We start from the raw sequence: 57,671 nt of genomic DNA on the forward strand, positions 1-57,671 counted from the left end.
TATTTTTTGGACGATCCGAGGATGCAATCTAAAGTCTTCGTTAACATGATGATCTTTTTGAATTCGCCTGTGGCATTAATTATTTTTTGCAGGTCTTTAATTTCGTACATTGAAGATAATGTATCTCCGACAAAAAAATTCACTTCCTGATTATTTTTGCTACCCAGCAAGGCATTAACTGCCGTTTGCTCAGGGTATGATTTGATATTTTCGACTAATCTATTGTAATACTCTTCAACCGCCTCGATCCATAACACTGGCAGGTTATACTGAGCATATAATTTAGCCTCTTGACCAGTATGTGCACCAATGTGTATTACCCCTTTCGAAAAGCGTAAATAATCGAATGGATCACGCCTCAAGCCGGCAGCTCTCAAAAGGAATCCACCCAAAATGGTAAATCTCGTGGCAATGTAAACTATTAGATTCATTCTACAGCGTATTTTGCACGATGGTTATAACTGTTTGTAATTTCCACAAAAGTTTTCTTCAACCCCTTATATATCTTCCAGTGCGGATAATCATTGGTCAGTTTGTTTACGTTTGATATATAACAAATATGATCGCCGATTCTGGGCTGGTCGAGGTATTCGTATTGCATGGGTTTGCCGGAGATGGATTCGATGAGTTTGAAGGCTTCGAGGATGGAGATGCTGTTCTGGCGGCCGCCGCCGATGTTATAAACCTCCGCGCAGCGGGGGGCGGCAATAAAACACTTGATAAAGCTGACGACGTCGTAACTGTGGATGTTGTCGCGCACCTGCTTTCCCTTGTACCCGAAGATGCGATAGACTTTGCCTTCCAGGTTGCATTTGATCAGGTAACTGAGGAAGCCGTGGAGTTCGACTCCGCTGTGGTTGGGGCCGGTGAGGCAGCCGCCCCGGAGGCAACAGGTGGGCATGTTGAAGTAACGCCCGTATTCCTGCACCAGGATGTCGGCCGCCACCTTGGAGGCGCCGAAAAGGCTGTGCTTGCTCTGGTCAATGGGGAAATCTTCGGCGATGCCGTCGGCAAAAGCCGGGTCGTCATAATCCCAGCGGGTTTCCAATTCTTTGAGTTTAATGGTGTTGGGGCGGTCGCCATAAACCTTGTTGGTGCTCATGTGCACGAAGGGTGATTCGGCACAAAAGCGGCGCGCCGCTTCGAGGAGATTAAGGGTGCCGACGGCGTTAACGTCAAAGTCGTCAAATGGACGGGAAGCAGCCAAGTCATGGGAGGGCTGGGCCGCCGTGTGGACGATAGCATCGGGGCGCAGTTCCTGGACCAAGTCGAGCACTCCCTGGCGGTTGCGGATGTCCAGCTCATGGTGATGGAAATGGCGATGTTTGGCGCACAAGCGCTGCTGGTTCCAGCGGGTGTCGCCGGCCGGGCCGAAGAAGTCGGCGCGCATGTTGTTATCCACGCCATGCACCTCCCAGCCGTCGGTGCAGAATTGTTCGACCACTTCGGAACCGATCAGACCGGAGGAGCCAGTAACCAGTAATTTTTTCATTTCCCTTTTCTTTTTTGCCTGAGAGGAGCCGCCTTGGGAAATTGTTTATTTGGCTGCGGCGCATTCCCGCGGGTGAGAGGGATGTTCCTTCCGACGGGAGCCATGCCGGCGAAGGCGAGTGCCGGCGGTGCAAGCCGCCGCCCGGCCGGAGCGGTGCCGGCTAATACCGCCAGAGGTAGAGGGCATACTTAATCAGCTCATTTTGGAAGGCGATGATGCCTTCCTCCTTCTGCCACCAGTTGGTGCGCTGGTATTCCCGAGGTTCGATGCCGGTGACGATGACTTCAACATCCGTCCCGCGAAGGCTTCGCTCGAAAATGAACCTGGCGCGCCGGCTGTGGGCGATGTCGGTGGGTATCAACACCCGTCTGGCCTTGTGACGCAGGGCCCAATCGCGCAGGGCCAGGGTTTCCTCGACGGTGCTGGTCACGTTGGAGCCAATTTCCTGGATGGCGTTTTGCGGAACGTGTTTGGCCAGCAGGACTTTGCGCATTAGATCTTTCTCCTGGGTGGTCAGCCCCAGCTCGTCGGTGGGGCTGGGTTTGGCATGGCTGATCAGGATTTGGGGGGCCAAGCCGGCATGGTAGAAATCTGCGGCTACGAAGGGACGGTATTGCAGGCCGCCGCCGAGCACGAAAATGGCATCCGCCTTGACCGCCGGTTGATTAACGATCCAGAGGTCGGCATAAGCCAGGCAGAGCGGGGCACGGAAGACGTAGGCCAAGGCCAGGCAGCCGGCCAAAATTATCAGGGTAATCCCCCCCCATACCCAACATGAGCGGCGGCATTTGGCTTGATTGGACTGGTTCAGAGCCATGTCAAGGACGAGAAGGGCATTTTTTTTGAAGACAAGCTGCCGCCTTTGGATTCAGCGTCGTATGCTGAACCAATATTTCATCGGCCACCACACCCATGATTCACCATCTTCAGGCCCGGATTCAAACTGCGGGCATGGCTATGTCGGTTTTTATTTTATGGCGAAATGCGCCGGGGTTCAAGGGCGCGAGAGCATTCCGCTGCAGGGCGCGCTTCATCGCACCTCCACCCGGCTTTCCGATTCTTTTATATTGCCGCCATGTGCGGCATCCAAGGATACGCCTGAACTTGAGTGGGAAAGGGACGGCAAGGCGGTGCTGGGCGGCACGCTGCCATTGGTGCAGTTGTCCATCAAGGGCATTTGATTCAATTTTTCCATTCTGGCCCGAGCCAGTTGTTGGAGACAGGCAAAGGGGTTTTGACTGCCAGGCCCATGGAGGCGAGGGGAATTCTCCGGCTCGGGGTGTGAGGCGGTCCGGCGGCGGGCGGCGGAGGCCTCAGAGGGGGCAGCAGTATCGAGCAGGCGATCGGCCTCGGCCAGGACCTGTCGTACGTTGAGGGGAAAGTGCGACTGGCGCCTGGCTGCGGTCTCCAATGCGGAGGCGGCCTCCGGTAGGGCCCTGGCCACCGCCCTAAGGATGGTTTCTGCAGATTCGGGCCGCTGCTCGGCTGCCGCAATGGCCACGACGGGGAAAGCGTCAGGAAGGCTTCGGACACAATGGGTGATTAAAACCTCCATCTGTTCCGGTACGGCGGCGCTGACGGCCCGGACGCTGGCCACCGTTTGGGCTGGCTGGGCGGCGATGGCCTCCACCAGGAGCCAGGGGGCAAGCTCGGGAAAGTGCCGGCTAAGAGCCACCAGGAGGTATGGCATGACGGCGGGTTGCGTTTGGGCCAGCTCCTGCACCATTTGATTGGCCAAGGCAACCCGGCGGCCGGGGGAAACCCCCTGAAGCTGTCGGACGGCAGCGGTGGGGATTTCAGGGAGAGGCATGCCGACGAGCAAGGCGGCTTCGGCGCGCCCCTCAGTTGGCGGCTGGCGCACGGCGAGGATGCCGAGGCAACACAAGAAAATGAGCGCCATCAAAGCCCAGTATTTCAAATCGGGCGCATTCATGGCATCGGAAACATGGTCCGCACTGGCCGTGGGCGTTTGTAGGAATAAAATCCTACATATTTTTCGGACAAAGTCCTTCTAAACACATCAAAGTTTCCCGTCAACCAGTTATACGAATATATTTCGGCTATTTTGCAGGGGAGGACGTGGTTTCCTCCTCAGCTTGTTTGACTGAGGAAGCGGGCCCCTCGGAGGGCGTGTCAGGGGATCGGGCTTTTTTCTGCTCGTAGTAGTCCGAGTGATAGTAGTAGTAGCTATCGTAATAGTACCCACCCCCGCGCCGGATGGGCACCAGATTGAGCACCACCCCGCTGGGGTTGCCGCCGGCGTTGCGGATGAGTTGGATGGATCGCAAAACCGGCTTGCGGGGAGTTTTGGTGCTGTTGACCACCAAGATGGCGGTTTCGGCCAGATTGCAAATCAGCAGGGTGTCGCTGACGGCATGGATGGGCGCAGTGTCCAGTACGATGCGGTCGTAATGCTTCAGGGCCTGCTTGATCACCTCCTTGAAGGCGGGCTGCGCCAGCAGTTCGGCGGGGTTGGGTGCCGGTTTCCCGCCGGGCAGCCAATGCAGGTTTTTCACTTTCTCCATGCTTTGAATTACCTCGCTAAAATCCTTGTTGCCCACCAGGACATCAGTCAGCCCGGCCAGCTTGCCGCTCTGGCCGGTGATGTAATTTTCGACGCTGGGTTTGCGCAAATCGGCGTCAATGAGCAGCACCCGGAGGCCCTGTTGGGCGAGGGAAATGGCGAAATTGATGGAGTTGAAGGTTTTGCCCTCTCCGGGGAAGGCGCTGGTAAAGAGAAAGACTTTCCGGTCCTCCTGCCGCGCCAACATCAAAACGGAGGTGCGCAACGTGCGGAAGGCCTCCGCGCCGCGAGAATCCGCGCCTTCGATGGCGACAAAGCGGGTGTCACCAAGGCGCACCTCCTTGAGCTTGGGAATGGCGGTGAACACCGGCAGTTGGAGGTAAGCCTCGGCCTGCTCCACCGACTTGAAGGAGGTATCCAGGGCGTTGCTGCCGAAGGCGAGGGCCAGCCCGGCGGCCAGGCCAATCAGGAGGGCGAAGCTATAGGTGCGGCGCACATTGGGCAGAAAAGGCGTAGTAGGGGGAATGGCCGGTTGGATAAAGCGAAGTTTTTCCGGCTGCTGCTCCGCGGCCAGGCTGGTCTCTTTAAGACGATTCAGCACGGAGTCGAACAAGGCGCGGTCTGCCTCCAATTCCCGGCTGAGGAGGCTGTACTGGATGGCGTGCTGGCTCACCTTCAGGGCATCGGCTTCGAGCTGTTTCAACTCCTTTTCCAGTCCCTCCTGATTGATTTTGGCATCCTCGATGTCCACCTTGATGGATTCCAGCAGCCGGGCGAGGGCGTTGGTGGCGGCCAGGTGCAAATCCCGTTTCATGGCCTCGATTTGGACCGCGGCGTCGATGTATTTGGGATGCTTCTCCTTGTAGCGCAGGGAAAGGATTTTGAAGTCCTGCTCGCTTTTGCTGAGCGCCGAGCGCAGCGCCTGGACTTCGGGCACGGCGGCAATTTGGGGCAGCAGCAGCAAATCGCTGACATTGGAGGCCTGCGCCAGCAGGCGTTGGTATTGCCGCTGCAACCGGGCGGTATCGCTGCGCGCCTGGGCCACCTTGGCGGCCAGTTCGCGCAGTTGCGGCGCCAGCACGTCCTGGCTTTGCTGCAACGAGACAATGCCGGCCTCCTCGCGATACTTCTGGAGATTGCGCTCCGACTCCTCGAGTTTCTTTTTCAAGCGCTCGGTTTCATCGCGGAGATAGGAATACGCGCCCTTGGTGGTGGCGGAGACGGTTTGGATGTCGTACGCCATGTACTGTTCGGCCATGGCGTTGGCGATGTCGGCCGCGAGTTTGGGATCGGTGTGCACCGCCAGAATGTCAATCAGCCGGGTGCCGCGGCGCAGCTCGGCCCTGGTCAGGGCGCCGAGCCGGGCAACTACTTCATCGCGGGTCACCGAGCCGTCTTGCGGGACAAAGGCGGGGTTTTGGGCCAGCCGGTTGGTTTCGACGACGCGCTCCAACAAGGCGCGGCTTTTGAACTTCTGCACAATCGTATTTAATGTCTCCGAGCTGCGGAGGTCCTCGCGGACGATGGGGTCCACTTTGACCGCCTTTTTTTCCTCCTGCTCCACTTGCACGGTGGCGACGGCCTGATACAAGCGGGGGGAGTTTTTCAATTGATAGGCGGCCACCACCAGCGCAATGACGACGCACAAAATGATCAGCCACAATTTGTCCACGAGGATGCCGGCGATCGTCCGCAGCTCACTGGGACTTTCCGGGGCGGTGATGTCCGGCGGCGGCAGGTAGTGGAGGGGCTGGGAGGGTTGGCTGGGCGAAACCATACAAATCAGCTAAAAGATTTTCTCGCCGACGGTGATGATGTCGTCGGGTTTGATTTCAAACGGTTTGGAGCTGCGATCCCGCAACATTTTGTCGGCGTCGAGCTTGATGACGTTGGGCTTGCCGTCCTCAAGCCGCGTCACGGTGATTTTGCTGGGGTTGCCAAGGCGGGTGTAGCCGCCGGCGATGGCAATGGCCTGCAACAAATTGACGGTCTCACCCTCGCGCAGTTCATAGGTGCCCGGCTTGTTGACCTGCCCGAGGACGATGTAGTGATTGACCTGGTTGGTGATGGCACTTTCGGGCAGGCGGTTGGTTTCCACGATGTCCACCACCACATGGGGATTGACCAGAAAGTCTTTGGCGTACAAATCGCGGACCACCTGGTTGACATCGAGCAGGGTCATGCCCGCCACTTTGATGGGGCCGATCAACTGGAGGTTGATCATGCCGTCTGGATTGACCATGACCTGGGCGGACAAATCCTCCTCGCGGTACACTTTGACTGAGAGGATGTCGCCGATGCCCAGCCGGTACAGGTCATTGGTTCCCTGGGCGGCCTTGCCGCCGGGCGGCGCGTTGGTGCGGCTGCCGGTGGTGCCCTGCCCAAAAACCCAGAACATGGCCAAGCCCAATAAAATCAGGGCTGCCAACCCGTGCGGCCGCCAGGCACCTTTTGCGCTGAGTGAATTCGTCATGCGATTTTTCCGCCTAATACCGCCAGGTGAGGTTAAAGCCCGCGCGGTTGTTGCTGAAAGCATAGCTCGAAGCGTTGTCCGAAAGACTTTCGCGACGCTCATAATGCACGCCAAAAGACCAGTTGCGGGCGAGAGCCAGGCTGAAGCCAATCCGTCCAAAAATATAATCATCATCGCGATTGGTGCTCGTGCCTGGCGCGCTTCTGCCCGAGCTAACGTTACTATAGCCAATGCTGGCGCTGGCTCCAATGCGGTTGAAAAGCTGCTGACTCACCCCGAGACTGACGGAGGTACTGACATAATTTTCGCCCCCCACGATTGGCGAGGGGGTTTGGGAGCGGCTGGCGCTGAGGCTCAAGCCGGTGCGGTCAGTGGGCCGCCATGAGCCGGTGGCGTTGAACACCACCCCCATGGAGTTGGCGGTATTGCCTGAGTACTGGCGGAACTCCGGCCCCACGGCCAGGGTGGCACTGATTTTTTCGGTGACGCTGTAATCCACACTGGCCATGACCCGCTCATAGACGGAGTCGGTGCCGGAATGCTGCGCATTTTGCTGTCCCACCGAGACCCCCAGACTGAAGCCGGTTTTTTCCGAGTACCGATACCGTGCCCAATGATCCGTGCCCCAGTCCATGTAGCCAATCAGTCCTCCTGAGGGAATGCCGGCGGTGCCGTAATAATTTCCGTAGTCCTGAAAAGAAAAGCGCACATTGTGCGCGGAGCTGATTTTCTCACTCCAGGGGTAACTCGCCCCGGCGGTGAGGGACAAACTGCGGTTTTGCGCCATGCTGCCCACCACGACGTCGGCGCTCAGGGTGTCGCTGTAAGTGGCCCCGAAGTTGAGCGACAACTTGGACATGGGCCAGGCCAGACCAAGGGAGGCGCCATGATTCAGGCGCGTATAATCACTGTTGCGGGTGTAAAATTGGGCGCTGGGGGAGTAGGTCAACGTCAGCCGTTTGGCAGTCCCCGCCACCGCAGTGATGCTGGGTGAAAGGGACCAGACGAAATCACTGCTTCCCCCCGAGCGGAGGTAGGTGATGTTATCGTTGTACTCCCCCCCGGCCGAGACGCTGGGATACAAATCGAATTTCCAGAGGCGGATGCCGCCCTCGGGGCGCGATGGGTCAAGCAACTCCAACGGTAAATATTCGGCCCGCTGAGCCAACGCCGCTCCACCGCCAGCCAGCAAAGCCAAACCGGCCATGATCCCCCGCCAATGCAACGTCATAGCGTGATATTTCTGGTTCCCTGCGCTGCCATGGGCCGTTTCCCCGGCAAGCCTGCCACACACGCCGGCTGAGGAAGGCCCATTGGCAAAATGCTGCTTAATTAAAGCAAAATAGGCCCCGGCCCGCAATCTTATTATGCGGTTAATTCGGCCGTCGTTCTCACAACTGAAAGAGCAAATGCGATGCCAGCCGGGCCATAGCAAGTTTTCGGTCCCGCCAAACAACCGCCAACCCGCGCAGGGTGACGGGGTCCGATCCAGCGCCGGCTTGACACCGGCGAGCGATTCCTTTTCCCTCTCGCCGTGTGAGCGAATCTCAACACGCTGCGAAACCTCAAGCAGTGGCCGCCCGCCGGCCGCATATCATTCGGCGCCTCTATGACTGGACCATCGGTTGGGCGGAGCGTCCGCAGGGGCAGCTTGCATTGTTCCTGCTGGCCTTTGCGGAGTCGTCGTTTTTCCCGATTCCGCCGGATGTGCTGCTGATCGCCCTTTGCGTGGGGGCAGCCAGAAAGTCCTTTCGATTTGCGCTGATCTGCACGGTGGGATCGGTGCTGGGGGGGCTGGCGGGCTATGGGATTGGCCTGTGGGGTTACGACTTGATCGGGCAGCCGATCGTGAGGGCCTATCATGGGGAAGCCGTGATGGCGAAGATCAAGACGTGGTATGATGAATATGGCTTTTGGGGCAATCTCGCTGCGGCCATTACGCCCATTCCCTACAAGGTGTTTACCATTGCCTCCGGGGTGTTCAAATTCGATGTGATGCAATTCCTGCTGGCGTCGGTCATTGGGCGGGGGTTGCGCTTCTTTGCGGTGGGGGGACTGCTTTATTGGTTTGGGCCGCGGATGAAGGAATTCATTGAGAAATACTTTGACCGGCTGGCCATCGTGTTCATGGTGCTGCTGATCGGCGGATTTGTCCTGTTAAAATACCTAAAATAACCCGCCTACCATTGGCTGAGCGGCATCAGGGCCGGCATCACCAGGGGTTCGGGGGTGCCGCGGGAGGGAGTCAGCAACACGGCCAAACGCAAATCGGTGACTTCTTTGAGATGGATGGCCAGCTTGCGCACGCCGGTATTTTTTCGCTGGCCCTCGGGGTTGGGGGAGGTGGGAAGGGGCACGGCGTCCATGACGATGAATTGCGCGGCCGCTGGGGACAGCAGGGTGGCCCGCAGCTCGGCCTGGCCCTGGGTCAGGTGCGCCGTCCGGCCGTCTTTTTCGATGCGAATCTGAGCCGGGGTGGTCATAAACCACCAGACGACTGCCGGTTGGGCGGTTTTCACCTCGTCCTGAATGAGGACCCGCCGCCGCTCGAGCATGGCCAGGCCGCGCTGCACGCTTTGCGCGGCCTCGGCATAGGCCGGGGTTAAGTCAGCCACAGCCACGGCACGGTTGGGAGTGGACTGGAATTTGATGATTTTCGTGGCGGCGGTGGGTATTTGGTCCGGCCCTTCGCCCGGATTGATGACCAGGGTGTTGTGCGACTCCGCCCGCATCCGGTAGTAAGTCCAGCGCTGTTTGCCGAAGTAACCCGGCAAATTGTAGTTGTCCGCCCCCAAATCCACGGCCCAGCGGTAGCCCAGGGCCTCGAGCACGAAACTGCCCAAATCGAGATTGCTGTGATTGGCCTTGTTGTCGCCCGCTTTGAAGCCCACCCACAGGGCCTCGCGTCCCTCCCAGTCGCTGCGCAGGGTGACCACCTCGGCGTTGCGGAAGTACTTGTCGAGCGGAAGGCTCGCCGCAGTGGGCTTCTGACCCCGGCCATCGTACCACAATAAATCCTGGGCACTGCCGTAGGCCACCTGCCGCTGATGCCACGCGTACTCGGGGCGGTTGAACTTCCGGGCCAGCCAGAAGAGGGAAGGTGAACGGATGCCACCGTCGCCGGCATCGGCGTAATTGAAGGTGCGTCCCGTTGGCCCTGTGGCATAGATGGGGAAGGTGCCCGCCTCGGAAAAACCGGGGATTTTCGACAGGCCAAAATCTGTGCCCAAAGCCGTTTCCAGCGCGGCCAGAAACACCACGTTGTAGGAGGTGGCATAATTCCAATAGCCGGGCCCCTCGGCCCAGGCGCCGTCTGGACCGTATTCGGCCATGGGCAACTGAATGGATTTCAGGGCGGCCGCCAAAATCTCGCCCGCCTCGGCGGGGAGGACATCGGCCAGGGCCAAGGCCCCCATGCCGATGCCGCCGTTGCACACCTGATTCCAATTATGGCGCGCCCGCGTCCAGCCGGTGTTTTTGCGGTAGATTTCCAGGGCGGGCTTGAAACCCAGCTCGTTCACCGCTTTGACCAACACCTGGCGCCGTTCCGGCGTCCAGTAGTCGTAGAGCCAGTCGTAGCCGATGGCAAAGGCATGGGTCATTTCCGCCGTATCGAGAAAATGCCGCGGGTTCCAATCCTTGAAACCGGCGGCCGCCTCCAACTCCTGCCAGGCACGTTCGGCATAGGCTTTGTCCCCCTGGAGGCGATACATCATGGCCAGGGCGTACACCCGATTCATTACCCTGCGGCTGGTATCGAGCAAACGCAGTCCATCGGGGATGACATACTGCGAGGGCGGCTGAGACAACATGCCCCGGGCATCGTCCTGCACCCGGTTGAAATAACGCTGGAGGTCCGGGTTCTGCGGGATTTGCTGCTTGAGCCGCTCAAACCCGGCGGCATCGGTGAGGAGGCGAGGATGCCCCGCCTTGAGCCGGGCCAGGATTTCCTGGGCGGGAGGGGTGGGGACAGGCTCCGCCGCGCGGGCGGGCGATGCCGTGAGGAGACAAAACACGGCCGCTCCGGCGGCCAGGCCAGAAATGAACATTTGCATGGGGTTCATGGAAAGGCTGCGTCAGTTTTCTTGCCGGATTAAAACCGGTTCCTCGAATTGGACGTTGTCCAGAGCGGCGACATTCGGGACACCGGCCTTACGAAAGCCAATCAAGTATCGTTGACCTTCCAAGGTTACCCGCGCCCCCACCGCGGTGGGGGATTCCAGCCGCTCCGCTGTCCACGCCGGCATCTGGCCGGCGCGGTAGGGGATGATTACCGTCAACATTGCCAGCGCCGGCAAAGGTGACTGCGTGCCCGCCTCCACGTGCCATTGATTGGGGAAATTTTGGGAAGGCGGGGGATGGTAACCATCCCATTGGCGGAAAGCCAGGGGGGTGGGCGAGAGGTACTTCACCACCACCCCGGCCCGGGCACGATCCACCCGCAAGGTGTTTTGTGCTGCATCCACGTCGAACTGCCGGCCGGCATGCAGCATGAACTGATAGGTGGCAGGTTTGGGGGCCGCCAGGTCATCCCACAGGACGATGAGGCCCCGCTTCAAAAAGGCCACGTGCCGATGGGCGCGGGTCAACCTGCCGCCATAGGCCGGGGTGGCATCGCCCATGACATAATCCCATTGGGGTGTCAGTTTCTCCGCGGCGATGCGGCCATGGGGCGCCGGGGTGTGGGGAATCTGTCCCTCGCCATCCACCAGGACGCCATTGTGGGCGCGCGTGCTATGGACGTATTGATAATGGAAGCGGCTGCCATGCAGATCGCGGTACACGCAGGTCATCAGCAGCTCCTCGCCAAAGGCGTTAAGTTGAAAGGTATTATGGGGGTTGTGCCCGTGGCTTTGGGTGCCAAAGGGACTGGATTTGAACAAGAAATGAATGTCCTCGCGGCTGTCCAAGAGGGTGGTGTGCAGGCTGGCCACGCCAATGCCATGAAAGATTTTGGAGGTGGGCAGATTCGTGGGAGGCCGCGGCTCCGGCAGCGGCGGCAGATTGGCGCGGTAGAGAAAGCCCAGGATCCCTGCCTGCCGGCCCATCATGTGCTGTTCGGTCCACCAGCGCCAGTAAGCGGCATTCCGGCCTTCCGGCCGTGCCGCCTGGGCACGGATGAAATACTCCATCATGCCGCCCACCCCGCTGGAGGGGGGACGGTAGGCTAAATCGCCAAACCCGCTGTTGGGTGTGAAGGGGGGGGCGACATACAAGGCAAAATCGCCCACCTGATCGAAGAAGGGCTTCTGCAGGCCATCAATCTTCAGGGCGGATTGGGCCACTTGCAGCCACCAGACCGCCTTGTCCATGTAACCGCTCCAGTAACTCAGGCCCTCATGCCAGCCGCCGTCGTCGTCGGCCCACACCGGATAGCAGGCGAAGAATTTGTTGACCGCATAATCCAGCCACATTTCGGCCTCGGGCAGCTCGCCCAGCATGGCAATGGCACATTCGCCAATCTTGTGCCAGGTGCGGTTGCCGTGGCTGTTGAAGGGCCGGTTCAAGTGGCCGGTCCCCCGCCCCACTTCGCCGCTGTTCCAGGCATCCGTGACGCGTCGCAGCATGACTTTGCGCACGGTGTCCCGATCGGCCGGAGACAAGGCGTCATAGGCCCAGTCATAGGCGCGAGGGAGGCGATAGAGGAGGGGTTTGGCGGCTTCGCAATTGGTGCGGAAATTGGTTGGCCCATCAGGATTCCATGCGGCCAGGTGCAAAATCCAGCGCCGCGCCGCCTCGGCGTATTTCTTTTCCTGGGTCAGCAGGTAAACAAACGCGATGGTTTCCGCCTCCTGACAGGCACGCAAGGTTTGCTCGCGATTGGGCCACCAATACTTCACCAGTTCGGCGTTGTCCTTGTCCAGGATGGAGCCCATGCGCTCCGGCTCCGGGGTAGGCCCGGCCGCGATGAACTTGTCGGCCGTGGCGCGCAGGCGGGCGAATTCCTCGGCCTCCGGCGGCATCCGGCCCTGGGCATCCTTGCCGGCCAGCGCCAGTTGGCGGAGACGCGGCAGGTCTTCCGGGCGCAGGAACAAACGCGGGTGAGCCTGGGGCACGCGCTCCCGTTGCTGGGCGCGGGTGGGCATGGGAAAGGCCCGGGCTTCGGGAGAGATGGTTACGGTGCGCACGACACTCCAGGAGGAGGTCTGGCCGCTTTTGTCCACAAAGGCATAGCGCCAGTAATAGCGGCCGGGCGGCCAGGGGGTGTGATGGGTGTAGGTGTTCCAGATAAAACCGGCGACAGTCTCGGCGCGCTGGAAATCCTCCTGCAAGGACCATTGCACGAGATAGGTGGAGGCTGCCGGTTCGTGCAACCAGATCAGGGAGGGTGGATTGAGGCGCGCCACACTGCCGTTTTCCGGCCGATAGCCGATTTCCCCCGGAGCGGGTTCTCGATTGGCGACCTTTAATTCCGCGCCCCCAACGCAAGCCCCCCAGCAGCATGCAGCGACAACCAGACTGAGACTCAAGCGGGCGTATGGCATGCCCGCACTATGCCAACCGGCTCCCCCTTTGACAATGCCAACCGCCGGGAGAGTCCGTGCCTGCCCCCTGGCGACGGCCTGCCTTCAGCTCCGGGCTGGCCGCCATGGGCATAAATCAAGGGGAGGATTTGGTGGTGCGCCGGCTGCCGATAAAATCCGAACATGAGCAACTGGCAGGCAGAAAGCGTTGCTTACCGCAGTCCTGCCAGCTCCTTGACGGCGGCAAATTGTTCCAGGGCAAAGGTCAAATCCTCGCGCGTGTGCGCCGCCGAGACTTGGGTGCGGATGCGGGCTTTGCCCTGCGGCACCACGGGATAAGAGAATCCCACCACATACACGCGCCGCTCCAGCAGGGCCTCGGCCATTTGCACGGCGCGGCGGGCATCGCCCAGCATGATGGGGCAGATGGGGTGCGTGCCTGGAATGACCTCATAACCCAGCCGTTGCAGGCCCGCGCGGAAGAAGCGGGTGTTTTGTTCCAACCGGTCCCGCAGGTCGGTGGACTGGGACAACAAATCCAGCGCCTTCAAGGCGCCCGCCACCACCACCGGGGCCAGCGTGTTGGAGAACAGGTAAGGCCGTGAACGCTGGCGAAGATAGGCAATGATCTCCCGGCGGCCGCTGGTGTAACCGCCGCTGGCCCCGCCGAGCGCCTTGCCCAGCGTGCCGGTGAGGATGTCCACCCGTCCCATGACGCCGCAATGCTCCGGCGTGCCGCGTCCGTGGGCCCCGAGGCAACCCACCGCATGCGAATCGTCCACCATGACCAGTGCGCGGTAGCGGGCGGCCAGGTCGCAGATGGCCGGGAGGTTGGCGATGGTGCCGTCCATCGAGAAAACGCCGTCGGTGGCGATCCACCGGAAGCGGGCGTCTTGGGCCTCCTGCAGGCGGGCCTCCAGGTCGGCCATGTCATTATTTTTATAACGGTAGCGCCGGGCTTTGCAGAGGCGGATGCCGTCAATGATGCTGGCGTGGTTCAACTCATCGGAGATGACGGCATCCGCCTCGCCCAGCAGCGTCTCAAACAACCCCCCATTGGCGTCGAAACAGGACGAATAAAGGATGGTGTCCTCGGTGCCCAAAAAAGCGGAGAGTCGCTGCTCCAGCTCGCGATGGGGCGCCTGGGTGCCGCAGATGAAGCGGACGCTGGCCAGGCCGTAGCCCCAACGCTCCAATCCGGCCCGGGCCGCGGCGAGCACTTCGGGATGCTGGGCCAGCCCCAGGTAATTATTGGCGCACAGGTTGAGCACCGGCGGCCCGTCGTCCACCCGGATCCAGGTGCCCTGGGCGGTGGTGATGCGGCGCTCGCGTTTGGTCAGGCCGGCGGCATCCACCTGGGCCAGTTGCGCCTGCAAATAGGTTTGGAATGCGGTGTCCATGCTCAGTCCCTCCAGGACAAGACCACCTTGCCGGACTGGCCGGACATCATCACCTCAAAGCCGCGCTCGAATTCGGTGAAGTGGAAGCGATGGGTGATGACGGGCTTGATGTTCAGCCCGCTTTCCAGCATCACGGTCATCTTGTACCAGGTCTCGTACATTTCGCGTCCGTAGATGCCCTTGATGGTCAGCATGTTGAAGACCACCTTGTTCCAGTCAATGGCCATTTCGGCGGGGGGAATGCCCAGCATGGCGATTTTGCCGCCGTGGCACATGTTGTCAATCATCTCGCGGAAGGCGGCGGGGCTGCCCGACATCTCCAGGCCCACATCGAAGCCTTCTTTCATGCCCAGCCGGCGCTGGACGTCGGCCAGCCGCTCCTTTTGCGGGTTCACGGCCAGGGTGGCGCCCATCTGGCGGGCGAGGTTCAGGCGGTACTCATTCAAATCCGTGATTACCACATATCGCGCGCCTGCGTGGCGCACAACCGCCGCGGCCATGATGCCAATCGGTCCGGCGCCGGTGATGAGCACATCCTCCCCCAGGACATCGAAGGAGAGGGCGGTGTGCACGGCATTGCCGAAGGGATCGAAGATGGCCGCGACCTCCCGGTCCATGCCCGGGGTATGGTGCCACACGTTGGTCATGGGCACGGCGATGTACTCGGCGAAGGCGCCGGTGCGATTGACGCCGATGCCGCGGGTGTCCTTGCACAGGTGGCGGCGGCCGGCCAGGCAGTTGCGGCAGCGCCCGCAGACCACGTGGCCCTCGGCGCTGACGACATCGCCGGGGCGGAAGTCGGCCACGTTGGCCCCCACGGCGACCACCTCGCCCACGAATTCGTGGCCCACGACCATGGGCACCGGGATGGTGCGGCGGGCCCAGTCATCCCACTTGTAGATGTGGAGGTCCGTCCCGCAGATGCCGGTGCGGTCCACGCGGATGAGGACGTCATTCAATCCGACCTCCGGCTCGGGCACTTCGGTGAGCCAGAGGCCCGGCTGGTCAAATTGTTTTACCAAGGCTTTCATGGCATGAGGCACGGGTTGGGCGGGGCGGCAAAAAGCCTTGCCGCCGGCCGACGTTCAGGGCACAGTGTCCATTATGTCGGACATGGTGTACAATATATGGGATAATCATGTACACTATGCAAGAATAATTTCCACTATATTGAACATGGTCGGACTATGAAAAAAACCACCAGCCCGGCCGGGCGGCCGGCCGCCCCCGCCCCTGCCCCCTCCGCTCCGGAAGCGATTTCCGGCCATCTGGGCCGCCGGGTCCGGCAGTTGCGCGCCGCGCGCGGGTGGTCCCTTGACGCCCTGGCCGGGGCGAGCGGGGTGAGCCGCTCGATGCTCAGCCAGATTGAGCGGGAGCGGGCCAATCCCACGCTGGCGGTGACGTTGCGCATTGCACGCGCCTTTGGCATGTCGCTGGGGGATCTGCTGGAGACGCCGGAGGCCAGCTCGTCGGTTTCCGTCATCCGGGCCGAGGATCGCGCCTATCATTATCGCTCGGACAAGCTGTGCCGGCTGCGGACGCTCAGCCCCCTGAATCTGGAGAAGGACGTGGAGTTTTATGAGCTGGTATTGCAGCCGGGGGGCGCCCTGCGCAGCGCGCCGCATTTCGAGGGCACGCGGGAATTTTTAACCGTGGTGCGGGGCGAGGTGCGGGCCGAATCGGGCAAGGATGCCGAGGTGCTGCATCCCGGGGATTCGGCGAGCTACCGCGCCGATGTGCCCCACGCGATTGTCAACGTGGGCCGGAGTGAGGCGCAGATGTACCTGGTGGTGGTCTATCAATGAGGGTCAGGCGGAGGGGCGGTTTAGAAGCTCCTGCTTTACATCCTGGATGGCCTGCTCGAGGGGTAGGCGGGGACGAAAGCCGGTCAGCCGGACGAGCCGGCGGATGAGCGGGCGGCGCCGCTGCATGTCCTCAAAGCCGGGCGCATAGGCGGCCGCGTAGGGGACGCGCACCACGGGCGAGGGGGACTGGCAGATTTTTTTGACGAGGCGGGCGAGGTCGAGGATGCGGATTTCGCGGGTGTTGCCCACGTTGATTACCTGGCCATAAGCCGCGGGGGATTGGGCGAGCCGCCACAGGGCCTCGACGGTATCGCGCACATGGCAGAAGCAGCGGGTCTGGCGTCCGGTGCCATAGACCTGGAGGGGTTCGCCGGCGAGGGCGGCGCGGACCAGGCGCGGCAAAACCATGCCGTAGCGGCCGGTCTGGCGCGGCCCCACGGTGTTGAACAGGCGGGCGATGATGACTGGCAGGTGGTGTTGGCGCGCATGAGCCAGGGCCAGGAATTCGTCCATGAGCTTGGAGCAGGCGTAGGCCCAACGCCCCAGATGGGGCGGGCCGATGCAGAGATCATCCGTTTCGGCAAAGGCGGCCTTGCGGCTTTTGCCATAGACCTCGGAGGTGGAGGCCAGGAGCACGGGCGCGCCGCCGGGGCTGGCGGCGCGGAGGAGGGCCTCGGTTTCGTGGACATTGGTTTCGATGGTGCGCACCGGTTCACGCACCACCAACTCCACCCCCACCGCCGCGGCCAGATGAAAGATGAGGCGGGCCTCCCGCGCGAGTAGCGGGAGGGGGCGACAGGCGGAGACGCGGCGGGTGATGACCTCCAGGCGGGGCTCACGGCGGTGGGCGGCCAGATTATGGAGGCTGCCGGTGGAGAGATCGTCCACCACCACCACGCGGTGGCCCTCCGCCAGGAGACGGTCCACCAGATGGGAGCCGATGAATCCCGCCCCGCCGGTGACGACGATGTGCCGTCCCGTCCTCACGAACGTGCGGCGCCGCCGCGGACGGCGGCATCCCAGGTGCGATAGGAGCCGGTGAGATTGCGCACCTGAAAACCATTTTGGAGCAGCAGGCGGCAGGCGAAATAGGAGCGCTGGCCGCTCTGGCAGTGGACCAGGATCTCGCGGTCGCGGGGCAGCTCGCCCAGCCGGCGCCGCAACTGCGGCAGGGGAATGTTGACGGCTCCGGGGATCATGCCGCGGGCGCATTCCTCCGGGGAGCGCACGTCGAGGAGGAAAGAGCGGGCCGGGTCCAACTGAAGCGCGTCGGTCCACTGGGCAAGGTGCACCAGACCGCGCCGCACATTTTGGGCGGCCATGCCCGCCAGGTTCACGGGGTCCTTGGCGGAGCCGAAGGGGGGCGCGTAAGCAAGCTCCAGCTCGGCCAGGTCATCCACGGTCAGGCGGGCCTTGAGGGCGGTGGCCAGGACATCGAGGCGCTTGTCCACGCCGTCCGTGCCCACCACCTGGGCGCCCAGCAACCGGCCGGTGTGGGGATCAAACAGGAGTTTGATGGAGAGGGGCTGGGCGCCGGGGTAGTAACCGGCATGGGAGGCGGGATGCAGATGGACGGCCTGGCAGGCCATGCCCGCCTGGCGCAAGGTTTTTTCGTTGGCGCCGGTGCAACCCGCCACCAACCGGAACAAACGCAGGATGGCGGTGCCCAAGGTGCCTTCATAGCGGGCGGGCAGGCCGAAAATATGATCGGCGGCGACACGCCCCTGCCGGTTGGCCGGGCCGGCCAGGGGGATCAGGGCCGGGGCGCCCGTGATCCAATCGCGGACTTCGATGGCATCGCCGACGGCGTAAATGGCGGGATCGTTGGTCTGCAAATGTTCGTTGACGCGGATGCCGCCCCGCGGGCCGATTTCCAGGCCGGCGGCACGGGCGAGGGCCGTTTCTGGTTTGACGCCCAGCCCCAGGATCACCACATCGGCCGGGAGCCGGGCCCCGCTTTTCAAGACCACCACCGAGGCGCGGGCAGTTTCGCCTGCGCGGGGCGGCTCGAAGGCCGCGACGGGATCATGGAGGCGGAGCTCGACGCCGTTGGCCTGAAGCTCGAGGTGGAGCCAGGCGGCCATTTCGGGGTCGAGCGGGGCCATCACCTGGGGGAGCGCCTCCACGACGGTGACGTGCAACTGCCGCCGGCGCAATTGTTCGGCCATTTCCAGGCCGATGTAGCCGCCGCCGACGACAACGGCGCGCTCGGCCACGCCCGGCCGCAGCCAGGCCTGGATGGCGTCCACGTCGGGGAGGTTGCGCACCACGAAATGGCCGGGGCGGTCAATGCCCGGGATGGGGGGGCGCAACGGGGCGGCGCCGGGGGATAAAATCAGGGCGTCGTAAGGCTCCTCGTATTCGCGGCCATCGCTCAAATCGCGCACTTGGATCTTGCGGGCAACGCGGTCAATGGCCAACACCTCCGACTGGACGCGCACGTCGAGGTTGAAGCGGGCCTTGAGGCTGGCGGGGGTTTGCAGGAGCAAATCATCGCGCGCGGGGATTTCTCCGCCGACGTGATACGGCAGGCCGCAGTTGGCAAAGGAGACGTAAGGCCCGCGTTCGAAGACAATGATTTCAGCCTTTTCCGACAACCGCCGGGCGCGGGTGGCGGCGCTGGCGCCGCCGGCCACGCCACCGACAATCAGCAAACGTTGGATTGCCATAAAAGCACTTTCACGGCCGTTCCGGCCCGGACAGGGATGAAAGGGAGGGCCTGCGGCACCTCCACCGCGCCGCGGGCCGGATTACTCCGGCACCTCGCCGTCGTCGCTGCCCGTCATCATGTTGGGGCCTCTGGCCTCTTCCTTTTGCTGCTCCCAGTTGAAATAAAGCTGATGAAAGGCGGTGGTTTTGAAACGGGCCTCGCCGAAGTTGGAGCTTTTGGCGGCCAGTTGCAGGCCATCCCAGCGTTCGACGGTGAAGGTGACCACGCCGCGCTCGGCGAAGACCGCCCGCACCTCGGCGGGGTTTTTGGGGGGCCGTTCGAGTTTTTCGGAGGCAAACTCCACGTAGTTGACCCGGTCCATGGGGATGTCCATTTTGGCAAAGGCGGTCTCAAAGGTGGCGACGCCGTCCTTGAGGGAGAGGAGGGTGCCGGAGATTTTGTCCTTGTTGGAAAGCTCGAGGGCATCGCGCTGGGTTTTGGCGGGGGTGGTGCTTTGCTCCTGGATGGTGCCGTCCCATTCGGTGACCCGGATGTTGCTGATGCGGATGGTGCCGATGTTTTGATTGGCGAAGATGACCCCGGTGCCACTGCCGCCCCAGTCCAGGTTGTCCTTCCATTGCTTGACGAGGGCGCCGTCCAGCAGGAGAGCGATGGTGCGGGCCTCCTTGTTGACGAGGATTTCGACGCGGACTTTGGATTTTTGATGGAGGCCGGGGTACTCCGCCTGCCCCATGTGGCTGCTGCCGCCGTTGCGGCGCATGCGCTGGAGGTAAATGTAGCCGGGTTGCATTTGCAGGAGGTAGGCATTGCTGGCGTATTCCTCGGTGGAGTCGGTGTAGAGGCCGATGAGGAATTGCAACTGTCCGCGCCAGGCGAGGTCAAACTCCAGGCGGGCCATGGGGGGCAGCTTGATGTCGCGGCCGATGGAGCCGTTGCCGGAGGCGATGAGGCTGTTGTCCTGGAAGCGCCAGTTATTGCGGGTGTTGCGCGAGCGCCAGCCTTCCATGCCGGTGGGGCCCTCGAAAATGGCTCCGGTGGACCCTTTGAGCATGCGGAAAGCGGCCACGCGGTTGCGGGGGAAGGTGAGCAGGCCGGCGTAATCGGTCTGCAACTGCAGCCGCTCGGAGTCCACCATGACGAGGCCGCCGAGGAGCTCGTCCCCGTTGCTGAGGGAGACCACGCATTGGTTGCTGGAGACGGCGGAGGGCGCATTTTTGCGGGGGAGCACGATGCGGGCGACGCGCTCGGGTTTGAAGGCAATCTCGCCCTGGGCATCGGGCGTGCGCCAGCGCACGCCGCGCTGGGGGTCAATGCTGAGGAGGTTGCCGTGGAGGGTGTCGCCGTTCATCAGGCGGATGACATCGGAGTAGGCCGGGTCGCCGCCTGGTTTTTCCTCGGCTTCATTGGCCGGCTTGGGGGTCACCGGGCGGACGCCGGTGGCCGATTCGATTTGCTGGGCGGCCTTGATGCCTTCCAACACAATGGCCGCCTGGGTCGCTGCCGCCAGCGCGCATCCCAACGCCGCCACTGACCACCATCGCACGAACTTTCTCATAAATCCTTTCCCCGTCCGCCGTCGCGGACAGGCTCAACGCTCGTAAATTGGCAAGAAACGGTAATTGAGGGCCAGGGACAACAAACTGGCCGCCGTGGTGAAACTGGCCCCGAAACTTCCCTCCCAGTTGCCGTCGGGCGACTGGGTTTGGGAGAGCAGTTTGATGTTGATGACATTCCACTCGCGCCAGGCCTTGGGGGAGGTGTGAAAATAGGCCTGCGCCGCATAATAGAGGTAATAGTGAAAGTAATGCTGCTCGGCGGGGGCGGAGGCGAGGAAGCGGCTGGCGGCCAGGAAGGCCTTGGAGTTCTTCTGTTTGGCCAGCGCCAGCACGAGGGCGAAAATGGCGGTGCGCGGCGCATTGCCGGCATCCGGCCCGGTGTAGCCGACGCCGCCATCGGCGCCCTGGCAGAGGAGGAAGAAGCGGATGCCCTTGTTGATGGCCTCCTCCGGGACGCCCAGGCCGGCGTTGCGGGCCGCAAAAAGGGCCACCATTTGGGCGCCGCTGACGGTGGTATCGGCGTCGCTGGTTTCGGGCGAGTAGCGCCAGCCGCCGTAGGCATTGCGGGACTGGGCGGTGAGGATCAAATCCACGGCCTTTTGCAGGGCGGGGCCGAGGCGGGCATCATGCACATGGCCGTAGCTTTCGGCCAGGGCGAGGGTGGCAAAACCGTGGTTGTACATGGAGTTGCCGATGTAGCCGTTGCGGTCGTTTTGCTGGCTGAGGATGAAATTCAACCCGCGCTTGATGTTGACGGCGTAAGGCCCGACATTGGGATCATCGCCGTGGGCGAGCATGGCGGTAATCGCCAGCCCCACCACCGCCGGTTGCTGGCCGTAGGAATCCTTCCAGGTGCCCTGCTCTGTCTGGGTCCGCGCCAGCCAGTCCAGGCCGCGTTTGTACATGCGCTCCAGTTGCGGGGGCACGGCTTCGAGGAATTCCTCGCCCTGCGCGCAAAGCGATGAGGGCAGCCCGGCCAGCGAGGCCATCAGGAGGGCCAGCCAGGCTCCGCGCCGCCGAAGGATGAAGGTTCTGCTGATCATGGATTGGCCTGCTCCACTGCGTTAAAGTAATGCTGCAACGCCTCGCGAAACTCGGCGGGCATCTGGCGGGTGCTGCTGCCGGCCACCCGTTCCACGGTGCGCGACGGCCCCACCCGTCCCCGCACATCCCCGACAAAGGGCGCATTGGGGCGGTCGGAGGGCCCGCCAAAGTTGTTGCCGCCCGGCTGCTGGCCGCCCTGGTTTTCGCCCTGCTGGGGCTGCATGAGGCCCATGGCCATCATTTGCATCATCTGCATCATGGCCATCTGCCCCTGGCTCTGGCCCTGGCCGGATTGCTGGCTGGGCATGAGGGAGCGGATGGCTTCGTCGAGCAGGTTCATGGCGTCCGTCTGCGCATTATAAGTTGGCTCGTCGGTGCGGGGCCGCTTCAAATGCGCCTCGGCATCGTCCATGGCCTCGTTGGCATGGTCCATCATGGGGCGGGCTTTCTGGAAAATCCGGTCTTTTTTGAGCTGGCCCAATTCGCGGCTCAATTCGCGTTGTTTGCCGGACAGTTTCTGGGTGTCCTCCGGATAGGACTCGGTGCCCTTGCGGAAACGGTCCACCAGGCGGGTGTGTTCGCGAAGATTCTCCTGGGTCTCCCGGATGCGGAGCAGGGCCAGCATTTTTTCGAGGTCCTCCTCCGACATCTGCTGTCCGCCGCCGCCGCCACCGCCGCCGCCGCCGGAGTCGGCCGTTTTATCCCCCTCGAGCTTTTTGGCCCAATCGAAGAACTTTTCGGCGATTTCCTGGCTTTGGGCCATGGCCATGGAGCTGACATTTTCGCGGATCAACTCCCCGATCTGGGCGACGGTCTCCGCGGCCTTGGCTTCGTTCATTTGCTGATCCACCTCTTCATGCCGCTCGGAGCCGGTGCGCTGGGCGAAGCGCTGGATTTCCTCGCGCAATTTGATCACCTGTTTGCTCGTCCGGGCCTGCTCGTCGTGCATGCGGAGGAAATCCCGGCGAATTTCCGGCGGCAACTGGTCGCGGGACAAGCCGATGGTTTTGGGCAGGGATTTTTTAAGCTCCTCGGCGGTGGTTTTCTCGTACTGGCCGATGGCCCGCAGACGGTCGGCCAGGCTTTTGGCCTGCATTTTGTCCTGGGTGGCGGCCATTTTTTTCTGGAGATCCTGGAGGTTCTCCAGGGCCTGCTGCTCCTGCTGCTCGCCCTGCTGGACCTGCTGGCTGCGCTGCGGCTGGCTCTGGCTCTGCTGGGCCTGGGCGAGGCTCTGGCTGGCCGGGGACATATTTTGCCGGCTGATTTGCTGCATGATTTCGGTGTTTTCCAGCATTTCCTTGATGCTCTCCTCGCTGATGGATTTGTTGCGCATCGCCTCGCGGGCGGTCTTGAGGTTCTCCTGGGCCAGGCGCTCCAGTTGGCGGGCGTATTCCGCCTGCTCGGCCGCCTGCTCGGCCAGTTGTTTGGCGGTTTCCTCGCGCATCATTTGCTCGGGCTTCATGTCCTTGACGAGGCGGGTGTCGGAGAGGAGGTTTTCCTGGCGCCGGGTTAATTCCTCGATGGCGGCGCGCAGTTTTTCAAGCTCTTCGAGGATCAGTTTGGCATGCTCCTCCTTGCTCATTACAAAGATGCGGTGTTGCACGCTCTCGGCGGGGGCGCGGCCGGGGTAATAATCCAGGGAGGTGGCCTTGAGGGCGATCATGGAGCCGGCGGGGGCGCGGAGCAATTCGGGCGCCAACTGGTAGGTGCCTTCGAGGCGCTTTTCCTGGTGGCCGCCGGTGCGCACCTCGGCCTTCCTGGCCTGGGGCGCCTCCGGCTTTTGGGGGAGGGTAATTTCCATGGAAACGCCGACATTTTTGACGCCGTAATCGTCCGTGCTGCTGATGCGCACCGCGAGGATTTCATCCTCCAGCACGGCCACCGCCCGGCCCAGCTCGGGCATTTCCACCACCGGGGGGTTGTCGCGCACGGCGCCCAGGCTGACGGTGGCGGGCACGCGGTTGGACAGGCCATGCTGGTCTTCCCAGACGAAAACCAGCTTGTTTTCGCCGGTCACCGTGAGCGGCTCGGTGATGAAATCCTCGCCCTGGACTTTGAGCGGGCGCCATTGGCCGGCGAATTGATGGGCTTTGGCAATGGCGCGGCTGGTCTTGCCGGTTAGGACGACGAGACTGCCCTCGACGGCGGTGAGCCGTCCGTTGCGGACCTCCTGGACGAGATCGGGGTATTGGAGATAGTCGGGCCGCTTGACGAGGGCGGTCATTTGCTTGAGCGCCGGGCGGTGGGTTGGCTCCACCCATACGATGCGGGTTTCGTCGCCGACCCGCAGGCGCAAGCGGCCGGGTTGCGTTTGGGCGGGGACGTTGAAGGTGACTTTGCGGTCCACCACCGGGGCCTGCACGACGGGCTGGCGGTCATATTGGAAGCTGGCCGTGGTGGGGGTGACCAGATCGGAACGGACCCGAATTCCGCAGCGGATGGAGAAAGGCTCGCCATGGGGAACGACGAGTTTTTCGGGCACATCCTCCAACGCGATGAAGGTGAAACGCTCGGCCGGGGCCAACGGCAGGAGCCAGCGCAGAAAGGCATTGGCGCTGGCCTCGGGCACCAGGAGGCAGGGGGCGGCGACCAGCAGGAAGAGCACCACCGCGAGCAAGGAGTAGATGCGCGGTTTGCGGGTGGCGACGGCCTGGCGGAACTCGTAATTCATGGCCTCGGCGGAGACCTGTTGGATGGCGGCCTGACACAGGGCCGGGGAGAAATTAGCGGGGCGCTTGTCCTGATCGGCCAGCTCGACGATGCCCAGGAGGCGGTCGCCCAGGCGGCGGTAGCGTTGCTGGACGATTTTGGCCAAGGCCCGCGTGTCGCGCCGCTGCCAGACCCACAACCGCAGCCAGCCAAAAGTGAAATACACCAGCACGGCCACGCCCAGGGCGGTGAACAACAAGCGGAGCCAGACGGGGGTATCCCAGAACCGGTCGGAGATGAAGAGCAGCGTGTAGGAAACGAGCAGCCCGCTGAGGGCGCCGGTCACGGCCAGCAGGGTGTCCAGCCGCCAGAGGCGGCGCTCCAGCTCATCAAACTTGCTGCGCAACTGCGGGGGCAGTTGCACCAGATGATCGGCCTGGTATTGCATGAAAAGTTTTAATTTAACGCGGTCCGCACGGGGCCCACAACCCCTGCTCCGGCCGCCAGACCGGAAGTTCGGCCCTACGGCCCCGCGAGGGCTGCGCCATTCGCGTTTGTCTGCTCACTGCTTCAACCATCTGTCAGTTAGACGGTTTCCGATATTTTATGCCCGCCCCGGTTGCCCTGCCCGCCCCGGCCTGCCCTTCCCCCCATTAACTCATATCATACCGGCGATTTTGCGTCCCGTCCAATAGATTCCCAGGAGCAGGATTATGCCGCCCGCCCACCAGGGATTGGACCACAAGCGGATGCGCAGGGGGGCGGGTTTGACCTCGGGGAGGGCGTTGATTTGGGCCACCAATTCTTCGAATTGATGCACGCTGCCCGCGCGGCCGCCGGTCAAATCTGCCAGTTCGCGGAGGATGCCCATGTTGATTGGCTGGCCCACCACCTCGCGGCGCACGCGGGCCACGTTGATTTCGGTTTCCAGGCCGCGGGCGGCGCGCTCGCTGGTGATGGCAATTTTGTAACGCCCGCCCTGGCGGGCCACGAAACTGCCTTTGAACACCCCCCAGCCGCCGCCCAGCGGGGCCAGCTCGAGGCGTTCGGTCTGGCCGTTGGGTGCCACCACCGTCGCAAACACTGTCCCGCGCTCCAAGGGGAAGCCGCTGGCGTCCAGGACGGTGGCGTTGAGATAAACGACATCGCCGGCGTGGGGGTTTTCGGGGCTGTACACCAGCCGCACCCCCTTGCCCGCCGCCAGATGGCGTTTGTGGGACATCCAGCGCACGACCTGCCCCCAGAAGCGGTAGTGGTACAGGTCTTCGACTCCCTTGCGCCAGCGCCAGGCGCCATCGGTGCCCATGAAGAGCGTTTCGCCGCCACCGAAGGGGCGGGTGACGAGCAAGGGCAGGCTGCCGCTGGCGTTGCGCAGGGAGGGATGGACGGCCAGGACCTCGGAGCCGGGCCGGCTCTTGAGCACGCCCGCACACCAGAAAAAGCCGGGCAGGCCGCGCCAGACTTCTTCATTGGCCAGCTCGTCATTGGCCAGCATGGTGAGGAAATGCCGCCGTCCGTTGAGGGTGAGCTTGAGCGGGGATTCATTGGGCAGCGTTGTGCCGTTGGGCTTGCTTTCGTCAAAGACAACGGGCAGCAAATCGCCCACGGGACTGTTGACGAGGGTCAACTGGCGTCCGCGCGGGCCGGGCAGGAAGACCAGGCCACTGCCCTGGTATTCGACCAGGCCGCGGATGAGGGCGAGTTGATTGGTGGTCAATTCATTGTCGCCGACGCCGATGTCGCCCAAAAAGACCACGTCATACTGGCTGATTTGTTCGCGGCTTTCCGGGAAGCTCTTCAAGTAATTGGTGCCGTCTCCCATGGCCATGCCGGGGTGATACAGCAGGGTGTGCACCTCGACGCCGGGGTCGCGGAAGAGGGCGTTGCGCAAATAGCGGTACTCCCAGCGGGGCAGGCTTTCGATGACCAGCACCTTGAGTTTCTCGGCGCGCACGCCGATGCGAAACTCGAAGGCGTTGTTGTCGTCCAGTGTCTCGCCCTCGACGACGGGAAAGGCCAGGCGGAGGGTGCGCTCGCCGAGCTCGCGCGGGGACCAGATCATGGTGTCTTGATAGAGGCCGAAGGCCGGGATGGTGATCTCGCGCCGGGCCTCCTCGCCTTCGGCGCCGCTCAGCACCACGGTAGTTTTGACCTCGCGGGGCAGATGGCTCTGGATTTTGAAGGGAATGGAAACCTGCTCGCCCAGCAAGCCATAGGCGGGGGCCTGCACCTGCACCAGATTCAGGTCGGGCAGATAGGTTTCTGAACCGACGCCCACCGCGTAAATGGGCACGCCCCGGGCCCGGTAGCGGGTGGCCGCGCTGACGGGTGACACCCCGAGGTTCCAGTCGCCATCGCTCAGGAGCAAGACACCCTTGAGGCGTTTGTAGCGCTGCAGCACGGCGTCCAGGGCCGCGTTCAAATCCGTGCCTTCCTCCACGCCCGCGGCGAGATTGGTTTCGGCCGGTGGGGCGGCGAACTCCTCCAACACCACTTTGGCGGTGGCCTGCCAGGGTTTGTAGAACTGGTTGGTGCGCTGATGATGCACCCATTGGTGGCGGGTCCAGACGGTCCGCTCATCCAGCGCCACGTCGCGGGTGCTCATGCTGCCGGAGGCATCCAGCAGGACGGCCACTTCCGGCGGCTCCGTCTCGATGATTTCTTTGACAAACTCCGGTTTGAGCAGGGTGAAGCCAATGAGGGTGAGCACCACGAAACGCAGCCCCTCGAGCCATCCCACGCCGCGGGCGGTGCCACGGCGCCGCCAGTTTTGCCAGCACAACCAGCCGGCGCCCACCCACAAGACCAGCGCCAGGAGGACCACCGGCCAGGGCCGCTCCAATTCCAGATGGATCATGGGGTGCCTCCTTTCATCTGGAACTTGACGGCCGGCGCCGTTTCAGGGCGGGGCGGGAGGATGAGGAGGGCCTCACCCAGCAGGAAAATCAACATGGCAAAGAGAAACAGGCGCCACAATTCGGCCTGGAGGCGTCCTTCACCCTGCTTGCGCTCGCCGAGCATGTGCACGGAAACCGGCCCGAAGAGGGCGCGGGCCTTGGCCGGCTCCAGGGTTTCCACCTCGCCCTCGGCGGGGGGTCGGTTCACGGCGACCATGCGCAAACCCGAGCGATAGACTCCGGCATGGAGGCGGATGTCCTTGGGCCCTTCGAGGCTGGACCAGACTTCGCCGGCGCCGGTGGGCACGATTTGGCCGCAACTGACCATGCCGGCCTGGGTAAAGCGCCGCCCGCCGGCCTGCAGCAGGCGTTGCACTGCGGGGACCAAGACCCAGCCTTCGCGCAAGTTGCTCCATTCGGGCCACAATCCCACACTGCAGGCCACCAGTTCGCCGCGGCCCACGACCCGGCGCGCCAGGAAGGGCACGCGGTCTTCAAAGCTGGCCAGGGCGATGGCATTGCCGCCCAGCGGTTGGCGGCGGCGCACCTCCAAATCGTTCAGAGGCAACACCAGGTTTTCCTCGGTGTTGGCGAGGAGTCCCTCCTGGCGCTGCCATTGGGTAATTGGCCAGCTTTTGCCCTCCTCGGCCTCCTGGGGTTCACCCCACGTCAGGCCCTCGAATTGCCCGGGCTGGCCGTGGGCAAACAGCCAGAGCGCTCCGCCCTGCTCCAGGTACTGACGCAGTTGGGCCGCCACGGGGCCGGCGGGCGGGGCGGCGTGCCACAAGACCAGCGCATAATCATTCCACACCACGCCGGCGGTGCGGTCGGGGTGGATGGTTTCAGCGACGATATTGGTGTCCTGGGCAAAGGGCGCCGCCGCCAGTTGCAGGATGCGGCCCACCGCCGGGTCATCGGTGACCACCAAGGCGCGCAACGCCACCGGGGGGCCATAGACGAAGTAAGCGACGTTGTCGCGGGGATTGTCATCGGCGGGCAGCTCCACCTTGCCCCAGCCGCTGGCGGTGGCGCTTTCCACGGGCAGTTTGTGGCGGTAACGGTAGCTTGGCCCGCTGATCTCCAGATCCACCTGCGCCCGCGTGCCTTCGCCCCCCAGGCTGAGGGGCAGGACGGCCGGGGCGGGGTTGTTGCGCTCAATCAACATGACCACCTCGACTTCCGGAGGCTCGACGCGGGGGCGGCGGAGGACTTCGGTGATTTGCACGGACCAGGACTCTGCCACCGGCGGTTGATCGAATGCCAGGAGGCGCACCCGGACGGTCTGCGGAAGGGCGGCGATTTGGGCCGTCAGGATTTTCCATTGCTCGCTGTCGGGCTGCCAGTTGCTGGCCTGCAGATCGCTGGCCAGCCAGATTTCGAAGTGACCCACCTTGTTGCGCTGGGCCCACTCCACCACGGCTTCGAGGGTGGCGGGGATGTCGGCGGCGGTGTCGGTGGGGCCGGCGGTGGAAAGCTGGGGCAGGGCCTGGGGATCTCCCACCTCGGTGGGGGCGCGGAGGGCGGTGTCAAACAACACAAAGCGGCTGGTCTCCTTGTAGCTCTGCGCGGCTTCGGCCAGCACGCGGGCGGCCTCGGCGCGCTTGCTGACATTGCCGCCGGGCATGCGGGCCTCCATGCTGGCGGAGCGATCGAGGACGATGACGATGACGTCCGGGGCGGCTTGAAACATCCAGCCCAGCCAGCCGCCGGCCAGGGGCCGCGCGACGGCGAGGATCAAGCCAACCAGGGCCAGGACGCGGAGCAGCAGGATGAGCCATTGGCGGAGCCGCGCATAGCGGGTGGACTTGCGGGTGGCGGAGAGCAGAAACATCATGGCGCCCCAGTCCATGGAGCGGTGGCGCAGCCGGTTGAAGAGGTGAATGATCACCGGCAGCAGCGCCAGCGGCAGGCCCCACAACAGTAATGGCTCCAGGAAGGTCATCGAATCTTCAACGCCCGTCCCCGCAGGAAAGCGCGCAACACCGTTTCATAATCCTGGTCGGTGGCCACGGACTGCAGCTCGATGGAGAACCGGTTGCAGCCCTCGCGCAAGGCTTCCAGGTGTGCGCGGACGGCCTTCAAGTATTGGTCCCGGATGACCGCCGGCTCGGACAGGAGCGTCTCCGGCGATTCCAGGTCCACAAAGCGCATGGGGCGGTCAAAGGGAAACTCCAATTCCAGGCGGTCCATGAGATGAAAGGCCACCACGTCATGCTTTTGAAAGCGCAAGTGTTGGAAACACTCGAGCAGCGGCTCCACCGGACAAAAGAAATCACTGAAGACCATGACCAGGGCCCGCTGCCGCACTTTTTCGGCCACCTCGTGCAGGCAGCGAATGAGGGCGGTCTCTCCCCGGGCCTCCACCTCCTCCAAAACATCAAACACGGCCTGGAGATGGCGCGGATTGCGTTTGGGCGGGATGTCCCAGAGCATGCGGTCGCTCAAACAGACCAGGCCGGCGGCATCCCCCTGATGAATGAGGAGATAGGCGAGGGTGGCGATGAGGCGGCGGGCATAATCGAGTTTGGATTCGGTGCGCTCGCCGCGGAAGGCCATCGAGCCGCTGCAGTCCAGGACCAGGTAACAGCGCAGGTTGGTGTCGGCCTCGAATTCCTTGACGTAGAAGCGATCGGTGCGGGCGTACACGCGCCAGTCCACCCGGCGGATGTCGTCGCCGGGGGCGTATTTGCGGTATTCGGCGAACTCGACGCTGGAGCCGCGATGGGGGCTGCGGTGGAGGCCCGCGACGGAGCCGATCATGGGCAGACGGGTGCCCATGGGCTGCTGCACCAGGCGCGCGACAACCTTGGGGTCGAGAAACTTTCTGCTGCCGCGCTCAGCCACGCTGCTCAGCTCCTTGCACTTCGGCCCAGAGACGGTTGATGATTTCCTCGCTGGTGACCCCTTCCGACTGGGCCTGGAAATTGGTCAGAATGCGGTGGGTCAGAACCGGCTGCAAGACGGCCTCCACATCCTCCATGCGCACCAGGTAGCTGCCATTGAGGACGGCGCGGGCCTTGGCCCCCTTGACGAGGTATTGCACCGCCCGCGGTCCGGCGCCCCAGGTCACGTATTTTTTAATCCACTCCGGGGCGTTTGGTTCGGTGGGCCGGGACATGCGCACCACGTCCACCACGGTGTCGTAGATGTGGTCCGGGACAGGGACGCGCTGCACCAGCTCCTGGTAGGCCATGACCTGCTCGCCGTTGACCAGTTTGTTGAGGTTCACGGTCATGCTGCCGGTGGTCTCGCGCGCGATGCGCCGCTCCTCCTCCAGGGTGGGATATTTTACGGTGATGAAAAACATGAAGCGGTCCAACTGGGCCTCCGGCAGCGGATAGGTGCCTTCCTGCTCAATGGGGTTTTGCGTGGCCAGCACAAAGAAGGGCAGCGGCAGTTTGAAGTTCTGCCCGGCCGCCGTGACCTTGTACTCCTGCATGGCCTCCAGCAGGGCCGACTGGGTCTTGGGCGGGGTGCGGTTGATTTCGTCGGCCAGGATGATGTTGGCGAAGATGGGGCCTTTGACGAACTCGAAGGCGCGGCGGCCCGGCTGATCGGTTTCCTGCAAAATGTCCGTCCCGGTGATGTCGGAGGGCATCAAGTCGGGGGTGAATTGGATGCGGCTGAATTGCAGGGACATTACATTGGCGATGGAATGCACCATGAGCGTCTTGGCCAGGCCGGGCACGCCCATTAAGAGGCCGTGGCCGCGGGACAGGATGCAGATCAGCAATTTCTCAATGACGGCATCCTGACCGATGATCACCTTGGCAATTTCAGCCCGGATTTTCTGATACAACTCCCGCATTTGATCCACCGCCGCGACATCGTTGTCCGACAACGGCTGCAACACGGACGGCGGGGCAGCGGGTTTCAGCGCTGTGGCATTTGAATCATCCATAAACGTCGTATAGGGCAATTTAACTTGTGCGCAAGCTATCCCCTGCGGCCAGCTCACGCAAGCGGAAACCCAGTAAAAGGGGGTGTGTGCTGTTGATACTTCGACTCGCCAAGGCGGAGTGGGTTTTGCATGATGGCCGCATGCAACACGTCTTGCATTTTGCGGTCTTGAGCCTGACGGGCGCCTGGTTGGGCGGTGTCTTGCCGGGCAGGGCGGCAGCGCCGGTGGAAATTACGCTATTCCCCACCAACAGTCCCCCGCTGGCTTTTGCGGCGGGCGAGATTCAGCGGGCCGTGCTGGCCCAACCGCAAACCCAGCTCAAGCGGATCACTCTTAAAGTGACTGGACAGGGGGCCGCCCAGAGTTTTCAGCTCCAACGGGCCGGCCCCGAAGCGGTGGAAGTCACGGGGGCGGATCCTGCCGGGGCGATGTATGGGGGGCTGGAGATTGCCGAGGCAATCCGGCTCGGTCTGGTGGCGCAGTTGCGGCCGGGCGAGCATCGGCCGTACATCGAGCAACGGGGCATCAAGTTCAACGTGCCGCTGGATGTGCGCACGCCCAGTTATTCCGACAACAGTGACGCGGCCCAGCTTAATCTGCCGGAGATGTGGAGCATGGATTTCTGGCGCACGATGCTCGATGAGATGGCGCGGCATCGTTACAATGTTTTGACCCTGTGGAATCTGCATCCCTTCCCATCCATCGTCAAAGTGCCGGAGTACCCGGAGGTGGCGCTGAATGATGTGCTGCGCGCCCGGCGGGAGCATTTCGATGAAAAGTTCAGTCATCTGGGGGTGGACATGTTCCGGCCCGCGATGTTGAAGGAGGCGGAAGTGGTCAAGAGGATGAGCATGGAGGAGAAGATTGCCTTCTGGCGCGGGGTGATGCAGCACGCGCAGGACCGGGGCATTGCGGTGTATTGGTTCACCTGGAATACGTTTCTTTTTGGGGCGGAGGGCAAGCACGGCCTGAGCCGGGAAAAACTTGACGATAACCTGATCCGCTATTTTCGGGCCAGTGTGCGCGAGACGGTGCGCACTTATCCGCTGCTGGCGGGTTTGGGCATTACAGCCGGCGAACACATGAGCAATGACATGGGGGGCCGCGATAAGGAAAGCTGGCTGTGGGAGACGTATGGCGAGGGCATACGAGACGCGCTGAAAGATGAGCCGCAGCGGAGCTTTCGTTTAATTCACCGCCTGCACATGACGCGCCCGGAGGCCATCTTCAAGCGGTGGCAGGATTACCCCGGGCCCTTTGAGCTGAGTTACAAGTATGCGGTGGCCCACATGTACTCGATCACCAACCCGCCCTTTATTGGGGAGGTGCTCAACAGCCTGGGCAACGGCCGCCGCACCTGGTTGACCGTCCGCAATGATGACATTTACAGCTTTCGCTGGGGGGATCCTGAGTTTGCCCGGCACTTTATTCTGGCCATGCCGCCGGCCGACAAGCTGGCCGGCTTTTACATGGGGCCGGATGGTTATATCTGGGGCCGGGACTTTTTGAGCCGGCTGCCGGAGGGCGCCCCCCGCCCCACGGTGATCGAGAAACAATGGTATTCTTTCATGCTGTGGGGGCGGCTGGCTTATGATCCCACGCTGCCGGACGATTTTTTCCGGCGGGTGCTGGCGGCGCGTTTTGGCGGGATGGACGCGGACAAACTCGACACCGCCTGGCGGGCCGCCTCGCGCATTTTTCCGCAGATCACCCGCCTGGTGTGGGGCAGCATTGACGTGCGGTGGTTTCCGGAGGCGTGCCTGAGCCATCCCAGTTATCGGGGATTTTACACCGTGCGCGAGTTTATGGAGCGGGATCCGATGCCGGGCAGCGGGGTGGTGGGCATCAAAGCGTGGCGCAAAGCCGTGCTGGCAGGCCAGCCTCCGCAGGGCATCACCCCGCTGCAAATTGCCGATGCGCTGGCGGCCGATGCCCGCACGGTGCATCAGTTGCTGCCCGAATTGCGCGCCCGGCAGGGGTTTAATCTTGAGGCCCGGGCCACGCTGAATGATTTGGAAATGTTTGCGCTGCTGGGCGATTATTACGCCGCGAAAATCCGGGCCGCCTGCGCATTGGCCCTGTTTGATCGCACGCAGGAGGAAGCGCGGCGCGAGGAGGCGGTGCGCCAGTTGCAATCCGCCGTGGTCTATTGGCACGCCTACGCGCAAAATTATGCGCGTCAATACACCAATCGGGTGCTTTACAACCGGGTGGGATGGGTGGACCGGCTGGCGCTGCTGGAAAAAGTGCGCGAGGAGGTAAAGATGGCCCAGGAATGGAAGCCGGGCACGGTGCCTTCGGACGAGCCGGCCCAACGGGCCAATGCGCGCGCAGATTAAATTGCAGGGCGGGCCGGGTTTAGAGGCGGTGATCGGGAAAACTCAGCGGGCTCTGGCTGAGCTGCTTAACGCCATCCCGAATATATTGCACACCGGAGATGCCGGTAAGGATGGCGGTCAGGAGGGACAAATGCCACACCACCGGCTGCCATTGGAGCAGGACGAGGACCACCAAAATGAACTGCAGGGCGGTGGCCACCTTGCCGGTCAGCCGCGGGACGATCTTGACCCGCCCGCAGGTGTAATAGACGACGGCCATGCCGACGAGCAGGATGGCGTCCTTGCTCAACACCACGGCCGTGACCCAGGTGGGGATCCACGCCGGCATGCGGTCGCTCCAATCCGCCTTGATGAGGCTTAACAAGCAGATGCCCGAAAGCAGCAGCATTTTGTCGGCCAGGGGGTCGAGCACGGTTCCCAACTGGCTTTTTTGGTTGTACCGGCGCGCGATGTAGCCGTCCACGCCGTCCAGGATTGCCGCGACGGCGAAAAAGATCAGAGCCAAAATGCGATCCCGCGGGTTGCCGCTTTCGTAGTAGTACAACAGTTGCACGACAAACGCCGGCACCAGCAGGATGCGAAAGATGGTGACTTTGTTGGCTGTGGTCATCGCATCAACACCGGCCGCAGTTTGAAGCCGCCCGCCGTCCGGCGTCAATGCTTTGTTGGCCGTTTCTCCTCACGCCTGGTGACAGGCCGAGGCGCCGGGGTTGCCGGCGCCGGGAGAGGGGTTTGCCATCAGCCGTTTGCGGCGGGGCAGTGGCTCACTCCAGCCCCAGATGTTGTTTTATGGGGGGCGGAGGGTTCAATTCACGGAGGGGTGTTTTTTCCGGGGCGCCGGTGGCAATCCACCATTCCAGCAGCGCCAGGTCGGCGGGTTTGGGCTGGGGTTTGCCCGGGGGCGGCATGTGGTCTTCGTCCTTCAAGGGCAGGAGGAGCCGCTTGAGCAATTCGCTTTCCCGCGGTTGGCCGGCTTTTACGGCTTCCATGGTTTCAGCATAAGTTTCCAGACGCAGGCCGCCCTTGGCCTTTTGTTCGTTGTGACATTCCACGCAGTATTGGCGGAGGACTGGCGCGATGACGGCCGGATAGATGGGCTGGCCGGACAAGTCCGCGCGCGGGGCTGGCGGACTCGGGGGAGGCTGGCCGGCCAGCGGGCGCAGCCAGGCGGGGGCCGCTTCCCATAAATACTTCTCGCCGTGGGTGAGGATACCTCCCCAATGCCCCGCCAGAATCACCAATGCGTTGGTGATGAGCAGGGAGGCCACCATGGCGCGGTATCTTAGCGCAGACTCCGGCCGGTTCGCCCAGGCTTGGGCCAGCGCCCAGGCCACCAGCGCGGCCGCGGCGCAAGCGAGGCCCGCATAGAGATGGCGTTGCACCGCCGGCCCGGCGTAATCGCCGCTGTGGGCCAGCAGCCAGCCCAGCACCGCCGCCAGCCAGGCGCTCAAGGCCCCTGCGCCGCCAAGCCAGGTCACCACCGGCGGGGGCGTGGCCGGCAAAAGCTGCGCCAGAGGCCGCCAATGGCCCAGACTCAACATGGCCGCGACGGTGAGCAGGCCGATGGGAAAGTGCAGCACCAGGACGTGGAAGCGTCCAGCGAAGCGGGCTAGTTCAGGGAGCGCGTCGGGGCGGGGCTGGTAAGCGAGCAAGAAACCCAGGCTGGCCAGCAGGAGCAGCACCATGAATGGCCCCAGCCGGCAGGCGCAACAAGGTCCGTTGGCCGTCGTGCCTGTCTTGGCATGGGTGTTGGAATTGGCGGTCACGTTGCATAACATAGCCTTGGTGGGCGGGAGCGTCCAAGTCGTTGTTGGGAGGGCGCGGGGTTTGTCGGGGTCAGGCGGTTGTTGGCGCTGGCAGCCCGTGTCTGCGTCGGGCCGGGGCTAACGCGCACTTGTGGGGAGCGGGCATCAATGTTAGGTTGGGCCATAAATGTTGCCTTCGCAGCAAGGTTCGTTCAAATTGTTTCGACTGGCGGGCATTCAGGTGTACCTCCATTGGACGTGGTTTCTGGTGGCGGCTTACATGATTTATTCCCGCCTGGGAGAATACTCATCGCCCCTCTTCAACGTGCTGGAGTACGTCTCGCTGTTTGGCATCGTGCTGATGCATGAGTTTGGCCATGCTTTGGCCTGCCGGCAGACGGGGGGGTATGCGGAGCAAATCGTGTTGTGGCCCCTGGGCGGGGTGGCGTTTGTGGATCCTCCCCGGAGGCCGGGGGCGACGTTGTGGAGCATAGCGGCCGGGCCGCTGGTCAACGTGGTTTTATTTCCCCTATTGGGCGGATTGGTATGGCTGGCGAAAGCCGCCGGTTACGACTATGAGACCTCCGATGTGGGGCGTTATCTGCTGGTGCTGTTTGTGATCAACGGCATCATGCTTGGGTTCAACCTGCTGCCGGTTTATCCCTTGGACGGCGGGCAGATTGTGTGGTCGTTGCTCTGGTTCATCATTGGCCGGGCCAAGGCGCTGCTGGTGGCCAGCACCATCGGGATCATCGGGGTGATTGGGCTGTTTATCGTGGCGCTGCTGCAAGGTTCCGCCATGTTGTTCATCATGAGCATCTTTATCCTCATGAACTGCTGGCGCGCCCTGCTGCATGCCCGGCATCTGGCGAGGCTTGAGGACGCCGCCCGCCACCATGAGTTTATCTGTCCTGATTGCGGGGCGGTGCCGCCGGCCGGCCCGTATTGGATTTGCGCGCGATGTGGCCGCCCGTTTGACACCTTTGCCACGGGAGGGACCTGTCCGTATTGCCTGTCGGCCTATGACTCGGCCACCTGCCCCAACTGCCACCATTTGCTGCCGATTTCACTTTGGCGGCAGCCGCCGCCCCTGATCCCTCCGCGCATCTCATAACATCCCTTGTTACGGGGGGTGGTTTTGTTGCACACTGGGGGCATGCAAACCACCCGACGCCATTTTATTCAGCTCCTTGGTGTGGGCGCCACCAGCGCACTGGCTTGGCGCAGTTGGGCCGCGCCGCCAAGGGATAATCCGCTGGCCGCATTGAATCTGGCTTGGACGGCCAAACTGCCGTGGGATCGTGTGCTGGACATCACCACCCTTCCCGGGGAGGGGGAGTTTTGGGATGCCCGCCTTGAAGCGGCGCAGGCGCGGCTGGCTCCGCAAGGGGGCGGGGTGATTTTCTTCCCCGCCGGCGAGTATCGGTTTGCGTCAGATATCCGCCTCCGCAGTGGCATCGTTTTGCGCGGCGCGCCGCCGGAGGGCGCCACGCGCGCGCACGAGGAGAAATTTGCGCCGCCCGCCCGGCTGGAGTTTCCGCGGTATCAGCCGGTATTTACCGGCTCCGGCACGCCGATTGCCACGGCCTTCAAGGGGATTGTGTTGGAGGATCCCGCCACGGCGGCCAACTGCGGGGTGGTTCACCTCAGCATCAACCGGGGTTATATCAATCTGGCGGAGGCTGAAAACCATCGCTGTGGCGGTCAGCGGTTGGTGTTCGGCTGCCTGATCCGCAATGCCGCCGGCGTGGAGCCGGGGATACCTGTGGCCGATGGTTCGCAGCCGGGCTGGCTGCGGTACACGGCCAAATTCCGCTCTGCGATCCGCGTGCATGCCGCGGAGAATGCGCTGGTGGCCAACAACCGCATTCCCAAGAGCGGAGACGATAATTTTTTGATGGAGGAATATCCCCTGCTGGACCGCCAGAAAAAAGTGGTGAGGTTTGCGGTGCTGTTTGATTACGACAACCGCCCCGGGATTTATGTGAACCATCATTGCATCGGCGGGGCGGGTGGGTCGGGCAATGATGGCACGCCGGAGAGCCATCCGTGGGGCTTCCGCCAAGGCAGTGTCATTTGTGATAATTATGTTTATAACACCGGGCGCTGCGCCATTGGCTTCAGCGGGGATGGCGTGCTGTGCGCGCGGAATGTCATCCGATTTGCGCGGGATGAGTTTCGGCCCACGGTGACGGGGATTCATGCCAGTTACGGCTCGGCCACCAATGACAATCGCGCGCTGGAGATGCGGGGGTGGCGCTGGGTGGTGGAGGGCAACGATTACGAGGTGTACAGCAACTGGTGTTCCGATAAGAAATATCGCATCAATGACGGGGAGGGGTTGATGCACGAGGATCATTGCAACTCCATCATCCGCGACAGCCGGCTGGTCAACAACCGGGGCAACAGTTATCTGTCGCTGTTCCATGTGGGCGCCGTGGAGGGCCTGCATATTGAGGGGAATGACATCTCCACCCCCGGCAACATTGCGGACATTTACGTCACGGCGCCGCGCCACAAGCAGGCGGGGGAATTTCCCGCGCGGCGGGTGGTCATCGTCAACAACATCACGCGCGCCAACGGCATCCGGCTCATGGGGGCGCCGGCCGCGGAGAATGTCATCAAAGGCAACCGGCATTTGGGGCCCAAACCTGGGGTCATCCTGAATCAGGCCAATGCCGTGGTGGAGGGCAACGAGAATTACGAGGTGAAAAGCCAGGCCGGGGCCGCCGGCTGATTCGGTCAATGACCGGCGGCCACGGGGCCTTTCAGTTCGGGGTGGTGGCCGTTGTTTTCCATGGCCAGCGGGGCGAGGATCACTTCCACGCCGCGGGCACGGATGGCGTCCACCATATCGGGGGGCGCGGCGGCATCGGTGACCACCGTATCAATCTCCTCCAAGCCACAGAGGAAGGACATGGAGCGGCGGCCGAATTTGGTATGGTCGAGGCAGAAGATGACGCGCTGGGCCGCCTTGATCATGGCAAGCTGGATTTCAATGAGCAGGGCATGGGAGTTGGTGATGCCCTCCAGCGTCAGGCCGCCGGCGCCCATGATGGCCACGTCCACATGCAAATCGCTGAAGGTTTTGACCGCCAGCGGCCCCACCAAAACCCCCATGCGCGGGTATAGCACGCCGCCGGAAAGCATGACCTCCACCTGATTGGAGCTCATGAAGAGCTGCGCCACGGGCAGGGAGTTGGTCACGATTTGGGGGGTTTTGCTCTCCAGGTGCCGCGCCACGTGAAACACCGTGGTGCCGGCGTCCATGATGAGACTTTGATTGGGCCGGATGAGTTCCGCGCAGGCGCGGCCGATGGCCTCCTTTTCCGCCAGCTCGTGGGTATCCCGCTGCGAAAAGACAAATTCATCCGAGCGGGGATTGATGATGCGCCCGCCGCCGTGGGTGCGGCGGACGGTGCCCTGGGCCTGCAGGGCGGTCAGATCCCGCCGGACGGTGGAAATGGAAACGCCCACCTGCTGCGCCAGCTCGTCCAGGGAGGCAAACTCGACCCGTGCGAGGTATTCTTCGATGCGGCGCTGACGTTCTTCTGGCGGCAAATGAGCCATAGTTTTGGCAGATTTTGATAGATATTGATAGAACTCGATTTTATTTGCAAGATTTTATTTGACATTTTTGCCAGTTTTTGGTTTTTTCGACTCAAACATTTGTTTTTATGGCTGTTACCGCACCCGGAGTTCATCGGGCCGAAGTCGAACATTTGGTTCGGCAGGCGGTGTATCAACGCTTGGGGTTGCCCCTGCCCAAGGCGGCGCGGGCGCCCAATCCGCTGGTGGTGAATGTGAGTGCGCGGCATTGTCATTTGACGCAGGAGGCGGTGGAGGCGTTGTTTGGGAAAGGCCACAAGCTGCAGGTGTACAAGTGGCTGTATCAGGAGGGACAATTTGCGGCGAAGGAGACGGTGACGTTGATTGGGCCGCGGAGCCGGGTGATATCCAACCTGCGGATCCTGGGGCCGTGCCGGAATTTGAATCAGGTGGAGCTGGCGTACACGGACGGGATTGCGCTGGGGTTTGATCTGCCCTTGCGGCTGTCGGGGGACATCAAAGGCACGCCGGGGGCGATGCTGATGGGGCCGGCCGGATTTTTTGAGATGAAGGAGGGGGTAATCCGGGCCTTGCGGCATGTGCACATGCATCCGGATGACGCGGCGTTTTATGGGGTGAAACAGGGCGACTGGATGAAGTTGCGGATAGGGGGGCCGTGCGCGGTGACGCTGGAGAAGCTGCTGTGCCGGGTGGATCCGAGCTTCAAACTGGAGGTGCACATTGACACCGATGAAGGCAACGCCTGCGATTTGCAGGCGGACACCCCGTGCGAGCTCATCAAATGATTGGCAACGAGGCGCGGGACAGGATTTTTAACCCAATTCAAAAGCAACCCAAAGGAAACCTATGAGTGAAGCACTCGGCATGATCGAAACCAAGGGCTACGTGGGCGCGGTGGAGGCCAGCGATGCGATGGTCAAGGCCGCCAATGTGACCCTGGTCAAAACCATCCCCATCGGCGGCGGCATGATCACGGTGTTGTGCCGCGGCGATGTGGGCAGTGTCAAAGCCGCCGTGGACGCCGGCGCGAAGGCCGCGGGGAAGGTGGGGGAGCTGATCAGCTCCCACATTCTGGCGCGGCCGCACGAGGATTTGGTGAAAACCTTCATTGGCGAACCGGCCAAAGGCGGCAAATAACCCTGAAGCGAGAACCTTTTTTACCTGAATTGAGTTATGGCACAACAAGCGATTGGCATGATTGAAACCAAGGGGCTGTGCGCCCTGTTGGAAGCCTGCGACGCCGGCCTGAAGGCCGCCAACGTGCAGTTGGTGGGCTGGGAAAAGATCGGCAGCGGATATGTGACCGGCTTTTTCCGCGGGGATGTGGCGGCGGTGAAAGCGGCCACGGATGCCGGCGCGGCGGCGGCGGCCCAGGTGGGCCAGGTGATTGCCGTGCAGGTGATTCCGCGTCCGCACGAGGGGCTGTCCGGGCTGGGCAAATGGCTCCAGTAAAGTAATTGCGTGGTGCAGGCGCCCCTGCCCTGCCGGGCCGGGGTGCGTGGAGAGGCCATGAAAATCCTGGTTGCCAATATCGGCTCCACGTCGCTCAAGTGGCGGTTGTATTACTTTGCCGGGGAGCAGGAGCAGATGTTGCACAAGGGCGGGCTGGAGCGGGTGACGGATTATCCGCAGGCCATCCGCACGTGTTTGGAGCAGCTCCGGGAGGCCGGGCACATTCAGCAGGCATCGGACCTGGCGGCGGTGGGGTTCAAGACGGTGATGGCGCGGGGCATTACCGGCTGCGTGCGGCTGGAGGAGCGGGTGCTGGCGGCGATGGAGGCGTTCAACGGCCTTGCGCCGGCGCATAATCCGCCCTACATCACGGGCATCCGGCTGTTTGCGCAGGAAATGCCCGGGGTGCCGCTGGTGGGGCTGTTTGAGACGGCGTTCTACCAATGGGCGTCGCCGGCCGCGCAGCGGTATGCGGTGCCGGAATCGTGGTATGAGCTGGGGGTGCGGCGCTACGGTTTTCATGGGGCGAGCCACAAATACATTGCGGAGCGGTCGGCGGAATTGTTGGGACGGGAGGACGTGGCGCGGCGGGTGCGGCAGCTTTATGTGGATGGCGGCACGACGCCGGTGCGGGCGCCGGCGCTGCGGGTGATTTCGTGTCATTTGGGCGGCAGCTCCTCCATTACGGGCCTGCGGGACGGGGTGGCGGTGGGCAACAGCCTGGGGATGAGTCCGCAGTCGGGTCTGCCGCACAACAACCGGGTGGGGGATTTGGACGCCTTTGCGCTGCCGTATGTGCTGCGGCAGACGGGGATGACGCTAGAGGAGGCGGAGCGCCAGCTTTGCAAGGAATCCGGGCTGAAGGCCCTGTCCGGAGGTTACAATGACATGCGGGACATCACGGCGCGGGCGCAGCAGGGGGAGGCGCGGGCGCAGTTGGCGCTGGATCATTTTGTGCATGCGATCCGGCACTGGATAGGGGCGTTTCTGGTGGAGCTGAACGGGGCCGAGGCGCTGGTGTTCACCGCCGGGATTGGGGAGAACGACTTTGGGTTGCGGGCGGCGGTGTGCCGGGGGCTGGAGGGTTTGGGGTTGGAGCTGGATGCGGCGCTGAACCGGGAGACGCGGGGGCGGGAGGCGGTGATCAGCACGGCGTCTTCGCGGGTGAAGGTGATGGTGATTCCCACGAATGAGGAGCTGGTGGTGGCGCGGGAAACGCGGCGGCTGCTGGAGGCGGAGAAGATTTGAACCACGAATAGACACGAAGAAACACGAATCAACCCCATCATTGATCAACATGAACGCCCCTGCCATCGCACTGAAAGAAGAAGTCTTCCACATTGTGGGAGCGGCGATGGAGGTGTTGAATTCACTGGGACATGGTTTTGCCGAGAAACTTTACGAGAATGCTCTGGTGGTGGAATTCCAGCTCCGTGGGATTCCGCATCAACAACAACCGCGGTTTGAACTGTTTCACAAGGGCGTTTTGATTGGTCAGTTCATTCCCGATTTAGTTGCCTACTCGCAGATTGTGGTGGAAATCAAAGTGGTGGATCAAATCACCGATCACGAGCGTGGCCAGTTGCTCAACTACCTCAAAATCACCCGGTGCAAAGTGGGCGTGCTGCTCAATTTCAAGCGCGCCAAACTGGAATGGGAAAGGCTGGTCCTGTGAACCCAAGACATCTTCCCCATGCAAGCTTTCGTGTTCATTGGTGTGCATTCGTGGTTAACCTAAAAACTCATTAAATCTATGCCTCAAGCGATTGGAATGATTGAGACGCGCGGCCTGGTCGCCCTGGTGGAAGGGACCGACGCCATGCTGAAGGCCGCCAACGTGGAACTCGCCGGCCCGATGACCCAGGTGGGCAACGCGCTGGTGACCGCCGTGGTGGTGGGCGATGTGGCCGCCGTCAAGGCGGCAACCGACGCCGGCGCGCAGGCCATCAAGGCGATCAAGGGCGAGCTGGTGAGCGTGCATGTGATCGCCCGGCCGCATCCGGATGTGGAGGCGGTGCTGCCCAAGAAGGCCAAGTAACCCGCGCCGGGCCGGGCCGTGCGGGCGTCTCCGGGGACGGAGCACGCCGGGTGCGGTTTTGGCCCGCCGCCAGCCCGGAGGTCAACCATGTTTCTGGCACGGGTGGAAGGTGCGGTGGTGTCCACCAAAAAGGATCCCAGCATGAGCGGGCGGAAGCTGCTGCTGCTGCGGCCGCAGTTGGTGGACGAGAAGGATCCCACCAAATTCCGCAACGGCGCCAACACCATTGTGGCGGTGGACAGCGTGGGGGCGGGCGAGGGTGAGCTGGTGCTGTTCTGCCAGGGGAGCTCGGCCCGGCTGGCGCCCAACCTGAAGGATGCGCCGGTGGATGCGGTGGTGATTGGGATTGTGGACACGGTGGATGTCTTCGGCAAACAGATCTACAACGCGCGCAACGCGGGCAGCTAAGGAGGGACGAGTCGGCCCCTCCCCTGCCCGGCTGCACAACCTAACGAAGCCTTATGAGTGCGCCAGTGAATGAAGCCTTGATTCGCGAGGTGGTGGCCGAAGTGCTCGGCCGTCTGAATCGGACCGCAACGCCGGCGCCGCCGGCACCGGCCGCGCCGGCGGGCGCGTCCGCAGCAGCCGCGCCATCCGCCAGCAGCGCCGGGGCGGTCAATCTGGTCATCAAGACGGCGGAGCGGACCCCTTTGCGGGGGACGTTTGGCGTGTTTCAGGATGCCCGGCAGGCCTGCGAGGCGGCCCACGAGGCCTATCTGCAGCTCAGCGCCAAGGGGGTGGCGGGCCGGCAGAAGGTGGTGCAACTGGTCAAGGATATATGCAATCAGAACGCGGCCGAGTGGGGGTTTATCGAGCTGCAGGAGACGAAGATTGGGCGGCTGGATCACAAGATCGAGAAGCTCAAGGGGCTGCGCGCCGTGCCGGGGGTGGAGTTTCTCGCGCCGCTGGGTTTCAGCGGGGATCACGGCATTTCGTTGGAGGAATACGCGCCGTTTGGCGTGATTGGGGCGGTGACGCCGTCCACGCACAGCATTCCCACGATGGCCTGCAACGTCATCAGCATGGCGGCGGCGGGCAATGCGGCGGTGTTTAACGCGCATCCCAGCGCGGTCAAATGCGCGGTGATGGCGGCGCGGGTGTTGAACGAGGCGATTTATCGCGAGCTGGGCATAGAAAACCTGGCGTGCATCGTGGAGAAGCCCACGCTGGAGTCCTTCCAGGCCATTGCGTCGCATGAGCTGGTGAAGCTGTTGTGTGTCACCGGCGGGCCGGGCGTGGTCAAAGCGGCGATGCAGACGGGCAAACGGGCGATTTGCGCCGGGCCGGGCAATCCGCCGGTGCTGGTGGACGGGACGTCCTGTCTGGAGCGGGCCGCGCAGCATGTGGTCTATGGGGCCGCGTATGACAACAATCTGCTGTGCATCGGGGAGAAGGAGGTATTCGTGCTGGCGCCGTTCTTTGACCGGTTCATGGCGGCGCTGGAGAAGGCCGGGGCGGTGCGTTTGAATGAGGCGCAGGTGGAGCGGCTGACGAAGGCGGCGTTCACCCTTCCCGGACAGGGGGCGGGCTGCGGGCATCCGGTGTTGAGCCGCGAGCTGGTGGGCAAGGATCCCGAGGTGCTGGCGCAGGTGGCCGGGGTGAGCATTCCCAAGGGCACGCAACTTTTGTTTGCCGAGACGGCGCCGGATCATCTGTTTGTGATAGAGGAGCAGATGATGCCGTTTCTGCCGGTGGTGCGGGTCAACACGGTGGAGGAAGGGATCGAGCTATCCAAGAAAGCGGAGCGGGGTTACAAGCACTCGGCGATGATTCATTCGCATGATGTGGCGCACATGACGGCCATGGCGCGGGCGCTGGAGACGACGTTGTTTGTGAAGAACGGCTCCTGTCTGGCCGGGTTGGGGGCGGGCGGCGAGGGTTATCCCAACTTCAGCATTGCCACCACCACCGGGGAGGGCATCTGCAATCCGCGCACCTTCACGCGGGTGCGGCGATGCGTGATGGTGGACAAGCTGCGGATTTTCTGAAGAACCATGCCCAGAAAGCCCATGAGCGAGACACCCCCAAAATATGCCAACCGGCGCGGCCCCGTCCCGGCGGGCGGCGCCGGCCGCGCGGGCGGGGTGGGAGCGGGGGCCGGCCCGGTTTGGGGAATTGTGCCATGCTGCTAGCCCGCATTGAAGGCAGTGTGATTGCCGTGCGCAAGCACCCCAGTTTTGAGGGGTGGCGGCTGCTGATTTGCCAGCCGATCAATGAGCGGGGGGAGCCGGAGGGGGTGCCGCAAATTGCGCTGGATCCGTGGGGGGCGGGCATGCACCAGCGCGTGATCATCTCCTCCGATGGCGCCGCCGCCCGGGTGGCGGTGGGGGACGAGAACAGCCCCGCCCGCTGGATGATTGTGGGCATTGTGGATGAGCCGGAAAGGACGGGCCACGCATGAGACTGGGACGAGTCATTGGACGGGTCACGTTGAGCCAGGCGGTGCCCAGCCTCACCGGTGCGCGCTGGCTGATTGTAAGTCCGCTGGGGCGCGAGCAGTACCGGCAGGGCCTCGAAGGGGAGGCGACATTGAGCCGGGAGCCCAGCCTGGTGGCGTATGATGCGCTGGGGGGCGGCGTGGGACAGGTCATCGGGTTTGTGGAGGGCCGGGAGGCGGCAGTGCCTTTTGAGCAACCCACGCCCATTGACGCGATCTGCACCGCGCTGGTGGATCAGATGTTTTATCACCCGGCCGAAACGCCGGCCCAACCCAAAGCCTGATGCAAAGGCAGGATTTTATGAAAAATGTAATCAGCGTCCGTGATTTGGAAGAGATGCTGCGGCGCGGGCAGGATGTCACCCAACTGCCCGCCGACGCCATTTTGACGCCTTCGGCGCGGGATTTTCTGCGCGATTTGGAGGACAACGGCGGCCTGCGGAAGGCGGCCGCCAGCAGCAGCGGCGGCAGCGCGCGGGCGGCGGCCCCGGCCAAACCGCCCACGTCCAAAAGCCCCAAGGCCGAGCTGGAGGCCTTTTTCAACTCGCCCGCCATTCACGAGTTGAAGGAGAAAATCTGTGACATTGGCCGGCGCATGTGGCAGCGGAATTACGTAGATGGCAACGGGGGCAACATTGCCATCCGCGTGGGCGAGGACATTGTGCTGTGCACGCCCACCCTTGTTTCCAAGGGGTTTATGAAGCCCGCGGACATTTGTCTGGTGGATTTGGAGGGCCATCAACTGCTGGGGGAGAAGAAGCGGACGAGCGAGATTTTGATGCACCTGCAAATCATGAAACGGCAGCCGCGGGCGGTGGCCACGGTGCATTGCCATCCGCCCGCCGCCACGGCATTTGCCGTGGCCAACCTGTCGCCGCCCACGTGCATGATTCCGGAAATCGAGGTGATGATCGGGACGGTGCCGGTGGCGGAATACCGCACGCCGGGCACGCCGGAGATGGGCAAGCTGGTGGCGGATCTGGTGGAGCAGCACAACACCATATTGATGGGCAACCATGGGGCGGTATCCTGGAGCCATGTGGATGTGGAGGACGCGTATTTCAAGATGGAAATCCTGGAGGCCTATTGCAACACCATCGTGATTGGCACGCATCTGGGGGTGCCGCTGAAGACGTTTGAGCCGAAGTACCTGCAGGACATTTTGAAGATCAAGTCCACCCTGGGGATCCCGGATGCGCGCGCGGGGCTGAAGGAGTGCGAGTTGTGCGACAACAGCGAGTGGCGGCCGGGGGTGACCTGCATGGTGCCGCCCAAGGCGGCCGCGGCGGGCCCCGCGCCGGATCCGCAGGCCGAGGCGCTGGTGCAGGCCATCACGGATCAAATCATGAGCCAGTTGCAATGATGCGCTCGCTCGACGCCAAACTGGCAGAGATCAAGGCCAACCCGCGCTCGCGGGCGTTCATTTTGGCGGACGCCAAGGATGCCGACATGGCCTTTGGGGTGCGCGCGCCGGGGCCGCGGTATTATTTGTCGGCGCGCGGGGAGCGGCCGGCGCGCTTCTCGCCGGAGGTGTGGACGCGGGAGGAGTTTGGGTATCGGAATCTGCCCGAGTTTCTGGATGTCATCCGCGAGGTGGTGGCGCAGGGGGTGGTGGACATCATGTTGATGAGCGCCTATGTGAACGAGCAGCTCACGATCAAGGAGGGACTTTTCAAAGACTCGAGCGTGACGCCCGCGGCGCGGGCCAACGACACCACGGACATCTGGGTGGTGCGGCACGGTTGTTACACGCGGGAGCCGGCCCAGCCGTTTCGCAGCGCCACCATTGATCATATCCAGTGCGGCCGGATTGAGTGCGCGCGGGACGGGACGGCGGAGTTTCCCGGCGCCAATCTGGGGTTGTATTCGCTGACGTTTGTGAACCAGTTGGAGCAGGATCGGGAAACGCTGATGTGCTTCAAGGCCTTTCGCGAGGAAGCCGAGCGCAAAAAGTTTCGCTATTTTCTGGAGGTCTTTGATCCCAACGTGCCCAGCGGGATTCCGCCGGAAAAGCTGGGCGAATTTATCAATGACCAGATTTTACGGACGCTGGCGGGGGTGACGGAGGCGGGGCGGCCGCTGTTCCTGAAAATTGTGTATCACGGGCCGCGGGCTTTGGAGGAGCTGGCGCAGTATGATCCCAATCTGGTGATCGGCATCCTGGGCGGCGGCGCGGGGACCACCTACGACGCCTTCAAGCTGATCCACGACGCCCAGAAATACGGGGCGCGCGTGGCGTTGTTCGGGCGCAAAATCAACCATGCCGAGCATCAACTGGCCTTCATTGAGATGCTGCGGTTGATTACCGACGGGCGGATTTCGCCGGAGGAGGCGGTGCGCGCCTATCACGGCGTGTTGCAGGCCAAGGGCATCAAGCCGCGGCTGCCGCTGGAGAAAGATTTGGAGCTGACGGATCAAAGCATGCAGTACGACGGGACCGCCGCCCGGCGGGCCACCGTCCACGTGCAGAACAATCCGCTGGCCGGAGGCAGCACGGCGGCGGCCCCGCCTGCGCCGGTCTCCGGGGAGAAGGCCGCGGCGTGGCCCACCTTCCCCAACGGCGCGCCGAACTTTGAAGCGATGACGGCGGCGCAACGGCGGGCGTATCATCAATGGCGGCTGACGCGGCGGTTTGGCTGAGGCTCAGTCGGGCGCCAGCTTCCGCATGCGGCCCTCCAGCAGTTGCCGCAGCTCCTCACGCTGCTGGTCGCTGGCGTCCTCCGGCACGCGGAGCGGCTCGCCGAGGCGGACGTGGCAGGGGGAAAAGGGCAGCGGCACCTGAAAACGGTCCCAACTGTTCACGCGCCATTTCCAGGCCAGGAGCACATTCACGGGGATGATCGGCAGGCCGGTAATCTGGCCCAGGGCCACCACCCCATCCTGCACCACACAGCAGGGGCCACGGGGGCCGTCGGGCGTGATGGCCAGGTCATACCCCCGCTCGGCCCAGGTTTTCAATTCCAGCATGGCCTGGGGGCCGCGGCGGCTGCTGGAGCCGCGCACGGGCTGAATGTCGGCCAGCTCGAGGACGCGCGCGAGCAGACCGCCATCCTTGCTGGCGCTTACCATTGCCGCCATGGGCCGGGCCAGGCCCCGCAGTTCCAACAATGCCCGGCGCAAAGGCAGGGCCACTGCCAAACGGTTGTGCCAGAGGCAGAAGATGACCGGCCGGCGCTCGTGGGCCGGAACGTTGAGCAGGCCCGAAGCGTCGTCCACCGTCAGGCGCAGGGAGGCCCCGCATCCCTGCACCAGCCAGAACAAGAGGCGCGCCGCCAGGCGGCCGTGCCATTGGACGGTGTGGGGCACCACCACTCCTGAACGCAGGGGACGTTGTCGAAAAGTGGCCAAGCGGCTTCAACCTTTTTTCAAGCAGGCGCGGACCAGCTCCTCGACGGTGGCCGAGGCCCCCAACATGGCCTGCGCGGCGCGGACGGCCTCGTGGGCCTCAACCTGTTTGAAGCCCAGGGCGAGGAGCGCCAGCACGGCGTCGTTGACGCGCTGATCCTCGGGAGAGAGTCCCCGGGCCTCGCTGCTGGCCTCCCAGGCGCCGGCGGCGCCAATTTTGTCGCGCAGCTCCACCACCATGCGCTCGGCGGTTTTTCTGCCCACACCGCTGATTTGGGCCAGGGCCTTGACATCGCCGTTGGCGACGGCGCCGCGAAAGGCGGTCACACTCATGCCGCTGAGGACATTCAAGGCGGTCTTGGGGCCGATGCCGCTGACGGTGTCAATGAGGAGGCGAAACAGCTCGCGCTCGGCCGCGGTCATGAAGCCATAGAGCACGTGGGCATCCTCGCGCACGAGGAGGTGGGTCAGCAGCTTCACCTCCCTGCCCGGGGGCGGCAGCTTGTCATAGGAGGAAAGGGGGATGAGCACTTCGTAGCCCACGCCGTTGACTTCGACGATGGCCTGGGTGGGCAGGGATTCCAGCAGAGTACCGCGTAAAAAGGTAATCATACTCAAATCTTTTTCGGGCCGGCGATGAGGTAGCGGCTGGTCTCCTGCAGATAAGCCAGGGCCAGGGCCAGGGCATCGGCGGCGTCGGGGGCGGGCAGTTCGGCGAGGTGCAACATGCGCTGGACCATGCGGGCGACGGCCTCTTTTTGCGCGGCTCCGTAGCCAACGATGGCCTGTTTCACCTTGCGAGGGGCCAGCTCATAGACCTCGAGGCCGGCCTCGGCCACGACGGCCAGGCTGGCGCCGCGCGCCTGGCCCATGACGATGGCCGTGCGAAGATTTTGCGCATAGAAAAGCCCCTCCACCACGCACACGGACGGATGCGCGTTGGCCACCACCTCCCGCAACGTCCGGGCAATGTGGCCCAGGCAGCGGCTGACGGGCCAGGTGGCGCCGCAGGCAATGGTGCCGTGGGTAATCATGGCGGGGCCATTTCTGGCCTGCCGCACCACGCCATAGCCCGTGCCCCGCAGCGAAGGGTCCACCCCCAGCACCACCAGGCCGTCGCGGGTGCGCGGGGCCGCCGCGGTGGGGGCCACGGCCGGCTCGGGGGTTTTCCGCGGCCGCTGGAGGCGCTCCATCATGCGGGAAAGCTGTTCGGGTTTGATGCCCACAGGGCCGGAGTCTGCCAAAAACCCTCCCCCGGCAAAATAGAAAATATCAGCCCTTATACCGGTCCCGTGGGAGGCGCCATGAGGTTGCTGTGGGGTCTGGGTTGCGTGCCGGCAAGGCCGGGCTGGGGGATGGTTCCGCGGATGAGGCAAGGAATGGCGGAGCTTTAAGCTTGGTTGTGGTGGATTCCGGAAAAGTGGGGTGAAGAGGGGATGTCGGGCCGGGAAAAGACGGATCTCCCCCGGCACGTCCGCCATTGGGCAACCCCTAGGCCATGGGAATGATCAAGGGAATGATTGACCTGGGGCAAAAGTTGATGATGTCGGAGTGGCATGGCGTCTAATGTGCTGGTAATTTGTAGAGATATTAAAGTAAACTAGCGCCGGTGCTGTGAGAAGCCATATGCGCGAAGCGGGCAAACAGACCCTGGATCGCCGGCAGTTTCTGCGCCGCTGGGTGCGGCGCGGGATGCTGGGAGCGTTGACGGCGGTGGGGGTGACGCTCGTGGTGCGGGGGCAGGCCTGTAGCCGGGGAGGGGTGTGCGGGGGGTGTTCCTTGCTGGCCCGCTGCGATTTGCCGCCCGCCCTGGATTACCGGCGCCAATCCACCATACGGCTCCCATGAAGAAGCCCAATCCACCAGCCCAGGAAACGCCCATCTCCCTGACCCGCCGCGGGTTTTTGGGTACGCTGGCCGGGGGTGCCGCCACGGCGGCGGCCGGGGCGGCTCCAGCGCCGCCCCCGTCCAAGGCGAATCCGTACGAGTACAAGGTGGAGCATCTGTTCAAAACCGATCCCAAACATTTAATTTACGAGATGCAAAGCACTTTCCGCCTGCCAGTGGCCGAGGGGCGCCGGGTGGCGGTGGGGCCGGAGGATCAGATTTGGGTGAGCGCGGGCAAAACGTTGCTGGTGTTTTCCGCGCGGCTGGAAAAGTTGCGGGAGATTCAGGCCCTGGATGTCATTCGTGCTGTGGCCGTGGAAGGGGACGGCACGGCGTATGTGGCGGTGAAGGATCATGTGGAAGTCTTTGATCCCCAAGGCCGCCGGCGGGAGCCATGGAACATACCCGGACCCAACGCCTGGTTCACCGGCATCGCGGTGGCGGCAAAGGATGTGTTTGCCGCCGATGCGCGCAACCGGGTGGTGCTGCGATATGACAAGTCCGGCCGGCTGGTTGGGCGATTGGGCGAGAAGGACGCGAGCCGCAAGATTCCGGGGCTGGTAGTGCCGAGTCCTTTCCTGGATGTGGAGGTGGGGCCGGACGGCTTGTTGCGCGTGACCAATCCGGGGCGGCATTTGGTGGAGACGTACACTTTCGACGGCAACCTGGTGAATTCGTGGGGAAAAACCAGCATGGGGGTGGAAGGTTTTTGCGGTTGCTGCAATCCCATCAACATTGCGTTGCTGCCCGATGGGCGGTATATCACCTGCGAGAAAGGGATTCCGCGGGTGAAACGGTACAGCGCCAAAGGTGAATTTGAGGGTGTGGTGGTGGGACCGGAGGCCTTTCCGGAGAGTCTGCGGACGGGCGCGGCCTTGAACAAGTGGGATGGCTCGATGGCCGGGCTGGATGCGGCGGCCGATGGGCAGGGGCGGGTGCTGGTGTTGGATCAGGTCAGCAACACGTTAAGAATTATGACGCCCAAAAAGGCGGGGGCAACCTCCTGAAGTCGTATGAGCTGTCCAGTTAAAATGCCGCAAACGCCAGGGTCGCCGGGAGTGGCCCGGCGGCAATTTTTGCGGGAGACGGTGCGGACGGCGGCGATGACCGGGCTGGGGGTGCTGGTGGGGGGGATGGCCTTGAAAACCAGCGCCGCGAACACGGTTTGGCAGATTGATCCTTATAAATGCACATGGTGCGGCCAGTGTGCCACCGCCTGCGTGCTGCAACCTTCCGCGGTGAAGTGTGTGCAGATCTATCCGATGTGCGGCTATTGCAAGCTGTGCACGGGCTATTTCGAGCCGGAACCCAACGCGCTGAACACGGCGGCGGAAAACCAGCTTTGCCCCACAGGCGCCATCAAGCGGCGGGCGCTGGAGGATCCGTATTTTGAATATTCGATAGACGAGCCGCTGTGCATTGGGTGCGCCAAGTGTGTCAAGGGCTGCACGCTGTTTGGGAATGGCTCGTTCCATTTGCAAATCCGGCATGACCGGTGTGTGAATTGCAACGAGTGCTCGATTGCGGTGGTGTGTCCCGCCCAGGCCATTTCCCGGGTGTCGGCGGACCAGCCATACAAGTTCAAATCCAGGGAACATCACGCATGAAGGATTGGGGTGCAAGGGTCTGGGCAAGGGCGGGACGGTGGGCAAAAATCCTGGCAGTGCTGGCCGGGCTGCTGTGGGCGGCCCATGCGTTGCGGGGCGTGGAGCGATTTCCTCCGCCTGATTTTGAATCCGGTTATACGTTTCCCGCCACCACGGCGCCGCCGCCCCGGGCGGACTTCATGCAGTATGTGGATGTGGCGGTGTTGCTGGGGGCGCTGTCGCTGGCGGCGTACTTTGTGCTCAAACTGCGCTCCCGCAAGCATGTGTTCTGGCTGACGGTTTTTTCGATGGTGTATTTCGGCTTCTACCGGAAGGGTTGCGTGTGCAGTGTGGGTTCGACGCAGGACGTGGCCCTGGCCCTGTTTAACGCGCATTACGCGCTGCCATGGGCCGTGCTGGCGTTTTTCCTGCTGCCGCTGATCTTTGCGCTGTTTTTTGGGCGGGTATTTTGCGCGGCGGTCTGTCCGCTGGGCGCCATTCAAGAATTGGTGGTGGTGAAGCCCAAGACTTTGCCGCCCTGGCTGGAGCACGGTTTGAGCGTGCTGCCGTTCCTTTACCTGGGGGCCGGCATTCTTTTTGCGGCCACCGGCAGCGCGTTTCTTTTCTGCCAGTATGATCCCTTTGTTTCGTTGTACCGGCGGAGCGGGGCTTTTTCCATGTTGGCACTGGGAGGCGCCTTTTTGTTGTTGGGCACCATGGTGGGGCGGCCGTATTGCCGGTTTCTGTGCCCTTACGGGGCCTTGCTCAGCCTCTGCAGCCGTTTTTCCCGGCACAACGTCACCCTGCTGCCGGAGGATTGTGTGCATTGCCAGTTGTGCGATGTGGCGTGCCCCTACGGCGCCATTCGCGAGCCCACGGGCCTGCTGCCCGCGCCCACGCCGCAACAGCTTTGGCGGCGGCGCCTGGCCATGGGCGGGTTGGCGGTGCTGCTGGTGGCGGCCGGTGGCTGGCTGGGACGGCAGTTGGCGGTGCCGTTTTCCAAGATGAACGCCACGGTGGCGCTGGCCGAGCAAGTGGCGGCGGAGGCCACGGGACGGGCGGCGCAAATGACCGACGCCAGCAAGGCGTTTCACGACACGGGCAAGCCGGTGGAGGAATTGTATGCGACGGCGATGAAGATTCGCGGGCGGTTTGCGGTGGGCGGCATGATTTGGGGCGCCTTTGCGGGGCTGGTCCTGGGGTTGAAGCTGCTGAGCCTGGCCCAATTTGATCAACGCCGGTGCGCGTTTGAGCCGGATCCGGGGCAATGCGTCGCCTGCGCCCGATGTTACACGCATTGTCCGAATGAACAGGCCCGCATCAAACGGGAACAGCGGGCGAGAACCATTCCCTTGAGCGCGGCTCCGGCGGGCGCTTCCGTGAATAAAAATGCCTGACCAACCTGCCAACCCCTCCCCTGCCCCGGCGCCCAAACCTCCGGCGCCTGGCGACGAGCATCCATGGAAAGAACCAGCGCGGCGGGTGGCCTGGGTGGCGGGGATTTACTGCGCGATTTTGTCCGTGGCACTCGTGGTGAGTTATTTCCAGAGCCGGCGGGTCAATCCGGTGGATCATCCGCAGTTGGCGCAATGGAAGGCTGCGCTGGTGCAACAACCGGCCAACGAGAAGCTGAAGCAGCAGATACGGGAGCTGGATCTGGAATTGCGGGCCGCGTATTTTCGTTATGTCACGCGAGTGCAACGCAGCGGCTGGCTGCTGCTGGGGGGTGCGCTGGTGCTGTTGCCGGCCTTGTATTTTGCCACGTGGCGCCGGCGGCTGCCGCGGCCGGGGAAGTATGTGGCGCGTCCTGATTTATACGAGCGCGATGCCCGGCTATCCCGCCTGGCCGTGGGTGCCGTAACCGTCGTGGGCCTTGGCGCAGCCCTGTGGGCGGTGAAATCATCCCAGAGCGATTTGGAGGTGGTGCTGGCGAAGAAGCCGGCCCCCGCCTCGCCGGAAAGCCGCGGGGCGCCGTCGCTGGATACGTCCTTCCCCACGCGGGAGGAAATGGCGCGGCAGTGGCCGCGTTTTCGTGGCCCCGAGGGGGCGGGGGTGTCTGTGTTCACCAACCTGCCGGTCAAGTGGGATGGGGAAAGCGGCGAGGGGATTGTGTGGAAAACGCCGCTACCCTATGGCAGTCCCAATTCGCCGGTGGTCTGGAGCAATCGCATTTTTATGACCGGCGGCAATTCCGGCACGCGCGAGGTGTTTTGTGTGGACGCGGATACCGGAAAACTGCTGTGGCAGCAGCCCGTGGGCAAACCGGGCAAACGCCTTCCGCCCGAGGATGAGGAGGGCCGATTCTACGCGACCTCCACCTGCGCCACGGATGGGCGGCGCGTGTACGCGATATTTGAAACCGGCGATTTGGCGGCGTTTGACTTTCAGGGCAACAGCGTGTGGCAAAAAAGTCTGGGCAAACCCGACAATCAATATGGGCATTCGGCCTCGCTGGAGGTGTATAAGAACTTGCTGATCGTGCAGTGGGATCAGGGGGATGAGGAGGCGAAGAAATCGGTGATTTACGCCTTCAACACCGCCACCGGGGCCGAGGTTTGGAAGACGGCCCCGCGGCCGGTCGGGGCGAGCTGGAGCACGCCGATTGTGGCGCAGGCCGGCCAGCGCCTGCTGCTGGTGGCCAATGCCAATCCATGGCTGATGGCTTATGATCCCGACACGGGCGCGGAGCTGTGGCGGGCGCAGGTTTGTCATGGTGAGGTGGCGCCTTCGCCGATTGTTGCGGGGGGACTCGTTTTAACGGCCAACGAGGAGCTGGTGGCCACGAAACCCGATGGTTCGGGCGATGTCACCAAGACTCATGTTCTGTGGAAACAACTGGACGGGATTCCGGACATTTGCAGCCCGGTGAGCGACGGGCAGTATGTTTATTTGCTGACCAGCTCGGGCATCCTGACGGTGTACGAGGTGGCCACCGGCAAGCGACAATACGAGCATGAGCTGGAGATCAATTTCAAGGCTTCGCCCTGCGTGGCGGGCGGGCGGCTGTATTTGTGGGGTGAAGAAGGCGTCACCATCCTGGCGGCAGCGGGGCCGAAGTTTCAGGAATTGGGCCGCAACAAACTGCCCGACATGGTGTTTGCCACACCGGCCTTTGTGAACGGCCGCATCTACGTGCGCGGCAAGACGCACCTATACTGCCTGGGCAGCAAATCCCCTTGAACCGGGCTGTCCGGGGTCATGAACCATGGCCCAGCTCCCACTTTCAGAACGGCTTTGGCGCCGGCTGGCGCTGCTGCTGGCGCTGGGGGCGGCACTGGCGCTGGGGGCGGCAGATTATTTTCCGCCACCGGAATCTCAGGGGGGCTGGCGGGTTTTAGGCAGTGATGAGGAGCTCCGGCGGCTGGGGGGCATGGATCCTGAGGCGTTGCGGGCCTTGAGCGCGTGGCTGCTGCTGAGTGATCAACGCCATTTTGCGGCGGTGGTGGTGCGGCATGGCTACGTGGTGCTGGAGGTGGAGCGCGGCCCGGGGGTCAGAACCAACACCTCGCGGGTGGCGTCCCTTTCGAAGGCCATTTGCGCCACGGTGCTGGCCATCGCATCCGAACAAAGCCAGCAAGGGTTGACACCGCGGCGGATGCGCTTTGGGGATGCCGCGTTTGAATTTATTCCCTGGGCCCAGCCTTTGAGCGACCCGCGCAAGGGACGGATTACGGTGCAACAACTGCTGAATCATACTTCAGGCATCTGCCCCGAGGCCACCGGCGCTCCGAATGATGGGCGATGGGAATACATCCTGGGCCACAGCGGTGATCCCCGTACCGAGCGGCTGGCGTTTGATCCCGGCACGGGTTGCGGCTACTCGACGCATGCCTTTGCCCATGCGGCGCTGGTCTGCGAGACGGTGACCGGCAAGCCCTATGACCAGTTTGCCGTGGAAGCCTTGTTCAAACCGCTGGGGATTGAGCACTGGTGGTTTCAGTATTACGAGGGCGATGAACGACACGGACGGCATCCGTCGCACGGGGTGGGACTATCAGCGCGCGATTTGGCCCGGATCGGCTACTGTTTATTAAGGCAGGGGCGTTGGCAGGAGCGCCAGGTGATACCCGCCTGGTTCATCAAGGAAACGGCCGCCGCCACCCACCAGGTGGAAAGTCTGGAAATGCGCTGGAAATTGCATCCGCGCATTTTCTCCCATGGTTGGGAGCTGCCGGCCCTGCTCAATCCGGAATCGGGCCGCAGCGGGGCGGGCATTCCGCTGGATGCCCGCTCCAAACCCGGCTCCGGGGGGCAGTTGCTGGCGTTTGTGCCCAGCCTGGATTTGGTGGTGGTGCGCCAAACGGGCAGCAGCGGGGAATGGGAGTTCGAGGAATACCTGCGGCGGGCCTGCGCGGCGGTGCGGGCGTCCCCCACCCCGCCTTGAGGCGGTGAGGATATGGCGGTGCCGCTTGCCTGCCTGCGCGAAATCCAGTAGGGTAAAGGGCATCCTGCAGCGCGCCCGTAGCTCAGTTGGACAGAGCAGCTGCCTTCTAAGCAGCGGGTCCCGCGTTCGAATCGCGGCGGGCGTGCCAATTTTTTCCACCCGCAGAAAACCCGGCAGGCGGGTTGCGGGGCGGAAGGCGGGAGGGACAAGGGAATTATGATGCGTAAGGAATCGTTGGAATTTTTGCAAACGCTGGTCAATACGCCCAGCCCCAGCGGCCAGGAGCGGCGGGGTCAGCGGGTATGGTTGAACTACGTCCGGGCGTATGCGGAAGAAACGTTCAGTGATGCTTACGGCAACTGCGTGGCCGTGTTGAACAAGGGGGGCAGTCCCCGGCTGATGCTGGCGGCGCATGCGGATGAGATTGCGATGTCGGTCAATTACATTGATGAGCAGGGGTTTATTTATGTGCGGAAGGTGGGGGGCGTGGATGCCGCGATCATCCGGGCGCAGCGGGTGGTGATCCACACCCGCCAGGGGCCGGTGAAGGGCGTGGTGGGCAACGTGGCGCCGCATCTGACCAAAAAAGATGGCGAGCGAAAACTGCCGAAGATCGAGGATTTGTTCATTGACATCGGGGTGAGCAAGCGCAAGGAGGCGGAGGCGCTGGTGCGGATTGGCGATCCCATCACGCTGGTGGATGAATTTGAGGTGTTGCGCGGGGACATCGCGGTGGCGCGGGCTTTTGACAACCGCATCGGCACCTGGGCGGTGGCGGAAACGCTGCGGCTGCTGGCGGCGGAGAAAAAGAAGCTCAAGGCGGAGGTGTGCGCCGTCTCCAACATCATGGAGGAGGTGGGCCTGTTTGGCGCCCGGCAGATTGCTTATGCGTTGAAGCCGGACGCCGCCCTGGTGGTGGATGTGACGCACGCTACGGATTATCCGACGGTGAGCAAACAGCAGCATGGCGACATCAAGCTGGGCGCCGGGCCGGCGCTGACGCATGGGGGATGCAATCATGCCGCGATGGTGGAGCGGCTGGAGGAAGTGGCCCAAAAGCACAAGATTCCGCTGCAACACGAGGCCATCTCCTCCACCAGCGGCACGGATACGGATGTCATTTTCTGGACGCGCGGGGGCATACCCTCGGCGTTGATCAGCCTGCCCAACCGGTACATGCACTCGCCGGTGGAGGTGGTGAGCCTCAAAGATTTGCAATACATTCCGCAGTTGATGGCGGCCTTTGCGCTGTCGCTGAAGGCCGGTGAACAGTTCAAAATCAGCATCGAATAGTTCCTACCACATGAAAATGCTCGTCAGCACGCTGGCCACCCTGGTGGTTGTGGGAATGGCATGTTGCCTGCCGCTGAATGCTCAGGCAGCGCAAAAACGGATCCCGGTCATCCTGGACACGGACATTGGGGATGACATTGACGACACGTGGGCGCTGGGGATGGTATTGCTCAGCCCGGAGCTGGACTTGAAGCTGGTGGTCACGGACTACGGCAAGGTGAATTATCGTCCGCTGATTGTGGCCAAGTTTCTGGAGGCGGTGGGGCGGACGGACATTCCGATCGGGATTGGCGTGGACGCCAAGGCGCACGGCAGCGGGCCGCAGGCGGCGTGGATCAAGGGCTACAACCTGCACCAATACCCCGGGAAGGTGTACTCGGACGGGGTGCAGGCCATGATTGATTTGATCATGCAATCGCCGGAGCCGATCACCCTGATTTGCATCGGCCCGCTGCCCAACATTGCCGAGGCGCTGAAGCGCGAGCCGCGGATTGCGCAGAAAGCGCGGTTTGTGGGGATGCACGGCAGCCTGCGCGTGGGTTATGGGGGCAACAAACAGAAGGTGGACGCCGAATGGAATGTGCGCGCGGACGTCAAGTCCTGCCAGGAGACGTTTGCGGCGCCGTGGGAGATGACGATCACGCCGCTGGACACCTGCGGGTTGATTGTGCTGCGCGGCGAGCGGTATGCCAGGGTGCGCCAATCGCAACATCCGGTGG

50 protein-coding genes, 1 tRNA gene and 1 pseudogene (1 of these 52 running past the window's edge) are annotated in these 57,671 nt (G+C 63.0%); 26 read left to right on the forward strand and 26 right to left on the reverse strand.

Annotated elements, in window-relative coordinates; genetic code table 11:
* The 7 genes from N3J91_03510 to N3J91_03540 all read right to left on the reverse strand — a co-directional run.
* A partial coding sequence (locus N3J91_03510; GenBank protein ID MCX8155514.1) for a hypothetical protein occupies positions 1-431 on the reverse strand: 431 nt, incomplete at its 3' end.
* On the reverse strand, positions 428-1,492 hold the full coding sequence (locus N3J91_03515) for an NAD-dependent epimerase/dehydratase family protein (GenBank protein ID MCX8155515.1): 1,065 nt from the start codon (positions 1,490-1,492) through the stop codon (positions 428-430). The genes N3J91_03510 and N3J91_03515, both read right to left, overlap by 4 nt.
* A 160-nt stretch (positions 1,493-1,652) precedes the next feature.
* Entirely contained in the window at positions 1,653-2,234 is a 582-nt protein-coding gene (locus tag N3J91_03520; GenBank protein ID MCX8155516.1) for a YdcF family protein, read from the reverse strand.
* 288 nt (positions 2,235-2,522) lie between these two features.
* On the reverse strand, positions 2,523-3,425 hold the full coding sequence (locus N3J91_03525; GenBank protein MCX8155517.1) for a hypothetical protein: 903 nt from the start codon (positions 3,423-3,425) through the stop codon (positions 2,523-2,525).
* 127 nt (positions 3,426-3,552) lie between these two features.
* On the reverse strand, positions 3,553-5,793 hold the full coding sequence (locus tag N3J91_03530; protein ID MCX8155518.1) for a polysaccharide biosynthesis tyrosine autokinase: 2,241 nt from the start codon (positions 5,791-5,793) through the stop codon (positions 3,553-3,555).
* Between the two features lie 9 nt (positions 5,794-5,802).
* Positions 5,803-6,414 carry a polysaccharide export protein gene (locus N3J91_03535; protein MCX8155519.1) on the reverse strand — a complete coding sequence of 204 codons (612 nt, stop codon included), beginning with the start codon at positions 6,412-6,414 and terminating at the stop codon, positions 5,803-5,805.
* An 88-nt stretch (positions 6,415-6,502) separates the two neighbouring features.
* A complete protein-coding gene (locus N3J91_03540; protein ID MCX8155520.1) occupies positions 6,503-7,720 on the reverse strand; it encodes an outer membrane beta-barrel protein in 1,218 nt (405 codons plus the stop codon).
* Between the two features lie 305 nt (positions 7,721-8,025).
* Between N3J91_03540 and N3J91_03545 the strand changes: the two genes are divergently transcribed.
* Entirely contained in the window at positions 8,026-8,664 is a 639-nt protein-coding gene (locus N3J91_03545) for a DedA family protein (GenBank protein MCX8155521.1), read from the forward strand.
* A 5-nt stretch (positions 8,665-8,669) separates the two neighbouring features.
* Here the strand turns inward: N3J91_03545 and N3J91_03550 are convergent, their stop codons facing one another.
* The 4 genes from N3J91_03550 to tdh all read right to left on the reverse strand — a co-directional run bounded on the left by N3J91_03550 (position 8,670) and on the right by tdh (position 15,384).
* Positions 8,670-10,553, reverse strand: a complete 1,884-nt coding sequence (locus tag N3J91_03550; GenBank protein MCX8155522.1) for a heparinase II/III family protein — start codon at positions 10,551-10,553, stop codon at positions 8,670-8,672.
* A 12-nt stretch (positions 10,554-10,565) separates the two neighbouring features.
* Positions 10,566-12,974 carry a DUF4962 domain-containing protein gene (locus N3J91_03555; GenBank protein MCX8155523.1) on the reverse strand — a complete coding sequence of 803 codons (2,409 nt, stop codon included), beginning with the start codon at positions 12,972-12,974 and terminating at the stop codon, positions 10,566-10,568.
* Positions 12,975-13,165: 191 nt separating this feature from the next.
* Positions 13,166-14,353, reverse strand: a complete 1,188-nt coding sequence (locus N3J91_03560; protein ID MCX8155524.1) for a glycine C-acetyltransferase — start codon at positions 14,351-14,353, stop codon at positions 13,166-13,168.
* A 2-nt stretch (positions 14,354-14,355) separates the two neighbouring features.
* A complete protein-coding gene (gene tdh, locus N3J91_03565) occupies positions 14,356-15,384 on the reverse strand; it encodes an L-threonine 3-dehydrogenase (protein ID MCX8155525.1) in 1,029 nt (342 codons plus the stop codon).
* Positions 15,385-15,540: 156 nt separating this feature from the next.
* Between tdh and N3J91_03570 the strand changes: the two genes are divergently transcribed.
* Positions 15,541-16,158, forward strand: coding sequence for an XRE family transcriptional regulator (locus tag N3J91_03570; protein ID MCX8155526.1), 618 nt, complete (start codon positions 15,541-15,543; stop codon positions 16,156-16,158).
* Positions 16,159-16,161: 3 nt separating this feature from the next.
* Here the strand turns inward: N3J91_03570 and N3J91_03575 are convergent, their stop codons facing one another.
* The 9 genes and pseudogenes from N3J91_03575 to N3J91_03615 all read right to left on the reverse strand — a co-directional run bounded on the left by N3J91_03575 (position 16,162) and on the right by N3J91_03615 (position 30,876).
* Entirely contained in the window at positions 16,162-17,145 is a 984-nt protein-coding gene (locus tag N3J91_03575; GenBank protein MCX8155527.1) for an NAD-dependent epimerase/dehydratase family protein, read from the reverse strand.
* Complete coding sequence (locus N3J91_03580; protein MCX8155528.1) at positions 17,142-18,821, reverse strand: FAD-dependent oxidoreductase; 1,680 nt, start codon at positions 18,819-18,821, stop codon at positions 17,142-17,144. The genes N3J91_03575 and N3J91_03580 overlap by 4 nt, the downstream gene beginning before the upstream one ends.
* An 87-nt stretch (positions 18,822-18,908) precedes the next feature.
* Complete coding sequence (locus tag N3J91_03585) at positions 18,909-20,384, reverse strand: hypothetical protein (GenBank protein ID MCX8155529.1); 1,476 nt, start codon at positions 20,382-20,384, stop codon at positions 18,909-18,911.
* A gap of 33 nt (positions 20,385-20,417) precedes the next feature.
* Positions 20,418-21,428, reverse strand: a complete 1,011-nt coding sequence (locus tag N3J91_03590) for a terpene cyclase/mutase family protein (protein ID MCX8155530.1) — start codon at positions 21,426-21,428, stop codon at positions 20,418-20,420.
* The gene (locus N3J91_03595) at positions 21,425-24,526 is read right to left on the reverse strand and encodes a hypothetical protein (protein MCX8155531.1); all 3,102 of its coding nucleotides are present in this window, start codon (positions 24,524-24,526) and stop codon (positions 21,425-21,427) included. Before N3J91_03595 ends, N3J91_03590 begins: the two co-directional genes overlap by 4 nt.
* Before the next feature lie 210 nt (positions 24,527-24,736).
* Positions 24,737-26,935: a hypothetical protein gene (locus N3J91_03600; protein ID MCX8155532.1), complete on the reverse strand. Its 2,199-nt coding sequence runs from the start codon at positions 26,933-26,935 to the stop codon at positions 24,737-24,739.
* 1,808 nt (positions 26,936-28,743) lie between these two features.
* Positions 28,744-28,917 (reverse strand): annotated as a pseudogene (locus tag N3J91_03605) (BatA domain-containing protein).
* Complete coding sequence (locus tag N3J91_03610; protein MCX8155533.1) at positions 28,914-29,819, reverse strand: DUF58 domain-containing protein; 906 nt, start codon at positions 29,817-29,819, stop codon at positions 28,914-28,916. The pseudogene N3J91_03605 and the gene N3J91_03610 overlap by 4 nt, the downstream one beginning before the upstream one ends.
* Complete coding sequence (locus N3J91_03615; GenBank protein MCX8155534.1) at positions 29,812-30,876, reverse strand: MoxR family ATPase; 1,065 nt, start codon at positions 30,874-30,876, stop codon at positions 29,812-29,814. The genes N3J91_03610 and N3J91_03615 overlap by 8 nt, the downstream gene beginning before the upstream one ends.
* Positions 30,877-31,016: 140 nt before the next feature.
* Here N3J91_03615 and N3J91_03620 point away from each other — a divergent pair, with 140 nt between their 5' ends.
* Complete coding sequence (locus N3J91_03620) at positions 31,017-33,215, forward strand: carbohydrate-binding family 6 protein (GenBank protein ID MCX8155535.1); 2,199 nt, start codon at positions 31,017-31,019, stop codon at positions 33,213-33,215.
* 19 nt (positions 33,216-33,234) lie between these two features.
* Here the strand turns inward: N3J91_03620 and N3J91_03625 are convergent, their stop codons facing one another.
* Both N3J91_03625 and N3J91_03630 read right to left on the reverse strand, forming a co-directional pair.
* Positions 33,235-33,825, reverse strand: a complete 591-nt coding sequence (locus tag N3J91_03625; GenBank protein ID MCX8155536.1) for a CDP-alcohol phosphatidyltransferase family protein — start codon at positions 33,823-33,825, stop codon at positions 33,235-33,237.
* 154 nt (positions 33,826-33,979) lie between these two features.
* Positions 33,980-34,993, reverse strand: a complete 1,014-nt coding sequence (locus N3J91_03630; protein MCX8155537.1) for a hypothetical protein — start codon at positions 34,991-34,993, stop codon at positions 33,980-33,982.
* A 154-nt stretch (positions 34,994-35,147) separates the two neighbouring features.
* Between N3J91_03630 and N3J91_03635 the strand changes: the two genes are divergently transcribed.
* Positions 35,148-36,074, forward strand: coding sequence for a site-2 protease family protein (locus N3J91_03635; protein ID MCX8155538.1), 927 nt, complete (start codon positions 35,148-35,150; stop codon positions 36,072-36,074).
* Positions 36,075-36,116: 42 nt separating this feature from the next.
* The gene (locus tag N3J91_03640) at positions 36,117-37,697 is read left to right on the forward strand and encodes a glycoside hydrolase family 55 protein (protein MCX8155539.1); all 1,581 of its coding nucleotides are present in this window, start codon (positions 36,117-36,119) and stop codon (positions 37,695-37,697) included.
* A 5-nt stretch (positions 37,698-37,702) separates the two neighbouring features.
* Here the strand turns inward: N3J91_03640 and N3J91_03645 are convergent, their stop codons facing one another.
* Positions 37,703-38,530: a DeoR/GlpR family DNA-binding transcription regulator gene (locus N3J91_03645; protein MCX8155540.1), complete on the reverse strand. Its 828-nt coding sequence runs from the start codon at positions 38,528-38,530 to the stop codon at positions 37,703-37,705.
* A gap of 107 nt (positions 38,531-38,637) precedes the next feature.
* Here N3J91_03645 and N3J91_03650 point away from each other — a divergent pair, with 107 nt between their 5' ends.
* From N3J91_03650 to N3J91_03705, 12 genes are all read left to right on the forward strand, one after another.
* Positions 38,638-39,315 (forward strand): phosphate propanoyltransferase, encoded by a 678-nt coding sequence (locus N3J91_03650; protein MCX8155541.1) that lies wholly within the window; start codon positions 38,638-38,640, stop codon positions 39,313-39,315.
* A gap of 61 nt (positions 39,316-39,376) precedes the next feature.
* Positions 39,377-39,667: a BMC domain-containing protein gene (locus N3J91_03655; protein MCX8155542.1), complete on the forward strand. Its 291-nt coding sequence runs from the start codon at positions 39,377-39,379 to the stop codon at positions 39,665-39,667.
* Between the two features lie 36 nt (positions 39,668-39,703).
* Positions 39,704-39,982, forward strand: a complete 279-nt coding sequence (locus N3J91_03660; GenBank protein ID MCX8155543.1) for a BMC domain-containing protein — start codon at positions 39,704-39,706, stop codon at positions 39,980-39,982.
* A gap of 57 nt (positions 39,983-40,039) precedes the next feature.
* Positions 40,040-41,230, forward strand: a complete 1,191-nt coding sequence (locus N3J91_03665; GenBank protein ID MCX8155544.1) for an acetate kinase — start codon at positions 40,040-40,042, stop codon at positions 41,228-41,230.
* 49 nt (positions 41,231-41,279) lie between these two features.
* Positions 41,280-41,657, forward strand: coding sequence for a GxxExxY protein (locus N3J91_03670; protein MCX8155545.1), 378 nt, complete (start codon positions 41,280-41,282; stop codon positions 41,655-41,657).
* Between the two features lie 78 nt (positions 41,658-41,735).
* Positions 41,736-42,020, forward strand: coding sequence for a BMC domain-containing protein (locus N3J91_03675; protein MCX8155546.1), 285 nt, complete (start codon positions 41,736-41,738; stop codon positions 42,018-42,020).
* A gap of 87 nt (positions 42,021-42,107) precedes the next feature.
* Entirely contained in the window at positions 42,108-42,428 is a 321-nt protein-coding gene (locus N3J91_03680; protein ID MCX8155547.1) for a EutN/CcmL family microcompartment protein, read from the forward strand.
* 53 nt (positions 42,429-42,481) lie between these two features.
* Positions 42,482-44,008, forward strand: coding sequence for an aldehyde dehydrogenase (locus tag N3J91_03685; GenBank protein MCX8155548.1), 1,527 nt, complete (start codon positions 42,482-42,484; stop codon positions 44,006-44,008).
* Between the two features lie 134 nt (positions 44,009-44,142).
* The gene (locus N3J91_03690) at positions 44,143-44,421 is read left to right on the forward strand and encodes a EutN/CcmL family microcompartment protein (GenBank protein ID MCX8155549.1); all 279 of its coding nucleotides are present in this window, start codon (positions 44,143-44,145) and stop codon (positions 44,419-44,421) included.
* Positions 44,418-44,741, forward strand: a complete 324-nt coding sequence (locus N3J91_03695) for a EutN/CcmL family microcompartment protein (GenBank protein ID MCX8155550.1) — start codon at positions 44,418-44,420, stop codon at positions 44,739-44,741. Before N3J91_03690 ends, N3J91_03695 begins: the two co-directional genes overlap by 4 nt.
* A gap of 17 nt (positions 44,742-44,758) precedes the next feature.
* Positions 44,759-45,820 carry a class II aldolase/adducin family protein gene (locus tag N3J91_03700; GenBank protein MCX8155551.1) on the forward strand — a complete coding sequence of 354 codons (1,062 nt, stop codon included), beginning with the start codon at positions 44,759-44,761 and terminating at the stop codon, positions 45,818-45,820.
* Entirely contained in the window at positions 45,817-47,097 is a 1,281-nt protein-coding gene (locus tag N3J91_03705; protein ID MCX8155552.1) for a hypothetical protein, read from the forward strand. The genes N3J91_03700 and N3J91_03705 overlap by 4 nt, the downstream gene beginning before the upstream one ends.
* Positions 47,098-47,100: 3 nt before the next feature.
* Here the strand turns inward: N3J91_03705 and N3J91_03710 are convergent, their stop codons facing one another.
* The 3 genes from N3J91_03710 to ruvC are packed head-to-tail and all read right to left on the reverse strand — an operon-like array spanning position 47,101 to position 49,028.
* Positions 47,101-47,805 carry a lysophospholipid acyltransferase family protein gene (locus N3J91_03710; GenBank protein MCX8155553.1) on the reverse strand — a complete coding sequence of 235 codons (705 nt, stop codon included), beginning with the start codon at positions 47,803-47,805 and terminating at the stop codon, positions 47,101-47,103.
* A gap of 6 nt (positions 47,806-47,811) precedes the next feature.
* Positions 47,812-48,414 (reverse strand): Holliday junction branch migration protein RuvA, encoded by a 603-nt coding sequence (gene ruvA, locus N3J91_03715; GenBank protein MCX8155554.1) that lies wholly within the window; start codon positions 48,412-48,414, stop codon positions 47,812-47,814.
* 2 nt (positions 48,415-48,416) lie between these two features.
* Positions 48,417-49,028: a crossover junction endodeoxyribonuclease RuvC gene (gene ruvC, locus N3J91_03720; protein MCX8155555.1), complete on the reverse strand. Its 612-nt coding sequence runs from the start codon at positions 49,026-49,028 to the stop codon at positions 48,417-48,419.
* A 388-nt stretch (positions 49,029-49,416) separates the two neighbouring features.
* Here ruvC and N3J91_03725 point away from each other — a divergent pair, with 388 nt between their 5' ends.
* The 9 genes from N3J91_03725 to N3J91_03765 form a co-directional block, all read left to right on the forward strand.
* Positions 49,417-49,650, forward strand: a complete 234-nt coding sequence (locus N3J91_03725) for a hypothetical protein (GenBank protein MCX8155556.1) — start codon at positions 49,417-49,419, stop codon at positions 49,648-49,650.
* Positions 49,647-50,696: a twin-arginine translocation signal domain-containing protein gene (locus tag N3J91_03730; protein ID MCX8155557.1), complete on the forward strand. Its 1,050-nt coding sequence runs from the start codon at positions 49,647-49,649 to the stop codon at positions 50,694-50,696. Before N3J91_03725 ends, N3J91_03730 begins: the two co-directional genes overlap by 4 nt.
* 6 nt (positions 50,697-50,702) lie before the next feature.
* Positions 50,703-51,296 (forward strand): ferredoxin, encoded by a 594-nt coding sequence (locus N3J91_03735; GenBank protein MCX8155558.1) that lies wholly within the window; start codon positions 50,703-50,705, stop codon positions 51,294-51,296.
* A 56-nt stretch (positions 51,297-51,352) separates the two neighbouring features.
* The gene (locus N3J91_03740) at positions 51,353-52,672 is read left to right on the forward strand and encodes a 4Fe-4S binding protein (GenBank protein MCX8155559.1); all 1,320 of its coding nucleotides are present in this window, start codon (positions 51,353-51,355) and stop codon (positions 52,670-52,672) included.
* Positions 52,665-54,455, forward strand: a complete 1,791-nt coding sequence (locus N3J91_03745) for a PQQ-binding-like beta-propeller repeat protein (GenBank protein MCX8155560.1) — start codon at positions 52,665-52,667, stop codon at positions 54,453-54,455. The genes N3J91_03740 and N3J91_03745 overlap by 8 nt, the downstream gene beginning before the upstream one ends.
* Positions 54,456-54,480: 25 nt before the next feature.
* A complete protein-coding gene (locus tag N3J91_03750) occupies positions 54,481-55,659 on the forward strand; it encodes a beta-lactamase family protein (protein ID MCX8155561.1) in 1,179 nt (392 codons plus the stop codon).
* Between the two features lie 71 nt (positions 55,660-55,730).
* Positions 55,731-55,807, forward strand: a tRNA-Arg gene (locus tag N3J91_03755).
* Positions 55,808-55,875: 68 nt separating this feature from the next.
* Complete coding sequence (locus N3J91_03760; protein ID MCX8155562.1) at positions 55,876-56,952, forward strand: M42 family metallopeptidase; 1,077 nt, start codon at positions 55,876-55,878, stop codon at positions 56,950-56,952.
* A gap of 10 nt (positions 56,953-56,962) precedes the next feature.
* Positions 56,963-57,671, forward strand: the 5' portion of a protein-coding gene (locus tag N3J91_03765; GenBank protein ID MCX8155563.1) for a nucleoside hydrolase. It continues 281 nt past the right edge of the window; only the first 709 of its 990 coding nucleotides appear in the window; its start codon is at positions 56,963-56,965; its stop codon lies off the right edge, out of view.

It is taken from the genome of Verrucomicrobiia bacterium, from assembly GCA_026414565.1.
GTDB lineage: Bacteria > Verrucomicrobiota > Verrucomicrobiia > Limisphaerales > Fontisphaeraceae > Fontisphaera.

Excerpts from the sequence above, each read along its gene's own strand:
- N3J91_03630 (MCX8155537.1), bottom strand. The coding sequence starts at position 34,993 with ATGTTATGCAACGTGACCGCCAATTCCAACACCCATGCCAAGACAGGC.
- N3J91_03640 (MCX8155539.1), top strand. The coding sequence starts at position 36,117 with ATGCAAACCACCCGACGCCATTTTATTCAGCTCCTTGGTGTGGGCGCC.
- N3J91_03590 (MCX8155530.1), bottom strand. The coding sequence starts at position 21,428 with ATGATCAGCAGAACCTTCATCCTTCGGCGGCGCGGAGCCTGGCTGGCC.
- N3J91_03660 (MCX8155543.1), top strand. The coding sequence starts at position 39,704 with ATGGCACAACAAGCGATTGGCATGATTGAAACCAAGGGGCTGTGCGCC.
- tdh (MCX8155525.1), bottom strand. The coding sequence starts at position 15,384 with ATGAAAGCCTTGGTAAAACAATTTGACCAGCCGGGCCTCTGGCTCACC.
- N3J91_03695 (MCX8155550.1), top strand. The coding sequence starts at position 44,418 with ATGAGACTGGGACGAGTCATTGGACGGGTCACGTTGAGCCAGGCGGTG.
- N3J91_03525 (MCX8155517.1), bottom strand. The coding sequence starts at position 3,425 with ATGAATGCGCCCGATTTGAAATACTGGGCTTTGATGGCGCTCATTTTC.
- N3J91_03595 (MCX8155531.1), bottom strand. The coding sequence starts at position 24,526 with ATGCAATACCAGGCCGATCATCTGGTGCAACTGCCCCCGCAGTTGCGC.
- N3J91_03745 (MCX8155560.1), top strand. The coding sequence starts at position 52,665 with ATGCCTGACCAACCTGCCAACCCCTCCCCTGCCCCGGCGCCCAAACCT.
- N3J91_03735 (MCX8155558.1), top strand. The coding sequence starts at position 50,703 with ATGAGCTGTCCAGTTAAAATGCCGCAAACGCCAGGGTCGCCGGGAGTG.
- N3J91_03675 (MCX8155546.1), top strand. The coding sequence starts at position 41,736 with ATGCCTCAAGCGATTGGAATGATTGAGACGCGCGGCCTGGTCGCCCTG.
- N3J91_03620 (MCX8155535.1), top strand. The coding sequence starts at position 31,017 with ATGCAACACGTCTTGCATTTTGCGGTCTTGAGCCTGACGGGCGCCTGG.
- N3J91_03600 (MCX8155532.1), bottom strand. The coding sequence starts at position 26,935 with ATGATCCATCTGGAATTGGAGCGGCCCTGGCCGGTGGTCCTCCTGGCG.
- N3J91_03680 (MCX8155547.1), top strand. The coding sequence starts at position 42,108 with ATGTTTCTGGCACGGGTGGAAGGTGCGGTGGTGTCCACCAAAAAGGAT.
- N3J91_03540 (MCX8155520.1), bottom strand. The coding sequence starts at position 7,720 with ATGACGTTGCATTGGCGGGGGATCATGGCCGGTTTGGCTTTGCTGGCT.
- N3J91_03650 (MCX8155541.1), top strand. The coding sequence starts at position 38,638 with ATGGCTGTTACCGCACCCGGAGTTCATCGGGCCGAAGTCGAACATTTG.
- N3J91_03670 (MCX8155545.1), top strand. The coding sequence starts at position 41,280 with ATGAACGCCCCTGCCATCGCACTGAAAGAAGAAGTCTTCCACATTGTG.
- N3J91_03760 (MCX8155562.1), top strand. The coding sequence starts at position 55,876 with ATGATGCGTAAGGAATCGTTGGAATTTTTGCAAACGCTGGTCAATACG.
- N3J91_03535 (MCX8155519.1), bottom strand. The coding sequence starts at position 6,414 with ATGTTCTGGGTTTTTGGGCAGGGCACCACCGGCAGCCGCACCAACGCG.
- N3J91_03625 (MCX8155536.1), bottom strand. The coding sequence starts at position 33,825 with ATGACCACAGCCAACAAAGTCACCATCTTTCGCATCCTGCTGGTGCCG.
- N3J91_03645 (MCX8155540.1), bottom strand. The coding sequence starts at position 38,530 with ATGGCTCATTTGCCGCCAGAAGAACGTCAGCGCCGCATCGAAGAATAC.
- N3J91_03570 (MCX8155526.1), top strand. The coding sequence starts at position 15,541 with ATGAAAAAAACCACCAGCCCGGCCGGGCGGCCGGCCGCCCCCGCCCCT.
- N3J91_03685 (MCX8155548.1), top strand. The coding sequence starts at position 42,482 with ATGAGTGCGCCAGTGAATGAAGCCTTGATTCGCGAGGTGGTGGCCGAA.
- N3J91_03515 (MCX8155515.1), bottom strand. The coding sequence starts at position 1,492 with ATGAAAAAATTACTGGTTACTGGCTCCTCCGGTCTGATCGGTTCCGAA.
- N3J91_03705 (MCX8155552.1), top strand. The coding sequence starts at position 45,817 with ATGATGCGCTCGCTCGACGCCAAACTGGCAGAGATCAAGGCCAACCCG.
- N3J91_03730 (MCX8155557.1), top strand. The coding sequence starts at position 49,647 with ATGAAGAAGCCCAATCCACCAGCCCAGGAAACGCCCATCTCCCTGACC.
- N3J91_03690 (MCX8155549.1), top strand. The coding sequence starts at position 44,143 with ATGCTGCTAGCCCGCATTGAAGGCAGTGTGATTGCCGTGCGCAAGCAC.
- N3J91_03555 (MCX8155523.1), bottom strand. The coding sequence starts at position 12,974 with ATGCCATACGCCCGCTTGAGTCTCAGTCTGGTTGTCGCTGCATGCTGC.
- N3J91_03585 (MCX8155529.1), bottom strand. The coding sequence starts at position 20,384 with ATGAGAAAGTTCGTGCGATGGTGGTCAGTGGCGGCGTTGGGATGCGCG.
- N3J91_03635 (MCX8155538.1), top strand. The coding sequence starts at position 35,148 with ATGTTGCCTTCGCAGCAAGGTTCGTTCAAATTGTTTCGACTGGCGGGC.
- N3J91_03655 (MCX8155542.1), top strand. The coding sequence starts at position 39,377 with ATGAGTGAAGCACTCGGCATGATCGAAACCAAGGGCTACGTGGGCGCG.
- N3J91_03665 (MCX8155544.1), top strand. The coding sequence starts at position 40,040 with ATGAAAATCCTGGTTGCCAATATCGGCTCCACGTCGCTCAAGTGGCGG.
- ruvA (MCX8155554.1), bottom strand. The coding sequence starts at position 48,414 with ATGATTACCTTTTTACGCGGTACTCTGCTGGAATCCCTGCCCACCCAG.
- N3J91_03750 (MCX8155561.1), top strand. The coding sequence starts at position 54,481 with ATGGCCCAGCTCCCACTTTCAGAACGGCTTTGGCGCCGGCTGGCGCTG.
- N3J91_03550 (MCX8155522.1), bottom strand. The coding sequence starts at position 10,553 with ATGAACCCCATGCAAATGTTCATTTCTGGCCTGGCCGCCGGAGCGGCC.
- N3J91_03615 (MCX8155534.1), bottom strand. The coding sequence starts at position 30,876 with ATGGATGATTCAAATGCCACAGCGCTGAAACCCGCTGCCCCGCCGTCC.
- N3J91_03530 (MCX8155518.1), bottom strand. The coding sequence starts at position 5,793 with ATGGTTTCGCCCAGCCAACCCTCCCAGCCCCTCCACTACCTGCCGCCG.
- N3J91_03560 (MCX8155524.1), bottom strand. The coding sequence starts at position 14,353 with ATGGACACCGCATTCCAAACCTATTTGCAGGCGCAACTGGCCCAGGTG.
- N3J91_03700 (MCX8155551.1), top strand. The coding sequence starts at position 44,759 with ATGAAAAATGTAATCAGCGTCCGTGATTTGGAAGAGATGCTGCGGCGC.